The sequence below is a fragment of the Cupriavidus sp. 10L43_2 genome (assembly GCF_056395265.1).
In genome coordinates this window covers 1-44031 of the sequence record NZ_JBFTJE010000029.1, presented here as the reverse complement: position 1 = coordinate 44031, position 44031 = coordinate 1, and the positions used below count along the sequence as shown (strand labels likewise).

Annotated in this window: 44 protein-coding genes and 1 pseudogene; 27 read left to right on the top strand and 18 right to left on the bottom strand. The window is 66.4% G+C overall.

Annotated features, from left to right (window positions below):
* The 6 genes from AC1DEL_RS26920 to cysM all read left to right on the top strand — a co-directional run.
* On the top strand, positions 1-879 hold an 879-nt coding region (locus AC1DEL_RS26920; RefSeq protein WP_477159226.1), incomplete at its 5' end, for a UDP-glucose dehydrogenase family protein.
* Between the two features lie 6 nt (positions 880-885).
* On the top strand, positions 886-1827 hold the full coding sequence (gene rfaE1 / locus AC1DEL_RS26915) for a D-glycero-beta-D-manno-heptose-7-phosphate kinase (RefSeq protein WP_092302007.1): 942 nt from the start codon (positions 886-888) through the stop codon (positions 1825-1827).
* A gap of 42 nt (positions 1828-1869) precedes the next feature.
* The gene (gene rfaD, locus AC1DEL_RS26910; RefSeq protein ID WP_092302010.1) at positions 1870-2865 is read left to right on the top strand and encodes an ADP-glyceromanno-heptose 6-epimerase; all 996 of its coding nucleotides are present in this window, start codon (positions 1870-1872) and stop codon (positions 2863-2865) included.
* A gap of 183 nt (positions 2866-3048) precedes the next feature.
* Entirely contained in the window at positions 3049-3417 is a 369-nt protein-coding gene (locus AC1DEL_RS26905) for a ComEA family DNA-binding protein (RefSeq protein ID WP_092302013.1), read from the top strand.
* A 147-nt stretch (positions 3418-3564) separates the two neighbouring features.
* A complete protein-coding gene (locus tag AC1DEL_RS26900) occupies positions 3565-4878 on the top strand; it encodes a solute carrier family 23 protein (RefSeq protein ID WP_441593607.1) in 1314 nt (437 codons plus the stop codon).
* A 133-nt stretch (positions 4879-5011) separates the two neighbouring features.
* Positions 5012-5914, top strand: coding sequence for a cysteine synthase CysM (gene cysM, locus AC1DEL_RS26895; protein ID WP_092302019.1), 903 nt, complete (start codon positions 5012-5014; stop codon positions 5912-5914).
* Between the two features lie 60 nt (positions 5915-5974).
* Here cysM and AC1DEL_RS26890 read toward each other — a convergent pair whose 3' ends face one another.
* From AC1DEL_RS26890 to mltB, 3 genes are all read right to left on the bottom strand, one after another.
* Positions 5975-6460, bottom strand: coding sequence for an SRPBCC family protein (locus tag AC1DEL_RS26890; RefSeq protein WP_441593608.1), 486 nt, complete (start codon positions 6458-6460; stop codon positions 5975-5977).
* Positions 6432-6800, bottom strand: a complete 369-nt coding sequence (locus AC1DEL_RS26885) for an ArsR/SmtB family transcription factor (RefSeq protein WP_092301898.1) — start codon at positions 6798-6800, stop codon at positions 6432-6434. The genes AC1DEL_RS26890 and AC1DEL_RS26885 overlap by 29 nt, the downstream gene beginning before the upstream one ends.
* Positions 6801-6883: 83 nt before the next feature.
* Positions 6884-7990: a lytic murein transglycosylase B gene (gene mltB, locus AC1DEL_RS26880; RefSeq protein ID WP_092301901.1), complete on the bottom strand. Its 1107-nt coding sequence runs from the start codon at positions 7988-7990 to the stop codon at positions 6884-6886.
* Positions 7991-8120: 130 nt separating this feature from the next.
* Here mltB and AC1DEL_RS26875 point away from each other — a divergent pair, with 130 nt between their 5' ends.
* The 7 genes from AC1DEL_RS26875 (at position 8121) to AC1DEL_RS26845 (ending at position 15609) form a co-directional block, all read left to right on the top strand.
* Positions 8121-9044, top strand: a complete 924-nt coding sequence (locus tag AC1DEL_RS26875) for a histone deacetylase family protein (protein WP_092301903.1) — start codon at positions 8121-8123, stop codon at positions 9042-9044.
* Positions 9045-9250: 206 nt separating this feature from the next.
* The gene (locus AC1DEL_RS26870) at positions 9251-10285 is read left to right on the top strand and encodes a methionine ABC transporter ATP-binding protein (protein ID WP_092301906.1); all 1035 of its coding nucleotides are present in this window, start codon (positions 9251-9253) and stop codon (positions 10283-10285) included.
* Entirely contained in the window at positions 10275-10928 is a 654-nt protein-coding gene (locus AC1DEL_RS26865; protein ID WP_092301909.1) for a methionine ABC transporter permease, read from the top strand. The genes AC1DEL_RS26870 and AC1DEL_RS26865 overlap by 11 nt, the downstream gene beginning before the upstream one ends.
* 39 nt (positions 10929-10967) lie before the next feature.
* The gene (locus AC1DEL_RS26860; protein WP_477159225.1) at positions 10968-11765 is read left to right on the top strand and encodes a MetQ/NlpA family ABC transporter substrate-binding protein; all 798 of its coding nucleotides are present in this window, start codon (positions 10968-10970) and stop codon (positions 11763-11765) included.
* A gap of 235 nt (positions 11766-12000) precedes the next feature.
* On the top strand, positions 12001-12750 hold the full coding sequence (locus AC1DEL_RS26855; RefSeq protein ID WP_092301915.1) for an electron transfer flavoprotein subunit beta/FixA family protein: 750 nt from the start codon (positions 12001-12003) through the stop codon (positions 12748-12750).
* Positions 12751-12767: 17 nt separating this feature from the next.
* A complete protein-coding gene (locus tag AC1DEL_RS26850) occupies positions 12768-13703 on the top strand; it encodes an electron transfer flavoprotein subunit alpha/FixB family protein (RefSeq protein ID WP_092301918.1) in 936 nt (311 codons plus the stop codon).
* Positions 13704-13824: 121 nt separating this feature from the next.
* Entirely contained in the window at positions 13825-15609 is a 1785-nt protein-coding gene (locus tag AC1DEL_RS26845) for an acyl-CoA dehydrogenase (protein WP_477110806.1), read from the top strand.
* Positions 15610-15687: 78 nt separating this feature from the next.
* Here the strand turns inward: AC1DEL_RS26845 and AC1DEL_RS26840 are convergent, their stop codons facing one another.
* A complete protein-coding gene (locus AC1DEL_RS26840) occupies positions 15688-16992 on the bottom strand; it encodes a D-amino acid dehydrogenase (RefSeq protein WP_092301924.1) in 1305 nt (434 codons plus the stop codon).
* A gap of 109 nt (positions 16993-17101) precedes the next feature.
* Between AC1DEL_RS26840 and AC1DEL_RS26835 the strand changes: the two genes are divergently transcribed.
* Positions 17102-17596 carry an Lrp/AsnC ligand binding domain-containing protein gene (locus AC1DEL_RS26835; RefSeq protein ID WP_092301927.1) on the top strand — a complete coding sequence of 165 codons (495 nt, stop codon included), beginning with the start codon at positions 17102-17104 and terminating at the stop codon, positions 17594-17596.
* A 16-nt stretch (positions 17597-17612) separates the two neighbouring features.
* Positions 17613-18788 carry a PA0069 family radical SAM protein gene (locus AC1DEL_RS26830; RefSeq protein ID WP_454756872.1) on the top strand — a complete coding sequence of 392 codons (1176 nt, stop codon included), beginning with the start codon at positions 17613-17615 and terminating at the stop codon, positions 18786-18788.
* Between the two features lie 281 nt (positions 18789-19069).
* Here AC1DEL_RS26830 and AC1DEL_RS26825 read toward each other — a convergent pair whose 3' ends face one another.
* Positions 19070-19564 carry an NINE protein gene (locus AC1DEL_RS26825; RefSeq protein ID WP_454756873.1) on the bottom strand — a complete coding sequence of 165 codons (495 nt, stop codon included), beginning with the start codon at positions 19562-19564 and terminating at the stop codon, positions 19070-19072.
* A 318-nt stretch (positions 19565-19882) separates the two neighbouring features.
* On the bottom strand, positions 19883-20290 hold the full coding sequence (locus AC1DEL_RS26820; protein ID WP_441645051.1) for a hypothetical protein: 408 nt from the start codon (positions 20288-20290) through the stop codon (positions 19883-19885).
* A 327-nt stretch (positions 20291-20617) separates the two neighbouring features.
* Here AC1DEL_RS26820 and rpsP point away from each other — a divergent pair, with 327 nt between their 5' ends.
* The 5 genes from rpsP to AC1DEL_RS26795 all read left to right on the top strand — a co-directional run bounded on the left by rpsP (position 20618) and on the right by AC1DEL_RS26795 (position 23695).
* On the top strand, positions 20618-20869 hold the full coding sequence (gene rpsP, locus AC1DEL_RS26815) for a 30S ribosomal protein S16 (RefSeq protein ID WP_092301938.1): 252 nt from the start codon (positions 20618-20620) through the stop codon (positions 20867-20869).
* A gap of 61 nt (positions 20870-20930) precedes the next feature.
* Entirely contained in the window at positions 20931-21608 is a 678-nt protein-coding gene (rimM, locus tag AC1DEL_RS26810) for a ribosome maturation factor RimM (RefSeq protein ID WP_092301941.1), read from the top strand.
* Between the two features lie 28 nt (positions 21609-21636).
* Entirely contained in the window at positions 21637-22419 is a 783-nt protein-coding gene (gene trmD, locus AC1DEL_RS26805; RefSeq protein ID WP_092301944.1) for a tRNA (guanosine(37)-N1)-methyltransferase TrmD, read from the top strand.
* Between the two features lie 77 nt (positions 22420-22496).
* On the top strand, positions 22497-22886 hold the full coding sequence (gene rplS, locus AC1DEL_RS26800; RefSeq protein ID WP_092301947.1) for a 50S ribosomal protein L19: 390 nt from the start codon (positions 22497-22499) through the stop codon (positions 22884-22886).
* Positions 22887-23014: 128 nt separating this feature from the next.
* Positions 23015-23695, top strand: coding sequence for a CoA pyrophosphatase (locus tag AC1DEL_RS26795; RefSeq protein WP_477126445.1), 681 nt, complete (start codon positions 23015-23017; stop codon positions 23693-23695).
* 33 nt (positions 23696-23728) lie between these two features.
* Here AC1DEL_RS26795 and AC1DEL_RS26790 read toward each other — a convergent pair whose 3' ends face one another.
* Complete coding sequence (locus tag AC1DEL_RS26790; protein WP_441593610.1) at positions 23729-24577, bottom strand: sulfurtransferase; 849 nt, start codon at positions 24575-24577, stop codon at positions 23729-23731.
* Between the two features lie 195 nt (positions 24578-24772).
* On the opposite strand from AC1DEL_RS26790, the gene dnaE reads away from it, so the two are divergent.
* Entirely contained in the window at positions 24773-28282 is a 3510-nt protein-coding gene (dnaE, locus tag AC1DEL_RS26785) for a DNA polymerase III subunit alpha (protein WP_477126444.1), read from the top strand.
* A complete protein-coding gene (locus AC1DEL_RS26780) occupies positions 28275-29525 on the top strand; it encodes a glycosyltransferase (protein ID WP_477105078.1) in 1251 nt (416 codons plus the stop codon). The genes dnaE and AC1DEL_RS26780 overlap by 8 nt, the downstream gene beginning before the upstream one ends.
* Here AC1DEL_RS26780 and AC1DEL_RS26775 read toward each other — a convergent pair.
* Positions 29455-30240, bottom strand: a complete 786-nt coding sequence (locus AC1DEL_RS26775; protein ID WP_477126443.1) for a glycosyltransferase family 2 protein — start codon at positions 30238-30240, stop codon at positions 29455-29457. The genes AC1DEL_RS26780 and AC1DEL_RS26775 overlap by 71 nt on opposite strands.
* Positions 30241-30336: 96 nt before the next feature.
* Here AC1DEL_RS26775 and msbA point away from each other — a divergent pair, with 96 nt between their 5' ends.
* Positions 30337-32103: a lipid A export permease/ATP-binding protein MsbA gene (msbA, locus tag AC1DEL_RS26770; protein ID WP_477159224.1), complete on the top strand. Its 1767-nt coding sequence runs from the start codon at positions 30337-30339 to the stop codon at positions 32101-32103.
* A 37-nt stretch (positions 32104-32140) separates the two neighbouring features.
* Here msbA and AC1DEL_RS26765 read toward each other — a convergent pair whose 3' ends face one another.
* From AC1DEL_RS26765 to phnG, 9 genes are all read right to left on the bottom strand, one after another.
* Entirely contained in the window at positions 32141-32653 is a 513-nt protein-coding gene (locus tag AC1DEL_RS26765; protein WP_092301965.1) for a hypothetical protein, read from the bottom strand.
* A gap of 174 nt (positions 32654-32827) precedes the next feature.
* Positions 32828-33400: an MOSC domain-containing protein gene (locus AC1DEL_RS26760; RefSeq protein ID WP_441645054.1), complete on the bottom strand. Its 573-nt coding sequence runs from the start codon at positions 33398-33400 to the stop codon at positions 32828-32830.
* Entirely contained in the window at positions 33400-34608 is a 1209-nt protein-coding gene (locus tag AC1DEL_RS26755) for an alpha-D-ribose 1-methylphosphonate 5-triphosphate diphosphatase (RefSeq protein WP_092301971.1), read from the bottom strand. Before AC1DEL_RS26755 ends, AC1DEL_RS26760 begins: the two co-directional genes overlap by 1 nt.
* Before the next feature lie 15 nt (positions 34609-34623).
* Positions 34624-35361: a phosphonate C-P lyase system protein PhnL gene (phnL, locus tag AC1DEL_RS26750; protein WP_477110809.1), complete on the bottom strand. Its 738-nt coding sequence runs from the start codon at positions 35359-35361 to the stop codon at positions 34624-34626.
* 5 nt (positions 35362-35366) lie between these two features.
* Entirely contained in the window at positions 35367-36143 is a 777-nt protein-coding gene (gene phnK, locus AC1DEL_RS26745; RefSeq protein ID WP_477159223.1) for a phosphonate C-P lyase system protein PhnK, read from the bottom strand.
* Entirely contained in the window at positions 36140-37036 is an 897-nt protein-coding gene (locus tag AC1DEL_RS26740) for an alpha-D-ribose 1-methylphosphonate 5-phosphate C-P-lyase PhnJ (protein WP_477126442.1), read from the bottom strand. The genes phnK and AC1DEL_RS26740 overlap by 4 nt, the downstream gene beginning before the upstream one ends.
* A complete protein-coding gene (locus tag AC1DEL_RS26735; protein WP_477126441.1) occupies positions 37033-38178 on the bottom strand; it encodes a carbon-phosphorus lyase complex subunit in 1146 nt (381 codons plus the stop codon). Before AC1DEL_RS26735 ends, AC1DEL_RS26740 begins: the two co-directional genes overlap by 4 nt.
* 1 nt (position 38179) lies before the next feature.
* Positions 38180-38815, bottom strand: a complete 636-nt coding sequence (phnH, locus tag AC1DEL_RS26730; RefSeq protein WP_092301983.1) for a phosphonate C-P lyase system protein PhnH — start codon at positions 38813-38815, stop codon at positions 38180-38182.
* Position 38816: 1 nt separating this feature from the next.
* On the bottom strand, positions 38817-39293 hold the full coding sequence (phnG, locus tag AC1DEL_RS26725) for a phosphonate C-P lyase system protein PhnG (RefSeq protein ID WP_092301986.1): 477 nt from the start codon (positions 39291-39293) through the stop codon (positions 38817-38819).
* A 192-nt stretch (positions 39294-39485) separates the two neighbouring features.
* On the opposite strand from phnG, the gene phnF reads away from it, so the two are divergent.
* The 4 genes and pseudogenes from phnF to AC1DEL_RS26705 form a co-directional block, all read left to right on the top strand.
* Positions 39486-40220: a phosphonate metabolism transcriptional regulator PhnF gene (gene phnF / locus AC1DEL_RS26720; protein WP_092301989.1), complete on the top strand. Its 735-nt coding sequence runs from the start codon at positions 39486-39488 to the stop codon at positions 40218-40220.
* Positions 40221-40316: 96 nt separating this feature from the next.
* The gene (locus AC1DEL_RS26715) at positions 40317-41549 is read left to right on the top strand and encodes an alpha-D-ribose 1-methylphosphonate 5-triphosphate diphosphatase (RefSeq protein WP_477126440.1); all 1233 of its coding nucleotides are present in this window, start codon (positions 40317-40319) and stop codon (positions 41547-41549) included.
* Positions 41546-42286 carry a DUF1045 domain-containing protein gene (locus tag AC1DEL_RS26710; protein ID WP_477126439.1) on the top strand — a complete coding sequence of 247 codons (741 nt, stop codon included), beginning with the start codon at positions 41546-41548 and terminating at the stop codon, positions 42284-42286. The genes AC1DEL_RS26715 and AC1DEL_RS26710 overlap by 4 nt, the downstream gene beginning before the upstream one ends.
* Positions 42283-42660 (top strand): annotated as a pseudogene (locus AC1DEL_RS26705) (phosphonate metabolism protein/1,5-bisphosphokinase (PRPP-forming) PhnN); the annotation flags it as partial. The gene AC1DEL_RS26710 and the pseudogene AC1DEL_RS26705, both read left to right, overlap by 4 nt.
* A gap of 36 nt (positions 42661-42696) precedes the next feature.
* On the opposite strand, the gene AC1DEL_RS26700 reads toward AC1DEL_RS26705, so the two are convergent.
* Positions 42697-44031 (bottom strand): IS3 family transposase gene (locus AC1DEL_RS26700; RefSeq protein ID WP_477159222.1). Its coding sequence is split into 2 segments (ribosomal slippage), with 1336 coding nucleotides annotated over them: positions 42697-43583 and positions 43583-44031; the frame shifts between segments, so codons are not numbered across the junction. This gene is flagged as partial in the annotation.

Below are 44031 nucleotides of genomic sequence, written 5' to 3'. Positions count from 1 at the left end.
TTCATGCGCCCGGACCGCATCGTGCTGGGCTGCTCGCCCGACGTGGCCGGCCGCCATGCCAAGGCCATCATGCGCGAGCTGTACTCGCCGTTCAACCGCAACCACGAACGCACCTTCTATATGGATGTGCGCTCGGCCGAGTTCACCAAGTACGCGGCCAATTCGATGCTGGCGACGCGTATTTCCTTCATGAACGAGCTGGCCAACCTGGCTGACGAGGTCGGTGCGGACATCGAATTGGTCCGACTCGGCATCGGCTCCGACCCGCGCATCGGCTACAGCTTCCTGTACGCCGGCGCSGGCTACGGCGGCTCGTGCTTCCCGAAGGACGTGCAGGCGCTGATGCGCACGGCCACCTCGTACGGCAAGCCGATGCGGGTGCTGGAGGCCGTGGAGGCCGTCAACGACGCCCAGAAGCAGGTCTTGGCCAACAAGGTGATCAAGCGCTTCGGCGAAGACCTGACCGGCAAGACCTTCGCAATCTGGGGCCTCGCCTTCAAGCCGAATACCGATGACATGCGGGAAGCGCCCTCGCGGGTGCTGGCGCGCGAGCTGGTGTCGCGCGGCGCCGCGCTGCGCGTGCACGACCCGGTGGCGATGCCCGAAGCGCGCCGTGTGATCGAGACGGATCTTGCGGACATCGAAGGCGGCGCGGGGCGAGTACACTTCTGCGAGGCGCAGATGGATGTCCTCGAGGACGCCGACGCGCTCGTGATCGTGACCGAGTGGAAGGTCTTCCGGAGCCCGGATTTCAGTGCCATCCGCGCCAAGCTGAAGACCCCGGTCATTATCGACGGCCGCAATCTCTACGAACCCGATGCCATGGCGACAGCCGGCATCGAATACCACGCGATCGGGCGCTCTGCCTCGATGCGCTGAGACCCTATGAGCAAGAATCAGATTTCGCAGGACCAGATTCGACAATCGCAGGTGCTGGTGGTGGGCGACATGATGCTGGACCGTTACTGGTTTGGCGACGTGGAGCGCATTTCCCCGGAGGCGCCGGTGCCCGTGGTGCAGGTCAAGCGCAGTGACGAGCGCCTGGGCGGCGCTGCCAACGTGGCCCGCAATGCCGCGGCGCTGGGCGCCCGGGTAGGCATGCTCGGCGTGATCGGCGATGACGAGCCGGGCCGCACGCTCGAGGCGCTGCTGGCCGAGAGCCACGTGCAGCCCTACCTGCAACGCGATCCCACCCTCAATACGACGATCAAGCTGCGCGTGCTGGCCCATCAGCAGCAGTTGCTGCGCGTCGATTTCGAGAGCGCGCCGGCCAACGAAGTGCTGGCTTCGGTACAGGAGCGCTTCAATACTCTGGTGGCCGACTATCAGGTGCTGGTCTTGTCCGACTACGGCAAGGGCGGTCTGGCGCACGTCGGCCGCATGGTGGAGGCGGGCCGCGCGGCCGGCCGCACCGTGCTGGTGGACCCCAAGGGCGACGACTACTCGCGCTACCGGGGTGCCACGCTGATCACGCCGAACCGTGCCGAGATGCGTGCCGTGGTGGGCGCCTGGAAGACCGAGGCGGACCTGACCATCCGCGCCCAGAACCTGCGCCGCTCGCTCCAGCTTGAAGCGCTGCTGCTGACGCGCTCGGAGGAGGGCATGACGCTCTACACCGAGGCCGAGGTGCTTCATGTCTCGGCCCAGGCGCGCGAAGTCTATGATGTATCGGGGGCCGGCGATACCGTGATCGCCACGCTGGCCACGATGATCGGTGCCGGCGTGCCGCTCAAGGAAGCCGTGCAGCACGCCAACCGGGCCGGCGCCATCGTGGTCGGCAAGCTGGGTACCGCCGTTGTCACGTATCCCGAACTGTTCGGCGCCTGAGGCGCGTGTCGTAAAAGTCCGAAATTCGAGTCTGAAACTACCATGACCATCATCGTGACCGGCGCCGCCGGCTTTATCGGCAGCAACCTCGTCAAGGGCTTGAACGAGCGCGGCGAGACCAATATTGTCGCGGTCGACAACCTGACCCGCGCCGAGAAGTTCGGCAACCTCGTGGACTGCGAGATCGCCGACTACCTCGACAAGTCGGAATTCGTCCAGCGCTTTGCGCGGGGGGACTTCGGCAAGGTCCGCGCGGTGTTCCACGAGGGCGCGTGCTCCGACACCATGGAGACCGACGGCCGCTACATGATGGAGAACAACTACCGCTACACGCTGGCGCTGATGGAAGCCTGCCTGGAGCAGGGCACGCAGTTCCTCTACGCCTCGTCGGCGGCCACCTACGGGGCGTCGACGATGTTCCGCGAGGACCGCGAGTACGAGCGCCCGCTGAACGTGTACGGCTATTCGAAGTTCCTGTTCGACCAGGTGGTGCGGCGCCGGCTGCCGGCGGCCCACTCGCAGATCGTCGGCTTCCGCTACTTCAACGTGTACGGCCCGCGCGAGTACCACAAGGGCCGCATGGCCTCGGTGGCGTTCCACCACTTCAACCAGTTCCGCGCCGAGGGCTCGGTGAAGCTGTTCGGCGAGTACAACGGCTACGCGCCGGGTACGCAGAGCCGCGACTTCGTGTCCGTGGAGGACGTGGTCAAGGTCAACCTGTACTTCCTCGATCATCCGGAAAAGTCCGGCATCTTCAACCTTGGCACCGGCCGCTCGCAGCCGTTCAACGACATCGCCGCCAGCGTGGTCAACACGCTGCGCGAGATCGAGGACAAGCCGCCGCTCTCGCTGGAGGAGATGGTGCAGGAAGGGCTGGTCGAATACGTGAAATTCCCCGACGCGCTGCGCGGCAAGTACCAGTGCTTCACGCAGTCCGATGTGTCGCGCCTGCGGTCGGCGGGCTATACCGCCCCGTTCCTCACGGTGCAGGAAGGCGTCTCGCGCTACTGCAAGTGGCTGCTCGAGCGTAACGGCTGACCGTTTCGGATGTTTCCGACCGCCGATTGCAACATCCTCGTTGCAGTTGGCCACACATCCGCGCGGATGTTGTGAACGATTGTGGCCGACTACGCGTCTAGCCGTCACCCGCTCCTATCCTGACAAGGCTCCGTCGCCATCCCGGCACGGAGCCTTGAGTCCAATAAGGAAAGGAGTTTTCTGATGCGCAATCCCTTCGATGTTTCCCTGATCCAGTGCATGCGCCGGATGTTCGTGGCGCTGCTGGTGTCGCTCGCGTTCGGCGGCGCGGCCTATGCCAACGTGGACGTCAACGTGGCGGACGAAGCCGCGCTGACCGGCGTGAAGGGCATCGGGCCGGCTACCGCCAAGCGGATCCTCGATGAGCGCGAGAAGCATGGCGCCTTCAAGGATGCCGGCGACCTCGCGGACCGGGTGCCCGGCGTGGGGCCGAAGTCGGTGGCCAACCTCGAGGCCGCCGGGCTGACGTTCGGCAAGGCTGCGCCGCCCCCTCGCAAGGATCCCAAGGCAAAGGCCAGCGCGGCACCATCGACGCAGAAGGCGGCCCGCTGACGCCATGCGGCAGACCAGGCCCGGGGCGTCAACAGCCCGGGGCTGGTATGCGTTGTGCTTCCTTGTCGGCCGGCGCCGGCCCGGTCGCTTCGCGGCCAGGGCGGCGCGGAGTATCATGCGCGACGTCGATAACAGGGAGAAAACAACATGGCGAATGGCGAGGACACGGGCTTCCTACCGAAATGGCGGCTGAAGACATCGGGCGTGATCGGCCCGGACGAGCGGCTGCCCGCGGGGCAGACGATTCTGGCGGGCATCCAGCACGTAGTGGCGATGTTCGGCTCCACGGCCATCGCGCCGATCCTGATGGGCTTCAATCCGAATATCGCCATCCTGTTCTCGGGCATCGGCACGCTGATTTTCTTCCTGTTCGTACGCGGGCGCGTGCCGAGCTATCTGGGATCGAGCTTCGCGTTCATCGCCGTGGTCATCGCGGCCACCGGCTATGCCGGCAGCGGGCCGAACCTGAATATCCCGGTGGCGCTCGGCGGCATCATCGCGGCGGGGGCGGTCTACACATTGATCGGCCTGATCGTGCAGGCGGTCGGCTACGCCTGGGTGGAGAAGCTGATGCCGCCGGTGGTGACCGGCGCCATCGTTGCAGCGATTGGCCTGAACCTGGCGCCGGTGGCCGTCAAGGCCGTCAGCGCCGCGCCGCTCGATACCTGGATCGGACTGCTGACCGTGCTGGCCGTGGGTCTGATCGCCGTGCGCGCGCCGGGCATGGTGGGGCGCCTGCCGGTGCTGCTGGGCGGGCTGGCTGGCTACCTCGCGTATTACATCGCCACCAATGTGATGGGCATGGGCAAGGCCATCGACTTCTCGGGCGTGATTGCGGCCGGCTGGTTCGGCCTGCCCGCGTTCACGGCGCCGGTGTTCGAGCCGAGCGCGATGCTGCTGATCGCCCCGGTGGCGATCGTGCTTGTGGCGGAGAACCTCGGCCACATCAAGGCCATCGGCGTGATGACGGGCCGCAACCTGGACCCGTATATCGGTCGCGCGTTCATCGGCGATGGCGTGGCCACGATGCTGTCCGCCTCGGGCGGCGGCACGGGCGTGACCACGTACGCGGAGAACATGGGTGTGATGGCGGTGACGCGCATCTACTCGACGCTGATCTTCGTGGTAGCGGCGGCGGTGGCCATTCTGCTCGGCTTCTCGCCGAAGTTCGGCGCGCTGATCCTGACGATTCCGGGCCCGGTCATCGGCGGCCTGACCATCGTCGTGTTTGGCCTGATCTCGGCCACGGCCGGGCGGATCTGGGTGCAGAACGGCGTGGATTTCTCCAGCTCGCGCAACTTGATCACGGTGGGGGCCACGCTGACCGTGGCCGCTGGTGACCTGACGCTGAAGCTCGGTGGCATGACGCTCGGTGGCATCGGCACGGCCACGTTCGGCGCCATCCTGCTGTATCACCTGCTGGGCAAGGGCCGCGACGAAGAAACCGCGCTGCCGCACTGATTCGGCGGCATGGCGGGGCCGGCTGGGGTGGGGGAATGCCCGCCCTGCCGGTGCGGGTAAGGTGGGTGCATTACAATGACCCGCGACAACAAAGACATTGGCGACACCCCCTCCCGCGACATTCCCCTGCACCATGGCCTACAAGACGATCGAAGACACCATCGGCAATACGCCGCTGGTCAGACTCCAGCGCATCCCCGGCGCCGCCATCGAGGCGCGCGGCAATGTGATTCTCGGCAAGCTCGAAGGCAATAACCCGGCCGGTTCCGTCAAGGACCGTCCCGCGCTGTCGATGATCCGTGGTGCCGAGGCGCGCGGCCGCATCAAGCCGGGCGACACGCTGATCGAGGCGACCTCGGGCAATACCGGCATCGCGCTGGCCATGGCTGCGGCCATCCGCGGCTACCGCATGGTGTTGATCATGCCGGAGGACCTGAGCCTCGAGCGCCGGCAGAGCATGTCGGCCTATGGCGCGGAGATCATCCTCACGCCGGTCAAGGGCGGCATGGAGTACGCGCGTGACCTCGCCGAAGCCATGGAGCGCGAAGGCAAGGGTGTGATCCTCGACCAGTTCGCCAATCCGGACAATCCGCTGGCGCACTACGAGACCACGGGCCCGGAACTCTGGGCGGAAACCGAGGGCCGTATCACGCACTTTGTGTCCGCCATGGGCACCACGGGCACGATTACCGGCGTCTCGCGCTTCCTCAAGGAAAAGAACCCGGCGATTCAGATCGTCGGCGCGCAGCCGGCCGAAGGCTCGCGCATCCCCGGCATCCGCAAGTGGCCGGAAGCCTATCTGCCGAAGATCTACGATCCGAAGTACGTAGACCGCCAGGAGCCGGTGTCGCAGGCCGACGCCGAGCACATGGCCCGCCGCATGGCGCGCGAGGAAGGCATCTTCTGCGGCATTTCCGCCGCCGGCGCGCTGTGCGTGGCGCTGCGCGTGGCCGAGGAAGTGGAAAACGCGACGATCGTGTTCGTGGTCTGCGACCGTGGTGACCGCTACCTGTCGACCGGYGTATTCCCGGCCTGATCGGTCCCGCGTTTCTCGTACGAGTAAAGGCCCCGCGCGTTTGCCGGGGCCTTTTTCTATCTAGCGCAAGTTCAGCGCGAAGTCGTCGAGCTGGGTGATGCAGGTGTTCCAGCCGTCGAAGAAGCCCAGCTTCTCGTGCTGGTCCCGCGTTTCGTCATCGGGGTGCATCACCGTGGCGGTGTAGCGGCTGCCCGTGCCTTCGTCGGCCATGGTGATGATGGCCGTGAAGCCGAGCCACGGCTTGGCCGGACGCCAGCCGCCCGTCAGCATCGACGTCATGACAAGGCGCGATTGCGGCACCACTTCGAGAAAGCTGCCAGGGTTGTCGCTCACGCCACCGTCGGGGCCGCGCATGATGGTATGGAAGGCGCCGCCGGGCTGGAGGTCGAAGGCCAGCACCTCGGTCGTCCAGGGCTTGGGGCACCACCATTCCTTGAGCAATGCCGGATCCGACCAGGCGCGCCACAGTGCCGAGCGCGGCGCGCGCAGCACGCGGGAGATGACGAGGTCGCGGGATTCAGCGTTGTCGGCTGGGCTGTTTGACATGGGCTTGCTCCTCCTGATGTAGACGTTCGACGAATTGGGCCATGCGATCGGACCTGGCCTCCCAGACGGCGCGCTGCTCGGCGATCCACTGCTCAGCCTGCGAGAGCCGCTCCGGCAACAACTCACACGTGCGGGTGCGCCCGAGCTTGTGCGTGCGGATCAGGCCGCTACGCTCGAGCACGGTCAGGTGCTTCATGAACGACGGCAGCGCCATGTCGAATGGCGCCGCCAGCGTGGACACCGACTGCGCGCCGCCGCCCAGTGCGCTGACAATCGCACAGCGGGTGGGGTCGGCGAGCGCGTGAAATACCTCGCTGACTGTCGCTTGATAGTTAGCCATATGGGTAACTATAGGCCAAAAGAAAATCCCCGGCAAGACAGAGCCTGGACGGGGATTTGGGGTCGGCGAATGGGGGGTGGCGATCAGCCCATCGCCGCTTTGACTGCCTCGCCGAGTTGGTACACCGCCAGCGCGTAGAAAAAGCTGCGGTTGTAGCGCGTGAGCACGTAGAAATTGCGCAGGCCGATCAGGTACTCGGTGGGCTGGTCCGGCGTGGGCAAGTCCACCACCAGCACGCCGGTCTCGCCTTCGCGCTGGAGGTCGATCGGCTCGTCCACGCGCAACCCGGCGCGGGTGAGCTGGTTCAGCGTGCGCGTGGGCCACGGCTCGCCGTCTGCCGCAGCCACGGCAATGCCCCGGCTGCCTTCGTCGCCGGCAATGCGCCAGATCACGGGCCGGCCCTGTTCCCAGCCGTGCAGCTGCAGGAAGCGGCCCACGCTACCAATGGCATCGACGGCGCTGTTGCGCAGGTCGACGTGCCCGTCCTTGTCATAGTCGATCGCGTACTCGCGCAGGCTGGTCGGCATGAACTGCGGAATGCCCACCGCGCCCGCGTACGAGCCGAGTACCGAATAGACATCGGTGCGGGTCTCGCGGCACCAGAGCAGGTAGTCCGCCAACTGCTCGCGGAACAGCCGGGTGCGTGCGTCGCGGTTCGGGGTGTCCGGATAGTCGAAGGCCAGCGTGGAGAGCGAATCCAGCACGCGGAACGTGCCCATATCGCGCCCGTAGATGGTTTCCACGCCGATGATGCCGACGATGACCGACGCCGGCACGCCGAATTCGGCCTCGGCGCGGCGCAGCGTGTCGCGGTTTTCCTGCCAGAAGCGCACGCCGGCGTTGATGCGGATCGGCTCGATAAAGCGCGAGCGGTACGTCCGCCAGCTCTTCCGGCCCGGCGTGCTCGGCGGCATGATCAGCCGCGACACCGTGGCCGAATACACGGCCTGACTGAAATACGTGTCCAGCTCCGCGCGCGGGAAGCCGTGGCGGGCCACCATGTCGTCGATGAACGCACGGGTTTGCGGATGATTTCGATAGCGGCCCGGTTCGATTTCTTCTTCCCGGACGGCCACGCGACGCTTGCCGGCAGCCATCAGTCGAGGAGAAACGCCGCACAGGCCCAATGCGGCAGCGGTGAGTGCGGCGCCCAGCAGCGGGCGGCGCATGGAGCGCTGTTTGTCGGTCATGTTGTCCTTTGCAAGTCGCACCGAGTATAGCGGATGCCTCCCGGCGCCAGCGACCCCGCCGGCCCACGGATGATGTGGCACGTCATGTGCTAACGTATCGATTGGAGACAAACTTGACCCGGAAACGACAATGCCAACGGGCTATTACACACATCCCGCATTCCAGCTGCACGAGATGGGACATTTCCATCCGGAATGCCCGGAACGGCTGCAGGCGATCGAGGATCACCTGATCTCGCACGGGCTGGACGGGCTGCTGGACCGCCGCGACGCGCCGGCCGCCACCGAGGAGCAGATCGAGCGCGTGCACCGGCCCGACTACGTCTCCCAGCTGGCGTCCGTGAGCCCCGCGAGCGGCTACCACGCGATCGATCCCGATACCACGATGAACCGCCACACGCTGACCGCCGCCACGCACGCGGCCGGCGCCGCCGTGGCCGCCACCGACGCCGTGATGGCCGGCGAACTGGAAAACGCGTTTTGCTGCGTGCGCCCGCCGGGCCACCACGCCGAGCCGGACCGCGCCATGGGCTTCTGCTTCTATAACAACGTGGCGATTGCCGCCCGTCACGCGCTGGTCGCGCATGGTCTGGAGCGCGTGGCCGTGATCGATTTCGATGTCCACCACGGCAACGGCACCGAGGCGGCATTCCGCAACGACCCCCAGGTGCTGATGTGCAGCTTCTTCCAGCACCCGTTCTATCCGTATAGCGGCACGGAGCACATTGCGCCGAACATGTCGAATATCCCGCTGCCCGCCTATACCAACGGCATGGCCGTGCGCGAGGTGGTGGAGACGATCTGGCTGCCACGCCTGAACGAGTTCCGGCCCCAGATGCTGTTCATCTCGGCCGGTTTCGATGCCCACCGTGAGGACGACCTCGGCCAGATGGGCCTGGTCGAGCAGGACTACGCCTGGATGACCGAACGGCTGATGGAAGTGGCGCGCGTGCACGCCAAGGGCCGCATCGTGAGCTGCCTGGAGGGGGGCTACAACCTCAGCGCGCTGGGGCGGAGCGTGCTCGCGCACCTGAAGGTGATGATGGAAGGGTGAATACGCTCAAAGATCATCGATGCAAGTGACCCGTAATTCGCAAAAATGCGATTGACGGTGCTTCTATATGCTCCCAGCGCATAAGGCGATCGAAAAAATCTCGTTTGAGGTATGAAGCGGATCGCATAAAATGCGAGCTTCAGAAAAATAATGCGCGGCAACAACGCTGGAGACCCCACGCTGTTGCCGTTTTCTTTTCTCTTTCCATGATCGAACTGCAAGGACTCTCGCAGCGATTCCCCGGCGGGTCGGGGGAAGTGCATGCGCTGCGCGATGTCAGCCTCTCCATCGCGCCCGGTGAAGTCTTCGGCATCATCGGCCGAAGCGGGGCCGGCAAGAGCACGCTGGTGCGTGCCATCAATCTGCTGAACCGGCCCAGCGCCGGCCGGGTGATCGTCGACGGCCACGATTTGACTGCGATGGATGCCAGCCGCCTGCGCGCGGCGCGCCGCGAAATCGGCATGATCTTCCAGCATTTCAACCTGCTGTCGTCGCGCACGGTCTATGACAACGTGGCGCTGCCGCTGGAGCTGGCCGGCAAGACCAAGGCCGAGATTGCCGCGACGGTGCTGCCGCTGCTGGACCTCGTGGGTCTGTCGGCGCTGCGCGACCGCCATCCCGCGCAGATCAGCGGCGGGCAGAAGCAGCGCGTGGGCATTGCGCGCGCGCTGGCCAGCAAGCCGAAGGTGCTGCTGTCCGACGAAGCCACCTCCGCGCTGGATCCCGAGACCACGCGCTCGATCCTCGACCTGCTCAAGCAGATCAATCGCGAGCTGGGCCTGACCATCGTCATGATCACGCACCAGATGGAGGTCATCAAGCAGGTCTGCGACCGCGTGGCCGTGCTCGAGGCCGGTCAGGTGGTGGAAAGCGGCCGTGTGATCGACGTCTTCCTGCGCCCGCAGCACGAGGTCACGCGCGCGATGATCGGCGACGTGATTGCCCAGGAACTGCCGGCCAGCGTGCTCAAGCGCGTGGAAAGCCGGCTCGGCAACGGCCGCGACCACGTCTACCGGCTGGCCTTCACGGGCGAGAACGTCGACCAGCCGGTGCTGGCCCAGGCGATCCGCCAGCACGGACTGGACTTCAACATCCTGCACGGCCATATCGACGAGATCCAGGGGCAGGCGTTCGGCTCGCTGGCGATCATGGCCACGGGCGAGCCGGCCGCGGTGCGCGCGGCGATGGAGTATTTGCAGACGCAGGGCGTCGTGGTGGAGGAGATCGAACATGTGGTCTGAAATGTTTGACCTGTTCCTGGCGTCGTTCGGCGAGACACTGTTGATGGTGTCGATCTCGGGCGTGGTGGGCGCGCTGTTCGGCGTGCCGCTGGGCGTGCTGCTGCACCTGACCAACCGGGGCGGCGTGCTGTCGCATCCGCTGTTCAACCGCTCCATCGGCGTGGTCGTGAACGCGGTGCGGTCGATACCGTTCATCATCCTGCTGGTGGTGGTGATCCCGTTCACGCGCTTTATCGTCGGTTCGTCGATCGGCACGACGGCGGCTGTGGTGCCGCTGACGATCGCGGCGGTGCCGTTCATCGCCCGGCTGGTCGAGGCGGCGCTGCGCGAGGTGGACAAGGGCCTGGTGGAAGCCGCGCAATCGATGGGTGCCACCACGCGCCAGATCGTCTGGAAGGTGCTGCTGCCCGAGGCGATGCCCGGCATCGTGGCCGGCCTGACCATCACCTTCGTGAGCCTGGTCGGCTATTCGGCCATGGCCGGCGCCATCGGCGGCGGCGGGCTGGGCGACCTGGGCATCCGCTACGGCTACCAGCGCTATATCACCGAGGTCATGGTCGCCGTGGTGGTGATCCTGATCGTCTTCGTACAGGCCGTGCAGAGCTTTGGCGACTGGCTCGTGCGCCGCATCAGCCATCGCTGATGGGTTTCAATTCGCAGGGAAACTAGGGGTAAATCAAAAATGCAACGTCGTAATTTGCTGAAGACTGCCGCAGCGGTGGCGCTGGGCCTGGCCGTTTCCACGGGCGCGCTGGCGCAGGAAAAGCCGATCAAGGTTGGCGTGACGGGCGGCCCGCACGCGCAGATCATGGAGCAGGTGAAGAAGGTGGCGGCCAAGGACGGCCTGAAYATCCAGSTGGTGGAGTTCAGYGACTACRTCCAGCCGAAYGCCGCGCTGGCCGCTGGCGACCTSGACGCCAACAGCTACCAGCAYCTGCCGTACCTGGAAGCSCAGATCAAGGATCGCGGCTACAAGTTCACGCACGTGGGCTTCACGGTCACGTTCCCGATGGGTGTGTACTCGAAGAAGGTGAAGTCGCTGGACCAGATCAAGCAGGGCGCCCGCGTGGGCGTGCCGAACGATCCGACCAACGGCGGTCGCGGCCTGTTGCTGCTGCAGGCCAAGGGCCTGATCAAGCTGCGTCCGGACGCCGGTCTGAAGGCCACGCCGCTGGACATCGTGGAAAATCCGAAGAAGATCAAGATCGTCGAACTCGACGCTGCCCAGCTGCCGCGCTCGCTCGACGACCTGGACGCCGCCGCGATCAACGGCAACTATGCCGAGTCCGCCGGCCTGTCCCCCACGCGTGATGCAATCGCCACAGAAGGCCCGAAGGGTCCGTACGCGAACCTGATCGCCATCCGCGCGGCGGACAAGGACAAGCCGTGGGTGGCCAAGCTGGTGAAGGCCTACCACTCGGCCGAGGTGAAGCAGTACATCGCCAACACCTACAAGGAGTCGGTGATCACCGCCTGGTAATCATCAATCGGGCGCCGGTCCGGGACGATTTTCGAGGAAATCGTCCAAACCCTGTGCACGCGGGGCATCCTGCGGCACAATGGACGCAGATTTCTTCAGTTGCCGGGCTAGCCCCGGCAATTCTTTGTCTATAAAATAGTACGATCGTTCGAAAAACTAAAGCTGCGCCACCCCGGTGGTTATAATGGCGAGCGATTCAAATCTTTGGACTATCAGCTATCAGTGGAGTGAGCGCATGAAAGTACTCGTCGCAGTCAAGCGGGTGGTGGACTACAACGTCAAGGTCCGCGTGAAGTCGGATGGCTCGGGCGTCGACCTGGCCAACGTCAAAATGAGCATGAACCCGTTCGACGAAATCGCCGTGGAAGAGGCCGTGCGCCTGAAAGAAGCTGGCGTCGTCACCGAAGTGATCGCCGTGTCGTGCGGCGTCACGCAATGCCAGGAGACCCTGCGCACCGCGATGGCCATCGGCGCCGATCGCGGCATCCTGGTGGAATCGAACGAAGACCTGCAGCCGCTGGCCGTGGCCAAGCTGATCAAGGCACTGATCGACAAGGAACAGCCGCAACTGGTGATCCTGGGCAAGCAGGCCATCGACGATGACTCGAACCAGACCGGCCAGATGGTGGCCGCGCTGGCCGGCCTGCCGCAAGCCACGTTCGCCTCGAAGGTGGTGGTGGCGGATGGCAAGGCATCGGTGACCCGTGAAGTGGATGGCGGTCTGGAAACGCTGTCGGTCAAGCTGCCGGCCGTGGTGACCACGGACCTGCGCCTGAACGAGCCGCGCTACGTGACGCTGCCGAACATCATGAAGGCCAAGAAGAAGCCGCTGGAAACCGTGAAGCCCGAAGACCTCGGTGTGGATGTGGCCCCGCGTCTTTCGACCGTGAAGGTCGTGGAGCCGGCCAAGCGCAGCGCAGGCGTGATGGTGCCCGATGTGGCCACGCTGGTGCAAAAGCTGAAGTCTGAAGCCAAGGTTATCTGAGCGCGGGGAGAGAAAACATGACTGCACTCGTCATTGCTGAACACGACAATCAATCGATCAAGGCCGCCACGCTGAACACCGTGACGGCTGCCGCCCAGTGCGGTGGCGACGTCCACGTGCTGGTAGCCGGCGCCAATGCCAAGGCTGCCGCCGATGCCGCTGCCAAGATCGCCGGTGTGACCAAGGTCCTGCTGGCCGATGCCGCCTATTTCGGCGACGGCCTGGCCGAGAACGTGGCCGAGCAGGCCCTGGCCATCGCCAACGACTACAGCCATATCCTGGCGCCGGCAACGCCCTACGGCAAGAACATCCTGCCGCGCGTGGCCGCCCGCCTGGACGTGGCCCAGATCTCGGAAATCTCCAAGGTCGACGCACCGGATACCTTCGAGCGCCCGATCTACGCTGGTAACGCCATTGCCACCGTGAAGTCGGCCGACAAGATCAAGGTCATCACGGTGCGCGGCACGGCGTTCGACGCGGCTGCCGCCGAAGGTGGCTCGGCTGCTGTCGAGACCCTGCCGGCCGTGGCCGACCTGGGCATCTCGCAATTCGTCTCGCGCGAAGTGGCCAAGAGCGACCGTCCGGAACTGACCGCTGCCAAGATCATCGTTTCCGGTGGCCGTGGCGTGGGTTCGGGCGAGAACTACACCAAGGTGCTGACGCCGCTGGCCGACAAGCTGGGCGCCGCGCTGGGCGCCTCGCGCGCGGCCGTGGATGCCGGCTTCGTGCCGAACGACTATCAGGTCGGCCAGACCGGCAAGATCGTCGCGCCGCAGCTGTACATCGCGGTCGGTATTTCGGGCGCGATCCAGCATTTGGCCGGCATGAAGGACTCCAAGGTGATCGTCGCGATCAACAAGGACGCCGAAGCCCCGATCTTCTCGGTGGCGGACTATGGCCTGGTGGGCGACCTGAACACCGTGGTGCCTGAGCTGGTGGCAGCACTGGGCTGAGGTCTGGCCCCGCGCCGGCCCCCGTACTGTCTGGTACGGGCGCCGGCGCCACAACAAGAAGAATGAAGCCGTTCCGGGAGCGTCCCGCGAGCGGCTTTTTTACAAGATCCAGGAGACTTCGATGACCTATCGCGCACCGCTCAAGGACATGCTGTTCGTCATGAACGAACTGGCGGACCTGAACGCCGTCAGCCAGATGCCGGGCTATGAGGAAGCCACCCCGGACACGGCGCAGGCCGTGCTTGAGGAAGCGGCCCGGTTCAACGAGGAAGTGGTGGCCCCGCTGAACCGCGCGGGCGATCTCGACCCCAGCAGCTGGAAGGACGGCGTGGTCACCACCACGCCCGGGTTCCGCGACGCGTTCCGCCAGTTCGGCGAGGGCGGCTGGCAGGGCGTGCTGCATCCGAGCGATTTTGGCGGCCAGGGCTTGCCCAAGCTCGTCGGCACGCCGTGCATCGAGATGCTGAACAGCGCCAACCTGTCGTTCGCGCTGTGCCCGCTGCTGACCGATGGCGCCATCGAAGCCCTGCTGACTGCCGGCACCGACGAACAGAAGACGGTCATCCTGCCCAAGCTGATTGCGGGCGAATGGACCGGCACGATGAACCTGACCGAGCCGCAGGCCGGCTCGGACCTGGCCGCCGTGCGCACGCGCGCCGAGCCGCAGGGCGACGGCACGTTCAAGCTGTTCGGCACCAAGATTTTCATCACGTACGGCGAGCACGACATGGCGAAGAACATCGTCCATCTGGTGCTGGCCCGCACGCCGACCGCGCCCGAGGGCGTCAAGGGCATCTCGCTGTTCGTCGTGCCGAAGTTCCTGGTCAACCCGGACGGCACGACCGGTGCGCGCAACGACGTGCACTGCGTGTCGATCGAGCACAAGCTCGGCATCAAGGCCAGCCCGACGGCGGTGCTCCAGTTCGGCGATCACGGCGGCGCCGTCGGCACGCTGGTGGGCGAGGAGAATCGCGGCCTCGAATACATGTTCATCATGATGAATGCGGCGCGCTTCGCGGTGGGCATGCAGGGCATCGCGGTGTCCGAGCGCGCCTACCAGCACGCCGTGGCCTATGCGCGGGAGCGCGTGCAGAGCCGGCCGGTCGATGGCTCGGCGCGCGAGGCCGTGACGATCATCCATCACCCCGACGTCAAGCGCATGCTGATGACGATGCGCGCACTGATCGAAGGCGCACGTGCCGTGGCCTACGTGGCCGCCGCGGCCAGCGATGCCGCCCACCAGCATCCGGACGAGGCGACGCGCCGCGAAAACCAGGCGTTCTACGAGTTCATGGTGCCCGTGATCAAGGGCTGGAGCACCGAGCTGTCGATCGACGTGACCAGCCTCGGCGTGCAGGTGCACGGCGGCATGGGCTTCATCGAGGAAACCGGCGCGGCCCAGTACTACCGCGACGCGCGGATCCTGCCGATCTACGAGGGCACCACGGCCATCCAGGCCAATGACCTCGTCGGCCGCAAGACCGTGCGCGATGGCGGTGCCGTGGCGCGCGCGATCTGCGCGAAGATCGCCGAGACCGAGGCCGCGCTCGGCCAGCACAGCTGCGCCTCGTTCCAGGCGGTGCAGGGCCAGTTGAAGCGGGGTCGCGAGGCGCTCGAGGCCGTGGTGGGCTTCGTCGTGGAGAACGCCAAGGGCGATCCGAACGCGGTGTTCGCGGGCAGCGTGCCGTACCTGAAGCTGTGCGGCATCGTGTTCTCGGGCTGGCAACTGGGCCGCGCGATGCTGGCGGCGGATGCCAAGCGTAGCGAAGACCCGGCGTTTTATGATGCCAAGATCGCCACGGCGCATTTCTTCGGCGAGCACATCCTGTCGCAGGCGTCGTCGCTGCGCGACGCCATCGTGGCCGGCGCCGAGCCGGTCAAGGCGATGTCGGTGGACCAGTTCTGACGCGCAACTTGCGTTGGGGATGAAAAAAGGCGACCCGAAGGTCGCCTTTTTTTCGTCGAAGTCCGAGATCAGGAACGATCAGGCCGGCACCGGACGCGGCACGCCGTGCGTGCGCGCGGGCTGGCGGTAGCGGTCCACCGACAGGTCGTCGGCGCGAATCGCTGGCTGCGTGCCCGAGACCAGGTCGGACAGCAGCTTGCCCGAGCCGCAGGCCATGGTCCAGCCGAGCGTGCCGTGGCCGGTGTTGAGCCACAGGCCGCGAATCCCGGCGGGGCCGACCACGGGCGTGCCGTCCGGCGTCATCGGACGCAGGCCAGTCCAGAACGTGGCGCGGCTGACATCGCCGGCGCCGGGGAACAGGTCCGTCACCACGTGTTCGAGCGTGCGGCGCTTGGCCGGATCGAGCGAACGGTCGTAGCCGACGATCTGCGCCATGCCGCCCACGCGGATGCGGTCGTCGAAGCGCGTAATCGCCACCTTGTAGGTCTCGTCGAGCACCGTGGATACCGGGCTGCGCGCGGCATCGGTCATCGGCACCGTGATCGAGAAGCCCTTGAGCGGGTACACCGGCAGGTTCGACAGCCCCGGCAGCACATTGCGGACGAACGGCGTGGACCAGCTCCCGAGCGCCACCACCACGGCCTCGGCATACATCGGCTGGCCGCCAACCACGGCACCGGTCACGGCATCGCCCTGGGTCATCAGGCCGTCGATCGAGCGGTTGTAGAGGAACTGCACGCCGAGCGATTCGGCCATGGCTGCCAGCCGTTGGGTAAACAGCTGGCAATCCCCGGTTTCATCGTTCGGCAGGCGCAGGCCGCCGGCCAGCTTGTGGCCTGCGGCGGCCAGCGCCGGTTCGCTCGCGCCGAGTTCCTCGCGCGAAAGCAATTGATAGGGCACGCCCGCTTCCTCGAGCACGGCGATGTCGCGCGCGGCGGCTTCGAGCTGCGCGTCCGTGCGAAACACCTGGAGCGTGCCTTGCTGGCGGCCTTCGTAGGCAATACCGGTCTCGGCCCGCAGCGTGCGGATGCAATCGCGGCTGTACTCGGCCAGTCGCACCATGCGTTCCTTGTTCACGGCATAGCGTGCCGGCGTGCAATTGCGCAGCATCTGCCACATCCACTGGAGCTGGAACAGCGTGCCGTCAGGCTTGATGCTCAGCGGCGCGTGCTCCTGGAACATCCACTTGATGGCCTTGAGCGGCACGCCCGGCGCGGCCCACGGCGACGCGTAGCCCGGCGAGATCTGGCCGGCGTTGGCAAAGCTGGTGCCGAGCGCGGGCGCGGACTCGCGATCCACGACGGTCACTTCATGACCGGCACGGGCCAGGTACCACGCGCTGGTCACGCCAATAACGCCACTGCCAAGCACTAGAACACGCATCTCGATGACTCCGGACCTGCGAAAGAATGGAATAGAAGGATTCGTATCTATATTATTGACTTCAAAGCAGTGTTAGTTACCGATTAAATTAGAAAAACAGGAAAAAGTCATGAGAACGACACGTCAGCCGGTACGCGGCCTCGATCGGCTGGATCGGAAGATTCTCACGGTGCTCCAGGACGACGGGCGGGTGTCGATGAAAGACCTGGCGGAGCGGGTGGGGCTGACCATCACGCCCTGCATCGAGCGCGTGAAGCGGCTGGAGCGCGACGGTGTCATCATGGGCTACTACGCCCGGCTGAATCCGGGGCTGCTCGGCAGTGCGCTGCTGGTATTCGTGGAGATTTCGCTGGGCAACAAATCGGGCAATATGTTCGAGCAGTTCCGGCGCGAGGTGCTGCGGATTCCCGAGGTGCTGGAATGTCACCTCGTCTCGGGCGACTTCGACTACCTGATCAAGGCGCGGATTCGCGAGATCAGCGAGTACCGCCGTCTGCTCGGCGACATTCTGTTGCAGTTGCCGGGCGCAGCCCAATCTAAAAGCTACGTGGTGATGGAAGAAATCAAGGAGACATTGGCCATCTCGGTGGAAGAGCGCGAGTAAGGCCGTTCGATGCAAGATGGGTGACGATCACGACTTCGGCGGTGACGGGGAGGGCGAGGGCGCCCGCCGTCCGCCCGTGGCCCGCAAGGGGCGCGGCGCCGTCAGCAACCTCCAGGGACGCTTCGAGCGCGACCAGCGCGAGGCGTTCGACGACGGCTGGGCGCCGGCCGACGACGACCCGGCCCCCGCCGATGACGCGCTGCCGCCCAAGCTCGTCACCCAGGTCACGCTCGAGCAGGCCCGCTCGATCCTGTCGCGCAACGCCTCGCCCGACATCCCGTTCGATGTCTCGCTCAATCCTTACCGGGGCTGCGAGCACGGCTGCATCTACTGCTTCGCCCGGCCGACGCACGCCTATCTGGACCTGTCACCGGGGCTCGATTTCGAGACGAAGCTTTATGCCAAGACCAATGCGGCCGAGCGCCTGCGCGAAGAATTGTCCAAGCCGTCGTATCGGTGCGAGACCATCGCGCTGGGCGTGAACACCGACGCCTACCAGCCCATCGAGCGCGAGCAGCGCATCACGCGCAGCCTGCTGGAGGTATTGCACGAGACCGACCACCCGGTGGCGCTGATCACGAAGTCGTCACTGATCGAACGGGATATCGACCTGCTGGCGCCCATGGCCGCCAAGCGGCTCGCGGTGGGGGCTGTGACGATCACGACACTCGACACCGGCATCGCCCGCACGCTGGAACCGCGCGCAGCCACGCCGGCGCGGCGGCTGCGCACGATTCGTGAACTGACCGATGCGGGGATTCCGGTAGGGGTGAGCGTGGCGCCGATTATCCCGTTCGTCACCGAACCGGACCTCGAGCGCGTGCTGGAAGCCGCCCGGGAGGCCGGGGCGGTCTACGCCAACTACATCGTGCTGCGTCTGCCGTGGGAGGTGAGTCCGCTGTTCCAGGAGTGGCTCGAAGCGCATTTCCCGGATCGTGCCGAGCGGGTCATGAACCGCGTGCGCGAGATGCGGGGCGGCAAGGATTACGATGCCGACTTCGCCTCGCGCATGCGCGGCACGGGGATTTGGGCCGATCTGATGCGTCAGCGGTTCTACAAGACCGCCGAGCGGCTAGGCTTCCGTTACAACCGGTTCGAACTCGATACGTCGCGCTTCAGGCCCCCGCCCAGGCCGACCCGGCCCAACGGGCGTCCGCGCGGTACCGACGACCGGCAGGGTTCGCTGTTCTGAGGCGCCGCCTGCTGATCCTCGATCATGCGGCAGGCCAGCTCCAGCGCGGCCTTCGCACTGGTCGTCGGCAGGCCCGACGACAGGGCCAGCCTGACTGCGATAGCAGCCAGGCGTCCTTCTTCATACGTGGGATGTTCCATCGGGCACTCCTTTGCATCGTCCCGCCATGGCGGGCCATGCTCCATTCCGTGCGTACTCGGACTTACCAGTATGGGTGATTTGCAGAAGCGCGTTTGACCAATGTCATCCCATTGTCAGGTTGCAGCGAAAGTGCGCGCTGACTATTGGGAAAGCGCCTTGGCCGCCTCCACCTGCGACTCGAAGAACGTCTGGAAGCTGATGGCGAGCCCGGCCATGAGCAGGCCGGTGCCGATCAGGAGCGACAGGATGACCAGGATCACCACGGGCCAGCCGGAGCGCGTGGGCGTGTCGTGTGCGTTATAGCGCGCATCCCAGCGGTCGTCGGGGCGTAGCCCGAACACGATGGCGGTCAGGAATGCCGCAATCACCGAGGTGCCGCCCGCCACCGCGAACGTCCAGTTCAACGCGGTGGACCCGGCGCCCGTCACCAGCGACGCAATTCCGATCGCCCCCGCCAGCGTGGCCAGCAGGTGTGCCCAGCCGAACTTGTCGCCGAAGCCCTTCAGATAGAAGCGATGTGCTCCCAGGCTGCCGAACAGGAAGGCCAGGGCGACGGTGATCAGCTTGGACTTGCCCCGGGCCGGGCGACGCGCATCGGCGCCGAGGGCAGGGGCTTGGCTTGCGGTGGTAGGCATTGTGGAGGCGATGTGGCAGGCACGGAGGCTGACAATCGTCACATTGTACGTGGAGGCTGCGCCCGGTGAGGATATCGGGACAAGACCGGAGTGGCCGGAGCCGGACCAGTGGGTGCCGGGCAGAGGCAGGTCAGTTCGATTGCCGTCTGCGCAACAACGGCACGCTGCGAGGGCGCCGGGGTTGAACCCCGTCTGGAATCGCCGACTGCACCGGGCGGCAGCCTGTGCGGGCACGAGGCCCGCACATCTTGAAAGACCAAGCAAAACGGCCGGAGTTCCGGCCGTTCGAGAAAGGGGAGAAGGGGAGAGGCGCGGGACTCAGCGCCCGCCATCGCGGCTGCGCGCCTGCCAGCCCGGGCCCATGCCGGATGGACGCATGTCGTTGCTGCGCCCCGGGTTATCATTCACGCTGCTGCGGTCGGACGTCTGCCGTACCGGACGATCCTCGTCGCGGCCCGGCGCACCGGGCGGGCGCCCGCTCAGGCGGTCGTCATTGCGCGCCCGCTGCTCCATGCGTTCGATCTGTGCCCGCACATGATCCCGGCTTTCGGCACGTACGCTCGCCATTTCCCATCCGCCGGCAACGCGGTTGACGCGCGCCGACTGTTCGGCCCGGGCGGTGTGCCAGAAGGCAACTTGCGCGTGGCTGGCGGCAATACTGCCGATCAGGCCCGAGAGGGCCAAGGTACCAGCCACCAGGAGACGCAGGTGGGGGCGGGTAAGCATGCGAGATCCCAAGATCCTTAGCAGGGAAAGAGTCAGGAAGATGGGTTCATGGTACGCAGGCGCCGTGTGACCGCCTATGCCAATCCCGTTACCCGTGTAACCGATTGTTTCGACATTTTTGCCAGCTTTATAACGTCGCGCCGGTGGCGGGGTTTGCGCGGGATTCGCGGTTTACGCGACGGTGCCTGCAGGCCATGTTGCGCCAACGGCGCACCGGTGGCCGCGCCCGGCGCGAATTGCGCGCTAAGTGTTTGTTTGGCATTGGGAACTGGGCTATACTCTTGCGTTTCGTGTTCGCACACCCCCGTTTTTTCGAGGAATAACCCCATGGTCGTAATCCGTCTGGCTCGCGGCGGCAGCAAGAAGCGCCCCTTCTTCAATATCGTTGCCGCTGACTCGCGCAACCGTCGCGATGGCCGTTTCATCGAGCGCGTTGGTTTCTACAACCCGCTCGCCTCCGGCAAGGAAGAAACCCTGCGCCTGGTGCAAGACCGCCTGACGTACTGGCAAGGCGTTGGCGCCCAGCTGTCGCCGACGGTTGCCCGTCTGGTCAAGCAAGCCGCCAAGGCCGCTGCCTGATTGCCGCCAAGGCGCGCGGCCCGTTGTGGCGCGTGCCTGACGCATCGGACGCATCGTCTCAGTGACTGGCAACGCCCCCGGCCGCAAGCCGTTAAATCGGCAAGGTACCGCGGCGCAGGCCGAGGTATCGGGCCAGCCGCCCAAGCCCCGCAAGCTGCCCGCAGCGCTGCTGTTCACCGACAGCCTGCCCGACGATCTCGTCGAAGTGGGCTATGTGGGCGCCGCCTATGGCATCCGTGGCTGGATCAAGGTCCAGCCGCACGCGGACGACGCCTCCGCATTGCTCCACGCCCGCCGCTGGTGGCTGCTTCGTGCGCCGCAGGCCGGCGTGGTGGTGGCGCCGGCACAGCCGGACGAGGCGCTCTGCGTCAAGATTGCCCAGTCGCGCGAGCATAGCGGCACCGTGGTGGCCCAGGCCACCGGCGTAGCGGAACGCAATGTTGCCGAAGCCCTGAAAGGGCGTCGCGTCTGGATCCGGCGCGCGGATTTTCCGCCGCCGGAAGAGAATGAGTTTTACTGGGTCGACCTGATCGGTTGCGCCGTGCTCAACGAACAGGGCGAAACCCTGGGCGAGGTATCCGGCCTGATCGACAATGGTGCCCACCAGATCCTCCAGGTGGCGTACACGCTGCCGGATGGCAAGCCCGGCGAGCGGCTGGTGCCGTTCGTGGACGCGTTCCTGCGCACGGTGGATACCACCACCCGGCGCATCGTGGTGGACTGGGGGCTCGACTACTGAAGTACCGAAGCACACCAAGGGGCCGCGGATGCAGTTCGATGTAATCACGCTGTTTCCCGAGATGTTTCGGGCGCTGACCGACTGGGGCATTACCAGCCGGGCGGCCAAGCAGCAGCGTTACGCGCTGCGCACCTGGAATCCGCGCGACTTTACGGTCGACAATTACCGCACCATCGACGACCGGCCTTACGGCGGTGGTCCTGGCATGGTGATGCTGGCCAAGCCGCTGGACGACGCGATCGACGCGGCGGCCGCGGCGCAGGCGGAAGCCGGTGTGGCAGTCCCGCATGTGGTGCTGATGTCGCCGCAGGGCGCCCCGCTCACGCATGAGAAGGTGATGTCGCTGTCGCAGCGGCCTGGCCTGGTGCTGTTGTGCGGTCGCTACGAGGCGATCGATCAGCGATTGATCGAGCGTCGCGTGGACGAGGAAATCAGCCTCGGCGATTTCGTGCTGTCCGGCGGTGAACTGCCGGCCATGGCGCTGATCGACGCGGTGGTGCGGCATCTGCCCGGCGTGCTGGGCGATGCGCAGTCGGCCGTGCAGGACAGTTTCGTCAACGGCCTGCTCGATTGTCCGCACTACACGCGGCCGGAAGAATATGAAGGTGTGCGGGTGCCCGATATCTTGCTCGGGGGCCATCATGCCGAGATCGAGAAATGGCGGCGCCAGCAGGCGCTGGCCAACACCGCGCGCAAGCGTCCCGATTTGATCGAGGCGGCGCGTGGTCAAGGGTTGTTGTCCAAGGCCGATGAGAAATTTCTGTCGGAGTGGACGGCGAAAGCAGGGCGGGAGTTCGCTCCCGCCAAATGAAAACCCCATCCTCTGCCGGGGCCCGGGACAAGTCCTGGGGCATACAACGCTGGCATGATGGTAATGGAGAAAAAACGATGAACATCATCGAGCAAATCGAGCAGGAAGAGATTGCGCGCCTGACCGCGAACAAGACCATTCCCGCGTTCGCCCCGGGTGACACCGTGATCGTCAACGTGAACGTCGTGGAAGGCACCCGCAAGCGCGTGCAGGCCTACGAAGGCGTCGTGATCGCCAAGCGTAACCGTGGCCTGAACTCGTCCTTCATCGTGCGCAAGATCTCGTCGGGTGAAGGCGTGGAACGTACGTTCCAGCTGTACTCGCCGCTGATCGCCGGCATCGAAGTGAAGCGTCGTGGCGACGTGCGCCGTGCAAAGCTGTACTACCTGCGCGAGCGTTCGGGCAAGTCGGCACGTATCAAGGAAAAGCTGGTCTCGAAGGCTGCGAAGGCTGCTGCCGCCGAGTAAGGCGATGCCGTCCGGCGCCGGGCAACCGGTGCCGTATCGGATTCGGAAAGGACACCTTCGGGTGTCCTTTTTGCTTATATGTGTGCTGCAGCGCGACATGGCGCGCTTCTGTCATACTCAATGGTGTCATGCGCCCCAAATTCGACCCAGAAACCTTGCCGGTCATCGGCACCGACGCCCAACGCGCGCCGCTCTCGGCGCCCCGGATGCGCCCGGACTTTATCCGCCACCGCCTGCTATCGCCGCCAGCCTGGGAACCCGAGCTGACCGATGAGTCGCGCGTCTACGACCGGAGCCGCGGCCTGCGCGAAGCTGCCGTGCTGGTGCCGTTGGTGGACCGCGCCGACGGCCTGACCGTGCTGCTGACCGAACGCAACGCCAACCTCAACGCCCACGCGGGCCAGATCAGCTTTCCGGGCGGCCGGCAGGAGACCTACGATGCGGACCGCATCGCCACGGCGCTGCGTGAGACGAAGGAAGAAATCGGGCTGGATCGGGACTATATCGAGGTGCTCGGCTCGCTCCCTGATTACATCACGGGTACCGGCTACCACGTCAGCCCCATTGTGGGGCTGGTGCGCACCGGCTTCGCGCTCGAGGCCGATGCCGGCGAAGTGGCGGACATCTTCGAGGTGCCGCTCGCCTTCCTGATGGACCCCTCACGCCACGAGCGGCGGCTGCTGCGCTGGGCGGACGGCGAACGTCAGTTTTATTCGATGCCGTACCCGCGCGAGGAAGGCGGCCGCCGCTTCATCTGGGGCGCCACCGCGGGCATGCTGCGCAACCTCTATCACCTGCTCGCCGCGTAAGAACTCGGCGTATTACCAGGCGGGACGCAGGCGTCAGGCGGCTGCCTGACCGGCCTGCGTCGCGCAATGCGGGCATTGCTTGCCCACCGCATAGCTGGGCTGTTGCTGTTCCTCAGGCGTAACCACCGCGCGGCAGGCAAAGCACTGCACCGGGCCGGCCGGCTCGAGATTGGGGTTCAGGGCGGTTCGGTAGTCGAACACGAAGCAGTCGCCCTTGTAGTGGCTACCGCCCACTTCCTCGAAGTACTTCAGGATGCCGCCTTCGAGCTGGTAGATGTGCGCCATCCCCACTTCCTGCATGTGGATGGCGGCCTTCTCGCAGCGGATGCCGCCGGTGCAGAATGACACCACCGTCTTGCCCTCCAGCTCGGCCTTGTGGGCGGCGATGGCGGGCGGGAAATCGCTGAATTTCGCAATGTCGTATTCCACCGCGTTCTCGAAGGTGCCCACGGCCACCTCGAACGCATTGCGTGTATCGAGCATCACCACGGGGCGGCCGGCGTCGTCGTGGCCCTGGTCGAGCCAGCGCTTGAGATCCACGGGCCGCACGGACGGCGCCCGGCCCGCTTCGGGGCGGATCAGCGGCATCTTCATCGTGATGATTTCCTTCTTGGCGCGCACCAGCATCCGCTTGAACGGCTGGTTGTCCGACAGGCTCTCCTTGGGCGCGATGTCCGCAAAGCGGGCGTCGGCGTGGAGCCAGGCCATGAAGGTGTCGATGGCGTCGCGCGGGCCGGCCAGGAACATGTTGATGCCCTCGGGCGCCAGCAGGATCGTGCCCTTGAGGTCGGCCGCCTCGCAGCGCGCGCGCATTTCCGGACGCAGGGTCTCGATGTCGTCCAGCGTGACGAATTTGTAAGCGGAAATATTGACGATCTGCATGGGATGGGTGCTGCCGGACCGCGCGGCGGGCCGCGCGATAACTGCCTGATTGGAAAGGCGAAATTATAGCCGCTTGCGGGCCTGGCCGACACCCTGTTTCCAGGCACTCCGGACCGGGCCAGGCGTCGTCCCAGCCCCTCATTTTCCGAAAAGTCTCAAGTTTTCAGGCGGGGGGAGCCGGTACAATGGCGCCCTATGTCTGCACCCCGCTTCGTACACCTCCGCCTGCATTCCGAATACTCCGTCGTGGACGGCATCGTCCGCCTGGAGGATGCCGTCAAGGCCGCCGCCAAGGATGGCATGGGCGCGCTCGCCCTGACCGACCTCGCCAACGCCTTCGGCCTGATCCGCTTCTACAAGGAAGCGCGCGGAGACGGCGTGAAGCCGGTAGTGGGCGCAGACGTCTGGCTGACCAACGCCGATGACCGCGACAAGCCCGCGCGCATGCTGCTGCTGGTGCAGGACCGCCGTGGCTACCTGAACCTGTGCATGCTGCTGTCGCGCGCGTGGCTGGGCAACCAGCACAAGGGGCGCGCCGAGATCGAGCCGGGCTGGTTCGACGAACCGGGCGAGGAAGGCCTGCCGCTGGCCACCGGCATGATCGCGCTGTCCGGCGCCATGGGCGGCGATATCGGCCAGGCGCTGGCCAATGGCAACGAGGACGGCGCCCGCCGGGCCGCCGACCACTGGGCGCGCGTGTTCCCGCAGCGGTTCTATATCGAACTGCAACGGGCCGGGCACCCCGGCACCGATGCCTACGTCCAGCAGGCCGTGCAACTGGCCGCCGCAATGCAGCTGCCGGTGGTGGCCACGCACCCGGTGCAGTTCATGACGCCGGACGACTTCACCGCGCATGAGGCCCGCGTCTGCATCGCCGAGGGCGAACTGCTGGCCAATCCGCGCCGCACGCGCAAGTTCACGACCGACCAGTATTTCAAGACGCAGGACGAGATGTGCGCGTTGTTCGCGGACATTCCTTCCGCGTTGCAGAATGCCGTCGAGATCGCGCGGCGCTGCAACCTGACGCTGGAACTGGGGAAGCCGCGCCTGCCGCTGTTCCCCACGCCGGACGGCATGTCGCTCGACGACTACCTGATCCACATGGCGCGCGAGGGCCTCGAGAAGCGTCTGGCCGTGCTGTTCCCGGACGAAGCCACGCGCGAGGCGCAGCGGTCCGAGTACTACGCGCGGCTGGAGTTCGAGACCGGTACCATCATCAAGATGGGCTTCCCGGGCTACTTCCTGATCGTGGCGGACTTCATCAACTGGGCCAAGAACAACGGCGTGCCGGTGGGGCCGGGCCGGGGCTCGGGCGCTGGCTCGCTGGTGGCATACGCGCTGGGCATTACCGACCTGGACCCGCTCAAGTACGCGCTGCTGTTCGAGCGTTTCCTGAATCCGGAACGGGTCTCGATGCCCGACTTCGACATCGACTTCTGCCAGCACGGCCGTGACCGCGTGATCACGTACGTGAAGGAGAAGTACGGCAAGGACGCCGTGTCGCAGATCGCTACGTTCGGCACCATGGCCGCCAAGGCGGCTGTGCGCGACGTGGGCCGCGTGCTGGACCTCGGCTATGGCTTTGTCGACGGCGTGGCCAAGCTGATTCCGTTCAAGCCGGGCAAGCTCGTCACGATCGAGGAAGCCAAGAAGGAAGAGCCGGTCCTGGCCGAGCGCGAGAACAACGAGGAAGAGGTGCGCCAGTTGCTGGAGCTGGCGCAGCGCGTGGAAGGCATGACCCGGAACGTGGGCATGCACGCCGGCGGCGTGCTGATCGCGCCGGGCCGGCTCACCGATTTCTGCCCACTCTACACCCAGGGTGGCCAGAACGACGGCATGAGCGGCGTGGTGAGCCAGTACGACAAGGACGACGTGGAAGCCGCCGGCCTGGTCAAGTTCGACTTCTTGGGCCTGACCACGCTGACCATCCTCGACTGGGCCGAGCGCTACATCCGCCGGCTGGATCCGAGCAAGGCCGACTGGAACTGCAGCCAGATCCCGCTGGCCGATGGCCCCGCGTTCGACATCCTGAAGACCGCCAACACGGTGGCGGTGTTCCAGCTGGAAAGCCGGGGCATGCAGGGCATGCTGAAGGACGCCAAGCCTGACCGCTTCGAGGACATCATCGCCCTCGTGGCCCTGTATCGCCCGGGTCCGATGGACCTGATCCCGAGCTTCTGCGCCCGTAAGCACGGCCGCGAGAAGGTCGAGTACCCCGATCCGCGCGTGGAACCGGTGCTCAAGGAGACCTACGGCATCATGGTCTACCAGGAGCAGGTGATGCAGATGGCGCAGATCATCGGCGGCTACTCGCTCGGTGGCGCCGACTTGCTGCGCCGCGCCATGGGCAAGAAGAAGGCCGAGGAGATGGCCAAGCACCGCGAGCTGTTCCGCGAGGGTGCTGACAAGAACGGGCTGTCGTCACAGCAGGCCGACGACATCTTCGACCTGATGGAGAAGTTCGCGGGCTACGGCTTCAACAAGTCGCACGCGGCCGCCTACGCGCTGCTGGCGTACTACACGGCGTGGCTCAAGGCGCACCATCCGGCCGAATTCATGGCGGCCAATATGTCGCTGGCCATGGACGATACGGACAAGGTCAAGATCCTCTACGAGGATTGCCGACTGAACGGCATCGCCGTGCTGCCGCCCGATGTCAACGCCAGCGAATACCGCTTCGCCCCGACCGATGCCAAGACCATCCGCTATGGTCTGGGCGGCATCAAGGGCTCGGGGCAGGGCGCGATCGAGGACATCTTGCGTGCCCGCGAGGAAAAGCCGTTCGCGGACCTGTTCGATTTCTGCGAGCGCGTGGACCGCCGGCAGGTCAATCGCCGCACGATCGAGGCGCTGATCCGCGCCGGCGCGTTCGACAGCCTTAATGACAACCGTGCCCAGTTGCTGGCCTCGGTGTCCATCGCCATGGAGGCGGCCGAGCAGAAGGCGGAGTCGGCCAACCAGGTGTCGCTGTTCGACTTGATGGGCGACGCCGGCGATGCCCACCGCCCGGAGCTGCTCGACGAGCCGCGCTGGACGGCCAAGCGCACGCTGCAGGAGGAAAAGCAGGCGCTCGGCTACTATTTCTCCGGCCATCTGTTCGATGCGTGGCGCGACGAGGTACGCCGCTTCGTCAAGGGCACGCTGGCCGGGCTCGAAAAGGAAGTACAGGGCAACGGCGGCGGCTATGGCCGCGACGTGCGGGGCAAGATCGTGGCGGGTGTCATCACCGGCATCCGCACGCAGATGACCCAGCGCGGCAAGATGCTGATCGTGCTGCTCGACGACGGCACGGGCCAGATCGAGATGACCGTGTTCAACGAACTGTTCGACGCGAACCGGCACATGTTCCGCGAGGATGAACTGCTGATCGCGCAGGGCAATGCCCGTCACGATACCTTCACCGGCGGCGTGCGGTTCACGGCCGAGTCGGTGATGGACCTCGTGGCCGCGCGCGCCAAGTATGCCGACGCGGTCTGCCTGGGCTTCAACGGCAACGCCTCCACCGAGCGGCTGCGCGAACTGCTGACGCCGTACCTCGCCAACACGGCTCGTACGCCGGGCGTGCCGGTGCGTATCCGCTACGTCAACAAGACCGCGCAGTGCGAGGCCACGTTGGGCGACCAATGGCAGGTCACCCCGTCGGACGACGCCCTGACCACCTTCCGCAATGCGCTGGGCGACAGCGTCCGGATGATCTATGGCTGAGGCGGCGGTGCGATCGATGACGCAGGGCGGCAAGCGTCGCATCCTGTTCCACGTCACCCATCTGCTGCATGGGGGTATCGAGACCGCGCTGGTCTCGCTGCTGAACTCGCTGGACCGCGGCCAGTTCGAGATCGGGCTGACGATCACCTATCCGTCGGACGAGCTGGCCTCGCATTTTCTTGAGAGATTGCCGAAGGACGTGAAGGTCCACGTTCTGGCGCCCGAGGCCTGGCTGTCGCACTGCCGGCAGCTCAAGAAGAAGCGCAAGCTCGGGCCGCTCGGCAAGATCTACGAGGAACTGCTACTGCCACCGGTGCGCAAGCCGCTGATGAATCGGCGCTTCCGCAAGATTCTGCAGGGCTATGACCTGGTGGTGGACTACGACATGTCCGTGTCACGGCTGACGGGCAAGCTGCCCGTGCCGATGATGGGCTACCAGCATTTCAGCGTGGCGCACCTTGCGCGCGGGCATGCCCGCAAGCTCCGCAAGCTGCGGCGCCAGTGCCGCGAGCACTACGACGCCGTGGTCGTGCTCAACGACAGCATGCTGCGCGATGCGCAGGCGCTGATTCCCGAGGCCGCGGACCGCTTCGTGCGGCTCTACAACCCGATCGATCTGGACAGTATCCGCGAGAAGGCCCAGGCGCCGGTCGATGCGCCGGCCGGGCCGTTCGTGGTGTCGGTGGGGCGGCTTGAGGAAAGCCAGAAGGACTTCACCACGCTGCTGCACGCCTACGCGCGGCTGGTGGCGGATGGCATCGAGGACCGGCTGGTCATCGTCGGCGATGGCGCCTCCCGCCCGCAGCTTGAGGCGCTGGCCGGGTCGCTCGGCATTGCCGACCGCGTCACGTTCCAGGGTTTCCAGTCGAATCCGTACGCCTGGATCCGGCGCGCGCGCCTGATGGCGTTCAGTTCGAAGATGGAAGGGCTGCCGAACGTCCTGCTGGAGGCGCTGGCGGTGGGTCAGGTCGTGGTCAGTACCGACTGCCCGACCGGGCCGCGCGAGATTCTCGACGAGGGCCGGGCGGGACTGCTGGTGCCTGTCGGGGATGCGCCGGCGCTGGCGGATGCAATCGGGCGCGGCCTGCGAGATGCCTCGCTGCGTGCCGCGCTGCTGGCACACGCGGCGGTCCATATCGAGCAGATGGGCTTCGGGCCCACCGCGCGGGAGTTCAGCGTGGTGGCAAATCGGTTGATGGCGGGGGTGTCTCCGTTGCCTGCCGGTGCAGCAGCCACAGCTTGACGTACTTGTAGTAACTGGCCTGCCCGTTCATCAGCGCCACGCCGAGCCCCTGCGGGCCGTCGAGGAAGCCGCACCGGAACAGGTAGGTCCGCAGGAAGGCCCAGCTGCCATGCAGCAGGGCGCTGGCCGGCGAGGCGGTCTTGTCGCGTGCGAAGGCCTGTTTGGCGCCGAGCGTTGAATATTGATCGATCTTGCGCAGCACCTGCGAGAAGTCGTCGTAGGTGTAGTGCAGCAGCGGTGAGCGCAGGTGCGCCACCGCGGCATCGGTGACCACGTTCTCGTGGACGAGGTCATCGGTGAAGCGGGCCTTGCCCAGCCGGAACAGGCGGGTGAGGCGGTCCGGATACCAGCCGCCGTGGCGGATAAACCGGCCGCAGAACCGCGAGAGCCGGGGCATGTCGTAGGCATCGGCCTGGCCGGAGCTGATGGCGGCCAGGATCTCGTCGCGCAGCGCGGGCGTGACACGCTCGTCGGCGTCGATGGACAGGACCCACTCACTCTGGGCCTTGGAGAGGGCAAGGTTTTTCTGGGGGCCGAAACCGGGCCACGTGGCGGTCTCGTAGACCTCTGCACCCATGGCGCGGGCGGCCTCCACGGTGCCGTCCGTGCTGCCCGAATCCACTATAATCGCGCGGTCGCACCAGGAGACGCTTTCGAGGCACTCCCGGATATTGTGTGCCTCGTTTTTCGTAATCAGTACGACAGAGATTTTCATAGAGATGCTTGCAAGGTTCCCCTTTTGGAACGCCATTCTAGCGGTTGTCGCAGTCTTGGCAGGCACAACCCCCCGTGCGAGCGGGGCGGAGTCATCGTGAACGAAAACAATAAACAAACGCCCCAGGAAGCCGACACCCTCAAGCGGGTCTGGGCTTACCTGAAGCCCGAGATGCGCGTGTTCGCGCTGGCCATCCTCGCCATGGCGCTGGTGGCCGCCAGCGAGGGGATTATCCCCAAGGTTGTCAACGACCTGCTCGACAAGGGGTTTGGCGGCGACTACGCCGGCAAGCTCTGGCATGTGCCCGCGCTGCTGACCGGCGTGGCGCTGGTCCGTGGCGTGGCGCAGTTCGCGTCCGGCTACCTGCTGGCCCAGATCTCGAACCGCGTGCTGTTCAAGATGCGCATGCAGATGTTCGGCCGGATGCTGCAGGCGCCCGCGCTGTTCTTCCACCGCAACACCGCCGCGTCGCTGATCAATGCCGTGATCTTCGAGGTCAACCAGGTGATGCAGATCCTGACCGGGGTGTTGATCACGCTGGTGCGTGACTCGCTGACCGTGCTGGCGCTGCTGATCTACCTGTTCTATACCAACTGGCGGCTCACGCTGGTGGTGGCGGTGCTGCTGCCCGTGATCGGCTTCGTCATGTCGAAGGTGAACCGGCGCCTGCGCCGGCTGAACCGTGACCACCAGACGCTGACCAACGAGGCCGCGTACGTGGTCGAGGAAGCCGCCGGCGGCTACAAGGTGGTCAAGCTGCATGGCGGGGAGACCTACGAGCAGTCGCGCTTCGAGGCCATGGCCGAGCGCCTGCGCGGCTATTCGATGCGCATGGCCGTGGCGGGCGGGCTGAACCAGCCGGTCACCGCGTTCCTGGCGTCGCTGGCGCTGTCCGTGATCCTGACCATCGCGATGATCCAGGCCCAGGGCAACCAGACTACGGTCGGCGGCTTCACCGGCTTCGTCATGGCGATGCTGCTGCTGATTTCGCCGCTCAAGCACCTGACCGACCTGAACCAGCCGCTGCAACGCGGGCTGACCGCCGCCGAGATGATCTTCCGGCTCATCGACGAGCCGATCGAGCCGCAGACCGAAGGCCTGCGGCTGGAMCGTGCCAAGGGCGATCTGGTGTTCGAGGACGTCGGTTTCCGCTATGGCGACGCCGGCCGGCCGGCGCTCCAGCATGTCAATTTCCGGGTGGCCCCGGGCGAGGTGGTGGCGCTGGTCGGTCCGTCCGGCAGCGGCAAGACCACGCTGGTCAACCTCGTGCCGCGCTTCTTCGATCCGACCGACGGCCGGATCCTGCTCGACGGGCAGCCCATCGCCCAGTTCGCGCTGACCGACCTCCGCCGCCAGATCGCGTTCGTGAGCCAGGATGTCGTGCTGTTCAACGACACCGTGGCGGCCAACGTGGCCTACGGCGTGCATCCGCGAGAAGCGATCGATATGGCACGCGTGGAGCGTGCACTTGCAGCGGCCTACCTGACCGATACGGTCAAGGGGCTGCCGGAGGGGCTGGAAACCAATATTGGCGACAACGGCATGAAGCTGTCCGGCGGCCAGCGCCAGCGGCTGGCCATTGCGCGCGCGATCTACAAGGACGCGCCGATCCTGATCCTGGACGAGGCGACTTCCGCGCTCGATTCGGAATCGGAGCGGCAGGTGCAGGCGGCGCTGGAGTCGCTGATGGTGGGGCGGACCACGCTCGTGATCGCCCACCGGCTGTCCACGATCGAGAACGCCGACCGCATCGTCGTGCTGGAGCAGGGCCGCGTGGCCGAGCATGGCAGCCATGCCGAACTGCTCGCCGCCAACGGGCTCTACGCGGGCCTGCACCGCATCCAGTTCGCCACCCAGCAGTAACTTCCTCCGATCACCCGAGGGGCGGCGCCGGTCAGATTTACCGGATCTCCGCGCAAGCGCCGCTTTTCGGGTCGAACAGCACCGGCCACGCCTGCTCGTAGATACCCGGCGTGCAGTGCTTCTCGCAGCGGGCATGGGCCAGCGTCACCCGGCGCGGGTCCTGCCACACCATCAGCTTGCAGCCGCTGCCGTCAATTGCATGCAGTTCTATGTGTGGCGTCTGCTGTACCTGCTTGAAATCCTCCAGATCGAACGTGCACGAACCCTTCCGGGACACCCAGAGCTTCCATTTCAGCGTCTGCACGGCATTGCCCGTGACCTTGACCAACGCGTCTTCGCGGAAGCCATCCTCCTCGGTGCGCTTGCAACTGCCAGACAGGTTGATCACGCGCGCCGCGATGGGCGTGGCGCGGCTTTCAGGCGGCGGTGGGTAGGGCTTGGGGGCGGTGGGGCCCTGCATGGGCGCCGAGCGGTCGGCCAGCATCGGCGGCGTGCACGCCGCGCACAAAAAAACAGCCAGCATGGCTGGCAGTGTGGGTTTGAACGGCATGCTGGCTCCTCGGTGCGATCCGGCCGTCATGCATGGCGGCCCGCCTCCCTTATATATATAGAGGACGGCGGCCGGAACGCGAGCGGGAGGGGATCGGGACAAGTCCTGAGGAGCGCGCCGGCTCCGGCAATCTATAGTGAGAGAATGCCCGGCACGTGCCGGGTCTCGTACTTGTCAGACTCGCTCCAGCCGCCTGTGCGGCAGCGGCGGCAGGGTGGTCTCGATACCCTGACCGGGCCGCACCACGCCGCCCGCCACCACCACGCCCATCACGCCAGCCTTGCGCACGATCTCGCCGTGCGCATCCTTATACACCACCTGACTCAGCAGCCCTTCACGGAACTGCTCGATCTGCGCACACGGGTTGCGCAGCCCGGTGATCTCGATCTGCGCATCGCCAATCCGCAGGCGAGTGCCGACCGGCAGCCCGAGCAGGTCGATGCCGGCCGTGGTGATGTTCTCCCCCAGTTCCCCATAACCGATGTCGAACCCGGCCGCCGCCAGCGCCGCGTGTAGCTCGGCGTGGATCAGGTGGACCTGACGCAGGTTCGGCTGGGTCGGGTCCACGGCCACGCGCGAGCGATGCTTGACCGTGGTGCCGGCATGGGCGTCGCCTTCCACGCCGATGCCGGGCAGCAGCCGGATGGACGTCTCGCGCGGCTTGCTGAAGCCGTGCACGGGGCTGCGGCTGACCCCCACCACCTGCGCCAGTCCGGCGGCTAACCCGGCGGGAAGTCCGGTCCCCATCAGGCGACCTCGCGCATGGCTTCGCGCGGCACGGCATGCTGCACCGCGCCAGCCGGGTAGCCGGCCGAGAACACCAGCCGGCCCGCCGACCACGTGTGCGTGACCATCGGCTGCCCGGCCACGGTAGCCACGGCGATCAGGTCCGCGCGCAGGCCCGGCACCAGGCGGCCCCGGTCGTCGAGCAGGCAGGCGTCGGCGGGGTTGGCGGTGACCAGCGCCAGCGCCTCGTTGAGCGGCAGATCGGCCTGCCGCGCCGCGGCGTAGGCCGAGGCGATCAGCGTGGACGGCTGGTAGTCCGAGCAGAGGATGTTGCCCACCCCGGCTTGGATGGCGTCGATGGCGCGCATCGACCCGCTCTGGCTCTTGCCGCGCAGCACGTTGGGGGCGCCGAGGATGGTCGGCAGCGCATGCGTGTTCGCCGCGCGGGCGGTTTCCAGGTTGATCGGGAACTCGCTCATCCGCACGCCGAGTGCCTGCATCGCGGCAATGCGCTGGGGGCTGTCGTCGTCGTGGCTGGCCGTGGGAATGCCCAGCTCGTGCGCCCGGGCCACCAGCCGGTTCACGCGCTCGTGCGCGCCGTCCAGTTCGGCCGTCTTCTTGGCGGCGGCGTCGGCGGCTTCCTCGCGGCTCATGCCGTGGTTGCCCATCATGTACGAGAGATAGGCGTCCAGCGTCTTGAACTGGCCCTGGCCCGGGGAGTGATCCATCACGGAGAGCAGGTCCACCACGCCTTCGGCCATCAGCATTTCGAGCACGGGCACGGCGGCGGCGTCGGTCACCTCGTAGCGGCAGTGGATGCGGTTGTCGACCAGGCTACTCGCACGGTACGCGGCCACGGTGCGCACCAGCGTGGCGGCCGTCTCGTTGTTGCGCACGCCGAACTGGTTGCTGGCGAACGAGAGCGCGTGGTACGGCGTGGTGATGCCGGCGGCGGCGTTGCGGCGGTCCACCTGCGCAACGGCGAAGTCCAGCGGGAACAGCACATTGGCGCGCGGCTCGGCTTCCTTCTCGATGGCGTCGCAGTGCACATCGATCAGGCCCGGCATGACCGCGTGGCCGCGCAGGTCGATCACGGTGGCGTGGGCCGGCACGGCAGCCGGCGCGGGTTCGATGGCGGCGATGCGGCCATCCTCGATCAGCAGGGCGCTGTCTTGCAGCACGCGGTCCGGCAGGACCAGCGTGGCGTGGGTCAGGTAGGTGGTGGTCATGGGGGCGGTCGTCCGTCAGGCGATGGCGGTAGCGGGTTGCAGCGGCAGCAGGCGCGTGGCCACGGCGTCGCGCACGGCTTCGTCGTGGAAGATGCCGATCAGCGCGCGGCCTTCGGCCAGGGCTTCGCGGATCAGGCCGATCACCACGGCGCGGTTGTCGGCGTCGAGCGAGGCGGTGGGCTCGTCCAGCAGCAGGATCGGATGGCCGCCGATCAGCCCGCGCGCGATGTTCACGCGCTGCTGCTCGCCGCCCGAGAAGGTGGCCGGCGGCAGGTCCCAGAGGCGGCGCGGCAGGTTCAGCCGTTCGAGGAGCACGGCGGCGCGGGCGCGGGCTGCCTCGTGCGAGGTGCCACGCTGTTCGAGCGGCTCCGCCACTACGTCGAGCGCCGAGACGCGCGGAATGGCGCGCAGGAACTGGCTGACGTAGCCGATCACATGGCGGCGCAGGTGCAGGATGCGTTGCTCCGGGGCCTGCGTCAGCTCGACCCACGGCGCGCCTTCGGCGCTGGTATCACGCAGGCGGATGGTGCCTTCGGTGGCCAGATAGTTGCCGTAGAGGCAGCGCAGCAGCGTGCTCTTGCCGGTACCGGAGCGGCCGGACAGCACGAGGCATTCGCCGCGCGCGGCGTCGAAGTCGATCGCGCGCAGCACGGGCAGGCGGATGCCGCCCTGGTTGTGCAGCGTGAACATCTTCCCAAGGCCGCGTACCTCGATCAGTCGCTCGGCAGGGGTGTGGAGGTTGTCGGTGGACATCGTCGTCAGCCTTGCAGGATGGAGGAGACCAGCAGCTGGGTGTAGGGATGCTGGGGGTCGTCGAGGATCTGGTCGGTCAGGCCCTGTTCGACCACGCGGCCGCCCTGCATGACCAGCGTGCGGTGGGCCAGCAGGCGGGCGACGGCCAGGTCGTGGGTGACCAGCACGGCGGCGAGGCCGAGATCGGTCACCAGGCGGCGCAGCAGGTCGAGCAGGCGGGCCTGTACGGAGACGTCGAGCGAGGCGGTCGGCTCGTCCATGAAGACCAGGCGCGGATGGGTGACGAGGTTCCGCGCGATCTGCAGGCGCTGCTGCATGCCGCCCGAGAACGTGCCGGGCACGTCGTCCAGCCGGGCCAGATCGATTTCCATCTTCTCGAGCCAGGCGCCGGCCACTTCGCGCAGGTTGCCGTAGTGGCGCTCGCCCACGGCCATCAGGCGCTCGGCGATGTTGGCACCGGCGCTGACCTGCATGCGCAGGCCGTCGCGGGCATGCTGGCGCACGAAGCCCCAGTCGGTGCGCGCCAGCAGCCGCATACGGGCGCTGGAGAGCGTGGCGAGGTCGGTCAGGCCCGATTCGCGCATGTCATAGCTGACGCTGCCGCGCTGCGGCGGCGCCTGCATCGACAGGGCCTGCAGCAGCGTGCTCTTGCCCGAGCCGGATTCGCCGACCACGCRGAGCACTTCGCCCGGATAGAGGTCGAAGCTGACGTCGTGGCAGCCGTGCAGGCCGTCCCAGGTGCGCGTGAGGTGGCGGACGGAAAGAAGCGGCGTGGCGGTCATTGGCACACTCCCGCGGCTTCCACGGCCTGCGCGGCCTGGCGGTCGGCGCAGTACTCGGTGTCGGAGCAGACGAACATGCGGGTGCCGGCGTCGTCGGTAATGATTTCGTCGAGGTAGCTGTCCGTGGCGCCGCACTGGGCGCAGCAGCTCGACCACTTCTCCACCGTGAACGGGTGATCCTTGAAATCGAGGCTCCGGACAGAGGTGTACGGTGGCACGGCGTAGACGCGCTTCTCGCGGCCAGCGCCGAACAGCATCAGCGCGGGGCTGCGGTCGAGCTTGGGGTTGTCGTACTTCGGAATGGGCGACGGACGCATCATGTACCGCTGGTTGACGATCACGGGATAGTCGTAGGTCGTGGCGATATGCCCGTGGTGGGCAATATCCTCGTAAAGCTTCACGTGCATGGCGCCGTACTCGGACAGCGCGTGCATGGTGCGCGTCTCGGTCTCGCTCGGCTCCAGCCAGCGCAGCGGCTCGGGAATGGGCACCTGGTAGACCATGGTCTGGCCTGCGCGCAGTGCCGTTTCCGGAATGCGGTGACGGGTCTGGATGATCGACGCCTCGGCGGTGCGCTCCGTCGTCTGCACGCCGGTCACGCGGCCGAAGAAGCGGCGGATGTTGATGGCGTTCGTCGTGTCGTCGGAACCCTGGTCGATCACCTTCAGCACGTCCTGCTTGCCGATGATGGCGGCCGTCACCTGGATGCCGCCGGTGCCCCAGCCATAGGGCAGCGGCATTTCGCGGCTGCCGAACGGCACCTGGTAGCCCGGAATCGCCACGGCCTTGAGCAGCGCGCGGCGCAGCATGCGCTTGGTGGATTCGTCGAGGTAGCCGAAGTTGTAATGATCGTCGCGGGCGACGGTGGCCGGATGGGCGATGGTCTGTGTCATGCCAGCGTTTCCTCTTGGGTGGCGGCTTGCGCGGCGGCATGCGGCGCGGCCGGGGCGGCGGCGTTGGGCGCAGCGGCTTCCTGCTCGGCACGCAGGCGGCGCAGCAGTTCCAGGTTGGCCTGGAAGTCGACGTAGTGGGGCAGCTTCAAATGCTGGACGAAGCCCGAGGCCTCCACGTTGTCGCTGTGATAGAGCATGAATTCGATGTCGTTGGCAGGGGCGTCGGCAGCTTCGCCCAGCTCCGCCGCGCGCATCGCGCGGTCCGCCAGCGCCATCGACATGGCCTTGCGCTCGTTGTAGCCGAACACCAGCCCGTAGCCGCGCGTGAAGCGGGGCGCCTCGTCGGCATTGCCACTGAACTGGCTGACCATCTGGCACTCGGTCAGCTCGACCTCGCCGATCGTCACGGCGAAGCCCAGTTCCTCGACGAACAGTTCCACCTCGGCCGTGCCGTAGCGGATCTCGGCCGCGAACGGGTGCGAGTTGCCGTAGCCGCGCTGGGTCGAGTAACCCATCGACAGCAGGAAGCCCTCGTCACCGCGCGCCAGGTTCTGCAGGCGGGCGGCGCGGTCGGCCGGGAAGGTCAGCGGCTCGCGCGTCAGGTCCGGCGGGGCGGGGTCGCCGGGCGGGATGGCGTCGGCTTCGACCAGTGCATCGGCTTCCAGCAGGCCCGTCACGCGCGGCATGCCGGCGGCCAGCGGCTGGGCGGACGGCGGCAGCGGTTCCGGGTCGCGGCCGGCTTCGAGCGAGAAGTCGAGCAGGCGCTGGGTGTAGTCGTAGGTCGGGCCGAGTACCTGGCCGCCCGGCACGTCCTTGAACGTCGACGAAATGCGGCGTTGCAGGCGCATGGTGCCGGTATCGAGCGGCTGGGTGTAGCCGAAGCGCGCCAGCGTGGTGCGATAGGCGCGCAGCAGGAAGATCGCCTCGATCTGGTCGCCGGCGGCCTGCTTGAGGGCGAGGGCGGCGAGGTGCGGGTCGTAGAGCGAGCCTTCGGCCATCACGCGGGCCACGGCCAGCGGCATCTGCTCGCGGATCTGGGCGAGCGTGAGTTCGGGCACCGACGTATCGCCACGGCGATAGGTGTCGAGCATCTGGTACGAGTTCAGGATGGCGCGTTCGCCTCCCTTCACGGCTACGTACATGTCAGTTCTCCCCGTGCGTCAGGTGCGTGGTGCGCGTCAGTGCGCAGAATTGGTCGCCGCTGGCCAGCAGCAGGTCGACGCCGAGCGGGAAGCCGGCGTTGTTCGCGGCCCAGCTGGCCTGGAAGTCGGCGGGCAGGCCGGTGACGGTCAGCGCCTGCGTGGTCTCGATGCCGGGGCCGCGCAGCGTGAGCGTGTCGCCTTCGGTCAGCGAGGCCACTTCGACGATCAGCGTGGCCGAGCGGTCCGGGTAGGCCGGCTGGCCCTGGGCGCAGTCGGCGAGGGCGGGCATCGCATGGCCGGCCGGCACGCAGACGAAGGTGGCGGCGTCCAGTTGATCGACCAGCGGGCAGCCGCAGTGGAAGCGCAGGAAGGCGCGCGCCGGGGCGGAGACGTCAGCGGGCAGCCAGACCGGCGTGTCGGGGTCGGCCAGCGTCAGCAGCAGCGCGGCCAGCGCGGGCGAGAGGCCCTCGGGCACGCCGCTGGTGGCCGGCAGCGACGCGAGTCGGCCCGGATGGGCGAAGGCTTCCAGCGTGGCGCGGAACACCTGCTGGGCGTCATCGACCGGATTGTCGAAACCGGGCAGCAGCGAGGCGGCCGGGGTGCCGAAGTTCGGCAGATTCGATTGCGTGGTGGGCATGTCAGTCCTCTCCGCGTGCCATCGTGAAGAATTCGACGCGCGTCTGCGCGGCGGTGGCGGCCTGCTGCGCTGCGCGGTCGGCAAAGGCCTGCGCCAGCGGGGCCAGGACGAGGTCCGTCACGCGCTGGTGCCAGGCCGGAAGCTGGAGCAGGGCGTCCAGCACGGCGGCCTGCTCGGCGTGGCGGGTGCCACGGCCCTGTACATAGGCGACGCCGGCGGTCCCACCGGTTTCGCCATCCTCGATCACCACGGCGCAGCGCGTGACGGTCATCTCGCCCAGATTGAACTGGGCGCCCGTGCCGCCAGCGCGGCCTCGCACCATGGCCATGCCCGACTCCGGCTTGCGCAGCAGGCGGTAGGCCGGCAGTGCCGCCGCCTCGCCGAGCCGCGCGTAGGCCGCTTCCAGCGCGTCAGACCGCGCCAGAGCCAGGGTTCGCAGCCATGCGGCGCGTGCCGCATTGGTTTCGCTTTGCATCATCACCCCTATACGTCTATACGTTTAGATGTAAAATACCACAACACGGCGATACTAGACCACAGCCACATGAAGCTTTCATGACGCGCTGGCCGACCCGGAGCGGATTGATCGGGCACGCCACGCGGGCGCTCCGTGTGAGGCACAATCGCACGGTATTGAATGACGATGAAAGCATGATGAAAGAGGGAAGCGATGTCTGAACGGGAAGTCGAACGTGGCTCCGGCGTGGCCGTGTGGCGCCAGATTGGCGAGGCGCTGGCGGACGACATCCGCAACAAGCTCTATGGCCCTGGCGAGCAGTTGCCGCCCGAACCGGAGCTGGCCACGCGCTTTGCCGTGAACCGCCACACCATCCGGCGCGCCATGGGTGAGCTGGAGCTGAGCGGTCTGGTGCGCATCGAGCAGGGGCGCGGCACCTTCGTGCAGGAGCACGCCATCGACTACGCCATTGGGCGCCGCACGCGGTTCTCGCAGAACCTGGCCGCGCAGGGCATGCGCGGGCATATGGAGATCCTGGGCAGCCAGGTGATCCGCGCGCCGGAGGTGGCCAAGCACCTCGGTCTGGCGCGCAATGCCGACGTGCTGCACGTGCAGATGGTGGGCAAGGCCGAGGAGCGGACCATCGACGTGGCCGAGCACTACTTCGACCCCAAGCGCTTCCCGGGCATGGAGGAGCAGGTGCGCGCCAAGCTGTCGATCTCGCGCGCGCTGGCGCACTTCGGCATTGCCGACTACACGCGCAAGTGGTCGCGCATCACCGCCGCCATGCCGAGCGCCCCCGTGGCGCGGCTGCTGAACCAGCCCAAGACGCGGCCGGTGCTCCAGGTGGAAGCGCTCAACGTGGACATCGACGGCGCACCGCTGCAATACAGCATGACCCGCTTTGCCGGAGACTGGGTGCAGCTCACCGTCTCCGACAGCGACTGAATCCGGGTGCGCCGCGAGTGCGGCGCTTGCATCGCATTGGTCTAGACATCCGGTGTAGACATGCGAGTGTCATCAACCAGGGGTAGTGTGTTGCCCATGCCTACGACAAACCAAACTCATTCGGCGCGGCTGGCCGGCATCACGGGTCGCCGTGTGCTGGGCGCGGCCGCCATTGGCCCGGCAACGCTGGGCTTCGACCACGGCAGCGTCGCCTCGCCGCAGCAGGCGCCCGAGAGCGGCCCCTGCATCGATGCGGGCGATCTGCTGGTGCTGCCCGGCATCGTCGACATCCATGGCGATGCCTTCGAGCGTGCCGTGATGCCGCGCCCCGGCGTGAGCTTCCCGTACGCGGGCGCGCTGCTCGACGTGGACCGCCAACTGCTGTCGCACGGCATCACGACCGAATTCCACGGCGTGACGCTCTCCTGGGAAGGCGGCCTGCGTGGCGAAGCCTACGCGCTGCGCATGTTCGATGCCCTGGCGCACTTGCAGCCGGTGCTGGGCGCTTCCCACAAGGTGCACCTGCGCTTCGAGGCCTATCACCTCGCCGGCGTGGAGACCGCGCTGTCCTGGATGGCCGATGGCCGCGTCGGCCTGCTCGCCATCAACGATCACCTGCCGATGATGGCGCGCAAGATGGCCAACGACAGCAAGCTGGCCCAGTACGCCGAGCGCGCCGAGTGCGACCCCGAGACCTTCCGTACGCGCCTGCGCACGGCCAGCCGCAACGCGCAGGACGTGCCGGCGGGCGTGTCCAGCCTGATCGCGGCCGCCCGCGCGGCGGGCCTGCCGGTGGCTTCGCACGATGACCCGGACCTCGCCACGCGCCAGCACTATCACCGCCAGGGCTGTCATATCGCCGAGTTCCCGCTGACCATCGAGGTCGCAAAGCTCGCCCGCCAGATCGGCGACGAAACCGTGTTCGGCGCGCCCAACGTGGTGCGCGGCACCAGCCACACCGGCGCCCCCAACGCCACCGAGATGGTGGCGGCGGGCCTGTGCACGGTGCTGGCCTCTGACTATTACTACCCCGCGCCGATCCAGGCCGCGTTCAAGCTCGCGCAGCTTGGCGCGGTCTCGCTGGCCGAGGCGTGGCACCTCGTCTCGCGCAACCCGGCCCGCGCGGCTGGCCTGCGCGACCGGGGCGTGCTCGCGCCGGGGCTGCGCGCCGACGCCATCCTGGTCGATGACAGCGTGCCGGGCCTGCCACGCGTGTGCGGCACCATTGTCAACGGTGAGCTGAAGCACGCCACGCGCGTGCTGCCGATGATCGACATCGCCGAGGCCCGCTACACGGCGGATGGCGACGAAGGCAGTCTGGCCGCATGACGATGGCCGCACCGCGCTTCGCGATCTACCTGGCGCCGGCCGAGCCGTTCCGCACGTTCGGCGCGCAGTGGCTGGGGCGCGATGCCGATACCGGCGCGCCGCTGCCACTGCCCAAGGATCTCGGGCCGCGCCCGGATGCCTGGGTGGCGGCGCCCGCCCACTACGGCCTCCACGCCACGCTGAAGCCGCCGTTCCGGCTGGCGGCGGGCACGGATGGCCCGATGCTCGATGCCGCCGCGCGTGACTTCGCGCATGGCGTCGATGCCTTCCACGCCCGGCTGACGCTGCGCGCGCTGCGCGGCTTCCTCGCGTGGTGTCTCGATGACGGCACAGAGAGCCACGAAGGCGCCCGCCAGATGCACGCGCTGGCCGATGGCTGCGTGCTGGCCTTCGAACCGTTCCGCGCGCCGCCCACCGAGGCGGAGCTGCGCAAGCGCAAGCCGGACCAACTGAGCGCCGCCCAGCGGCGCATGCTCGAGGCGTGGGGCTACCCCTACGTGTTCGAGACCTTCACCTTCCATATCACGCTCACCGGCATGCTCGACGCTGCTGCGGAAGCCGCCGCGATCGCGCAACTCGCGCCGGCCAGCCAGCAGCTCTGCAGCGCGCCGATGCATGTCGATGGCATCGCCGTGTTTGTGCAGCCCGAGCCCGGCGCCGACTTCCTCGTCGCGCGCCACTATGGCTTTAACGGCAGCACGCGCGATGGCGCCGGTGCAGCCTGGCTCGCATCATGACGATCTATACCCGCGCCAATCCCCACACTGATCCCCACGCGGACGGCCACGGCCTGTTCTACGTGATGGGCCCCTCCGGCAGCGGCAAGGACTCGCTGTTGCGCGCGCTGCGCGAGCGGCTGGGCCCGCAGGACCGCGTGGTGGTGGCCCATCGCTACATCACGCGCGCCGCCGATGCCAACGAGGCCTCGGTGGCGCTGTCCACGGACGAGTTCGCGCGCCGTCGGGCGCTCGGCTGCATGGCGCTGCACTGGCACAGCCATGGGCTGGACTACGGCATCGGCGTGGAGATCGAGGACTGGCTCGCGCGCGGGCTCAAGGTCATCGTCAATGGCTCGCGCGAGTACCTGCCGACGGCCGTCGCCCGCTATCCGGGGTGAACTGACCCCCAGAAGTTGGACGGTTGATGGCTAGGCCGGAAAGGGCTGAGTCCTGTATTGCACGGGACTCAGCCCTTTTAGTTTGAGCTTGATGCGGTCATGATTGTAGTAGTGAATGTATTGGCGCAGTCCATCCTGCAGTTGCTCGATGCTGGTGAACTTGTTCAGGTAGAAGAATTCGGACTTTAGGATGCCGAAGAAGCTCTCCATGGCAGCGTTGTCGAGGCAGTTACCTTTGCGCGACATACTGGGACGGACACTGYGCTGCTTGAGCATCGATCGATAGGACGCCATTTGGTATTGCCAGCCCTGATCCGAATGCAGGATCGGTCGGTCCTTGGGGCCGAGTCGAGCAAACGCCTTCTTGAGCATTTTGCTTACCATCTCGAACAACGGACGCCTGGCCATCTCGTATGCGACGATCTCGCCGTTATGCAGGTCCAGCACCGGCGAGAGGTATAGCTTCTCGCCGGCGACGCTAAATTCGGTCACATCGGTTACCCATTTCTGATTCGGACGCCCGGCGTGGAACTGCCGTTGCAACACGTTGGGCGCAACTCGGCCCACCGCACCTTTGTAAGAACGGTATTTCTTTGGCCGGACGAGAGACTTCAGGCCCATGGCTTTCATCAGGCGCTGAACCGTCTTGTGGTTGACGATCCATTCCGCTTTCCGAAGCGCCGCCGTAATGCGGCGGTAGCCGTAGCGACCTTTGTGCTGCGCAAACAGCTCACGGATTCTTGCCTTCAGTTCCGCATACCTGTCCTGCGCCTGAAGTACTGTTTGCTGATAGTAGAAGGTGCTTCGTGCCAGGCCTGCGACCTTCAACAGCCCCGCCAATGGATACTGCCGCCTTAGCTCAAGCACTATTTGCGCTTTTTGGGTTGCGCAGATTTCTTGTTCGCTTGAACTAAGGCGTCGAGTTTTTTTAGGTAGGCGTTCTCCATGCGCAGGTAGTTCAGCTCGTCAATGAGCTCCTCGCGCGTGCGCGTGCGATCACCAGATGGCTTCGGTGGCTTTGCTTTGGGAGTGGGTGGCGACATCTTCCTGGGACGCCCTTTTGGGCGCGATGACAAGGCCTCTATACCCCCTGCATCATACTGGCRTTCCCAAATGCCAATCGCACCGAAGTTGCGAATATCGAACCATGCTGCGACTTCGCGATGCGACAACCGCTGGCTTCGCATCCGCTTCAGCACGGCAAGCTTGAACTCGGCGCTGTAGTGCGTGTACTTCCGTTTGATGCTCGCCGCGCCATGCAGGCGGTATCCCGCCACCCAGCGCCGTACTGTTCCGCTGTCTATTTCATGGCGTTTGGCGATCTCACCATAGCCTGCCTGACCGTCCAGGTAGCTCTGGATAACT

Excerpts from the sequence above, each read along its gene's own strand:
- AC1DEL_RS26850 (WP_092301918.1), top strand. The coding sequence starts at position 12,768 with ATGACTGCACTCGTCATTGCTGAACACGACAATCAATCGATCAAGGCC.
- rfaD (WP_092302010.1), top strand. The coding sequence starts at position 1,870 with ATGACCATCATCGTGACCGGCGCCGCCGGCTTTATCGGCAGCAACCTC.
- AC1DEL_RS26890 (WP_441593608.1), bottom strand. The coding sequence starts at position 6,460 with ATGTCAAACAGCCCAGCCGACAACGCTGAATCCCGCGACCTCGTCATC.
- phnF (WP_092301989.1), top strand. The coding sequence starts at position 39,486 with ATGTCTGAACGGGAAGTCGAACGTGGCTCCGGCGTGGCCGTGTGGCGC.
- AC1DEL_RS26820 (WP_441645051.1), bottom strand. The coding sequence starts at position 20,290 with ATGCTTACCCGCCCCCACCTGCGTCTCCTGGTGGCTGGTACCTTGGCC.
- AC1DEL_RS26775 (WP_477126443.1), bottom strand. The coding sequence starts at position 30,240 with ATGAAAATCTCTGTCGTACTGATTACGAAAAACGAGGCACACAATATC.
- AC1DEL_RS26760 (WP_441645054.1), bottom strand. The coding sequence starts at position 33,400 with ATGGGGACCGGACTTCCCGCCGGGTTAGCCGCCGGACTGGCGCAGGTG.
- AC1DEL_RS26790 (WP_441593610.1), bottom strand. The coding sequence starts at position 24,577 with ATGCAGATCGTCAATATTTCCGCTTACAAATTCGTCACGCTGGACGAC.
- AC1DEL_RS26740 (WP_477126442.1), bottom strand. The coding sequence starts at position 37,036 with ATGACACAGACCATCGCCCATCCGGCCACCGTCGCCCGCGACGATCAT.
- AC1DEL_RS26755 (WP_092301971.1), bottom strand. The coding sequence starts at position 34,608 with ATGACCACCACCTACCTGACCCACGCCACGCTGGTCCTGCCGGACCGC.
- trmD (WP_092301944.1), top strand. The coding sequence starts at position 21,637 with ATGCAGTTCGATGTAATCACGCTGTTTCCCGAGATGTTTCGGGCGCTG.
- AC1DEL_RS26715 (WP_477126440.1), top strand. The coding sequence starts at position 40,317 with ATGCCTACGACAAACCAAACTCATTCGGCGCGGCTGGCCGGCATCACG.
- AC1DEL_RS26765 (WP_092301965.1), bottom strand. The coding sequence starts at position 32,653 with ATGCCGTTCAAACCCACACTGCCAGCCATGCTGGCTGTTTTTTTGTGC.
- AC1DEL_RS26900 (WP_441593607.1), top strand. The coding sequence starts at position 3,565 with ATGGCGAATGGCGAGGACACGGGCTTCCTACCGAAATGGCGGCTGAAG.
- AC1DEL_RS26855 (WP_092301915.1), top strand. The coding sequence starts at position 12,001 with ATGAAAGTACTCGTCGCAGTCAAGCGGGTGGTGGACTACAACGTCAAG.
- phnL (WP_477110809.1), bottom strand. The coding sequence starts at position 35,361 with ATGTCCACCGACAACCTCCACACCCCTGCCGAGCGACTGATCGAGGTA.
- phnH (WP_092301983.1), bottom strand. The coding sequence starts at position 38,815 with ATGCCCACCACGCAATCGAATCTGCCGAACTTCGGCACCCCGGCCGCC.
- AC1DEL_RS26865 (WP_092301909.1), top strand. The coding sequence starts at position 10,275 with ATGTGGTCTGAAATGTTTGACCTGTTCCTGGCGTCGTTCGGCGAGACA.
- AC1DEL_RS26905 (WP_092302013.1), top strand. The coding sequence starts at position 3,049 with ATGCGCAATCCCTTCGATGTTTCCCTGATCCAGTGCATGCGCCGGATG.
- rplS (WP_092301947.1), top strand. The coding sequence starts at position 22,497 with ATGAACATCATCGAGCAAATCGAGCAGGAAGAGATTGCGCGCCTGACC.
- phnG (WP_092301986.1), bottom strand. The coding sequence starts at position 39,293 with ATGATGCAAAGCGAAACCAATGCGGCACGCGCCGCATGGCTGCGAACC.
- AC1DEL_RS26710 (WP_477126439.1), top strand. The coding sequence starts at position 41,546 with ATGACGATGGCCGCACCGCGCTTCGCGATCTACCTGGCGCCGGCCGAG.
- rpsP (WP_092301938.1), top strand. The coding sequence starts at position 20,618 with ATGGTCGTAATCCGTCTGGCTCGCGGCGGCAGCAAGAAGCGCCCCTTC.
- AC1DEL_RS26780 (WP_477105078.1), top strand. The coding sequence starts at position 28,275 with ATGGCTGAGGCGGCGGTGCGATCGATGACGCAGGGCGGCAAGCGTCGC.
- AC1DEL_RS26835 (WP_092301927.1), top strand. The coding sequence starts at position 17,102 with ATGAGAACGACACGTCAGCCGGTACGCGGCCTCGATCGGCTGGATCGG.
- dnaE (WP_477126444.1), top strand. The coding sequence starts at position 24,773 with ATGTCTGCACCCCGCTTCGTACACCTCCGCCTGCATTCCGAATACTCC.
- mltB (WP_092301901.1), bottom strand. The coding sequence starts at position 7,990 with ATGACCGACAAACAGCGCTCCATGCGCCGCCCGCTGCTGGGCGCCGCA.
- AC1DEL_RS26830 (WP_454756872.1), top strand. The coding sequence starts at position 17,613 with ATGGGTGACGATCACGACTTCGGCGGTGACGGGGAGGGCGAGGGCGCC.
- AC1DEL_RS26735 (WP_477126441.1), bottom strand. The coding sequence starts at position 38,178 with ATGTACGTAGCCGTGAAGGGAGGCGAACGCGCCATCCTGAACTCGTAC.
- AC1DEL_RS26885 (WP_092301898.1), bottom strand. The coding sequence starts at position 6,800 with ATGGCTAACTATCAAGCGACAGTCAGCGAGGTATTTCACGCGCTCGCC.
- AC1DEL_RS26875 (WP_092301903.1), top strand. The coding sequence starts at position 8,121 with ATGCCAACGGGCTATTACACACATCCCGCATTCCAGCTGCACGAGATG.
- AC1DEL_RS26840 (WP_092301924.1), bottom strand. The coding sequence starts at position 16,992 with ATGCGTGTTCTAGTGCTTGGCAGTGGCGTTATTGGCGTGACCAGCGCG.
- AC1DEL_RS26825 (WP_454756873.1), bottom strand. The coding sequence starts at position 19,564 with ATGCCTACCACCGCAAGCCAAGCCCCTGCCCTCGGCGCCGATGCGCGT.
- AC1DEL_RS26870 (WP_092301906.1), top strand. The coding sequence starts at position 9,251 with ATGATCGAACTGCAAGGACTCTCGCAGCGATTCCCCGGCGGGTCGGGG.
- rfaE1 (WP_092302007.1), top strand. The coding sequence starts at position 886 with ATGAGCAAGAATCAGATTTCGCAGGACCAGATTCGACAATCGCAGGTG.
- AC1DEL_RS26845 (WP_477110806.1), top strand. The coding sequence starts at position 13,825 with ATGACCTATCGCGCACCGCTCAAGGACATGCTGTTCGTCATGAACGAA.
- AC1DEL_RS26795 (WP_477126445.1), top strand. The coding sequence starts at position 23,015 with ATGCGCCCCAAATTCGACCCAGAAACCTTGCCGGTCATCGGCACCGAC.